The organism is Leptolyngbya sp. Cla-17, assembly GCF_016807185.1.
Lineage (GTDB): Bacteria > Cyanobacteriota > Cyanobacteriia > Leptolyngbyales > Leptolyngbyaceae > ULC077BIN1.
The window spans coordinates 1-48,412 of the sequence record NZ_JAEVYN010000007.1; the positions used below are offsets into that span (position 1 = coordinate 1).

Annotated in this window: 39 protein-coding genes; 27 read left to right on the forward strand and 12 right to left on the reverse strand. The window is 48.7% G+C overall.

The genetic code is table 11. From position 1 onward, the window contains the following. Nucleotides 1-435: 435 nt before the first annotated feature. A complete protein-coding gene (ltrA, locus tag JOY44_RS29220) occupies nt 436-1,731 on the reverse strand; it encodes a group II intron reverse transcriptase/maturase (protein ID WP_171574387.1) in 1,296 nt (431 codons plus the stop codon). Between the two features lie 557 nt (nt 1,732-2,288). On the opposite strand from ltrA (JOY44_RS29220), the gene JOY44_RS29225 reads away from it, so the two are divergent. The 9 genes from JOY44_RS29225 (at nt 2,289) to JOY44_RS29260 (ending at nt 13,661) form a co-directional block, all read left to right on the forward strand. Then, nucleotides 2,289-3,039 (forward strand): IS1 family transposase gene (locus JOY44_RS29225; RefSeq protein WP_415881111.1). Its coding sequence is split into 2 segments (ribosomal slippage): nt 2,289-2,546 and nt 2,548-3,039, totalling 750 coding nucleotides; the frame shifts between segments, so codons are not numbered across the junction. A gap of 593 nt (nt 3,040-3,632) precedes the next feature. Further along, nucleotides 3,633-4,148, forward strand: a complete 516-nt coding sequence (locus tag JOY44_RS29230; protein WP_171572405.1) for a helix-turn-helix domain-containing protein — start codon at nt 3,633-3,635, stop codon at nt 4,146-4,148. Continuing rightward, nucleotides 4,145-4,711, forward strand: coding sequence for an IS630 family transposase (locus JOY44_RS29235; RefSeq protein WP_171572406.1), 567 nt, complete (start codon nt 4,145-4,147; stop codon nt 4,709-4,711). Before JOY44_RS29230 ends, JOY44_RS29235 begins: the two co-directional genes overlap by 4 nt. A gap of 6 nt (nt 4,712-4,717) precedes the next feature. Further along, a complete protein-coding gene (gene ltrA, locus JOY44_RS29240) occupies nt 4,718-6,010 on the forward strand; it encodes a group II intron reverse transcriptase/maturase (protein WP_171576919.1) in 1,293 nt (430 codons plus the stop codon). 153 nt (nt 6,011-6,163) lie between these two features. Next, nucleotides 6,164-6,295, forward strand: a complete 132-nt coding sequence (locus JOY44_RS32560) for a hypothetical protein (protein WP_281063348.1) — start codon at nt 6,164-6,166, stop codon at nt 6,293-6,295. 12 nt (nt 6,296-6,307) lie between these two features. After that, nucleotides 6,308-6,445, forward strand: a complete 138-nt coding sequence (locus JOY44_RS29245) for a hypothetical protein (RefSeq protein ID WP_203032224.1) — start codon at nt 6,308-6,310, stop codon at nt 6,443-6,445. Between the two features lie 60 nt (nt 6,446-6,505). Then, nucleotides 6,506-6,649, forward strand: a complete 144-nt coding sequence (locus JOY44_RS29250) for a hypothetical protein (protein ID WP_171576920.1) — start codon at nt 6,506-6,508, stop codon at nt 6,647-6,649. Between the two features lie 302 nt (nt 6,650-6,951). Continuing rightward, nucleotides 6,952-13,035 carry an AAA family ATPase gene (locus JOY44_RS29255; protein ID WP_171576921.1) on the forward strand — a complete coding sequence of 2,028 codons (6,084 nt, stop codon included), beginning with the start codon at nt 6,952-6,954 and terminating at the stop codon, nt 13,033-13,035. Further along, nucleotides 13,032-13,661, forward strand: coding sequence for a response regulator (locus JOY44_RS29260; RefSeq protein WP_171576922.1), 630 nt, complete (start codon nt 13,032-13,034; stop codon nt 13,659-13,661). The genes JOY44_RS29255 and JOY44_RS29260 overlap by 4 nt, the downstream gene beginning before the upstream one ends. A gap of 151 nt (nt 13,662-13,812) precedes the next feature. Here the strand turns inward: JOY44_RS29260 and JOY44_RS29265 are convergent, their stop codons facing one another. Beyond that, complete coding sequence (locus tag JOY44_RS29265; protein ID WP_171571819.1) at nt 13,813-14,454, reverse strand: IS630 family transposase; 642 nt, start codon at nt 14,452-14,454, stop codon at nt 13,813-13,815. Then, nucleotides 14,367-14,783: a helix-turn-helix domain-containing protein gene (locus JOY44_RS29270; RefSeq protein ID WP_171571820.1), complete on the reverse strand. Its 417-nt coding sequence runs from the start codon at nt 14,781-14,783 to the stop codon at nt 14,367-14,369. The genes JOY44_RS29265 and JOY44_RS29270 overlap by 88 nt, the downstream gene beginning before the upstream one ends. Before the next feature lie 180 nt (nt 14,784-14,963). On the opposite strand from JOY44_RS29270, the gene JOY44_RS29275 reads away from it, so the two are divergent. From JOY44_RS29275 to JOY44_RS29295, 5 genes are all read left to right on the forward strand, one after another. Beyond that, nucleotides 14,964-15,668: a pirin family protein gene (locus JOY44_RS29275; RefSeq protein ID WP_171576923.1), complete on the forward strand. Its 705-nt coding sequence runs from the start codon at nt 14,964-14,966 to the stop codon at nt 15,666-15,668. Nucleotides 15,669-15,772: 104 nt separating this feature from the next. Next, nucleotides 15,773-15,970 (forward strand): hypothetical protein, encoded by a 198-nt coding sequence (locus tag JOY44_RS29280; protein WP_171576924.1) that lies wholly within the window; start codon nt 15,773-15,775, stop codon nt 15,968-15,970. A gap of 152 nt (nt 15,971-16,122) precedes the next feature. Further along, on the forward strand, nt 16,123-17,064 hold the full coding sequence (locus tag JOY44_RS29285; RefSeq protein ID WP_415881150.1) for a DUF5996 family protein: 942 nt from the start codon (nt 16,123-16,125) through the stop codon (nt 17,062-17,064). A 24-nt stretch (nt 17,065-17,088) separates the two neighbouring features. Continuing rightward, on the forward strand, nt 17,089-19,653 hold the full coding sequence (locus JOY44_RS29290; RefSeq protein ID WP_197985795.1) for a filamentous hemagglutinin N-terminal domain-containing protein: 2,565 nt from the start codon (nt 17,089-17,091) through the stop codon (nt 19,651-19,653). Nucleotides 19,654-19,915: 262 nt separating this feature from the next. Further along, nucleotides 19,916-20,989, forward strand: coding sequence for an IS630 family transposase (locus JOY44_RS29295; protein WP_171575882.1), 1,074 nt, complete (start codon nt 19,916-19,918; stop codon nt 20,987-20,989). 155 nt (nt 20,990-21,144) lie between these two features. Here the strand turns inward: JOY44_RS29295 and JOY44_RS29300 are convergent, their stop codons facing one another. The 5 genes from JOY44_RS29300 to JOY44_RS29320 form a co-directional block, all read right to left on the reverse strand. Beyond that, nucleotides 21,145-21,834 (reverse strand): hypothetical protein, encoded by a 690-nt coding sequence (locus tag JOY44_RS29300; RefSeq protein WP_171576925.1) that lies wholly within the window; start codon nt 21,832-21,834, stop codon nt 21,145-21,147. A 9-nt stretch (nt 21,835-21,843) separates the two neighbouring features. Further along, nucleotides 21,844-22,338, reverse strand: a complete 495-nt coding sequence (locus JOY44_RS29305; RefSeq protein WP_171576778.1) for a hypothetical protein — start codon at nt 22,336-22,338, stop codon at nt 21,844-21,846. Beyond that, nucleotides 22,338-22,646 carry a DUF4058 family protein gene (locus JOY44_RS29310; protein WP_171576779.1) on the reverse strand — a complete coding sequence of 103 codons (309 nt, stop codon included), beginning with the start codon at nt 22,644-22,646 and terminating at the stop codon, nt 22,338-22,340. Before JOY44_RS29310 ends, JOY44_RS29305 begins: the two co-directional genes overlap by 1 nt. Nucleotides 22,647-22,918: 272 nt before the next feature. Then, nucleotides 22,919-23,815 (reverse strand): flagellar assembly protein H, encoded by an 897-nt coding sequence (locus JOY44_RS29315; protein ID WP_171576926.1) that lies wholly within the window; start codon nt 23,813-23,815, stop codon nt 22,919-22,921. Nucleotides 23,816-23,896: 81 nt separating this feature from the next. Further along, complete coding sequence (locus JOY44_RS29320; RefSeq protein ID WP_242541947.1) at nt 23,897-25,168, reverse strand: virulence factor; 1,272 nt, start codon at nt 25,166-25,168, stop codon at nt 23,897-23,899. Nucleotides 25,169-25,310: 142 nt separating this feature from the next. Here JOY44_RS29320 and JOY44_RS29325 point away from each other — a divergent pair, with 142 nt between their 5' ends. From JOY44_RS29325 to JOY44_RS29340, 4 genes are all read left to right on the forward strand, one after another. Next, on the forward strand, nt 25,311-26,342 hold the full coding sequence (locus JOY44_RS29325) for a tyrosine-type recombinase/integrase (RefSeq protein WP_171576927.1): 1,032 nt from the start codon (nt 25,311-25,313) through the stop codon (nt 26,340-26,342). 194 nt (nt 26,343-26,536) lie between these two features. Continuing rightward, a complete protein-coding gene (locus JOY44_RS29330; RefSeq protein ID WP_171576928.1) occupies nt 26,537-27,211 on the forward strand; it encodes an AAA family ATPase in 675 nt (224 codons plus the stop codon). A 2-nt stretch (nt 27,212-27,213) separates the two neighbouring features. Beyond that, nucleotides 27,214-28,395, forward strand: coding sequence for a ParB/RepB/Spo0J family partition protein (locus tag JOY44_RS29335; protein ID WP_171576929.1), 1,182 nt, complete (start codon nt 27,214-27,216; stop codon nt 28,393-28,395). A gap of 164 nt (nt 28,396-28,559) precedes the next feature. After that, complete coding sequence (locus JOY44_RS29340) at nt 28,560-29,642, forward strand: PDDEXK nuclease domain-containing protein (RefSeq protein ID WP_171576930.1); 1,083 nt, start codon at nt 28,560-28,562, stop codon at nt 29,640-29,642. A gap of 71 nt (nt 29,643-29,713) precedes the next feature. On the opposite strand, the gene JOY44_RS29345 is transcribed toward JOY44_RS29340, so the two are convergent. After that, nucleotides 29,714-30,805 (reverse strand): hypothetical protein, encoded by a 1,092-nt coding sequence (locus tag JOY44_RS29345; protein WP_171576931.1) that lies wholly within the window; start codon nt 30,803-30,805, stop codon nt 29,714-29,716. Between the two features lie 913 nt (nt 30,806-31,718). Between JOY44_RS29345 and JOY44_RS29350 the strand changes: the two genes are divergently transcribed. Continuing rightward, a complete protein-coding gene (locus tag JOY44_RS29350) occupies nt 31,719-33,674 on the forward strand; it encodes a hypothetical protein (protein ID WP_197985796.1) in 1,956 nt (651 codons plus the stop codon). Nucleotides 33,675-33,826: 152 nt separating this feature from the next. Here the strand turns inward: JOY44_RS29350 and JOY44_RS29355 are convergent, their stop codons facing one another. Then, a complete protein-coding gene (locus JOY44_RS29355) occupies nt 33,827-34,762 on the reverse strand; it encodes a cobalamin-binding protein (RefSeq protein WP_171576932.1) in 936 nt (311 codons plus the stop codon). A gap of 156 nt (nt 34,763-34,918) precedes the next feature. Here JOY44_RS29355 and topA point away from each other — a divergent pair, with 156 nt between their 5' ends. The 5 genes from topA (at nt 34,919) to JOY44_RS29380 (ending at nt 44,574) form a co-directional block, all read left to right on the forward strand. Then, nucleotides 34,919-37,150: a type I DNA topoisomerase gene (gene topA, locus JOY44_RS29360; RefSeq protein ID WP_171576933.1), complete on the forward strand. Its 2,232-nt coding sequence runs from the start codon at nt 34,919-34,921 to the stop codon at nt 37,148-37,150. Between the two features lie 102 nt (nt 37,151-37,252). Continuing rightward, nucleotides 37,253-40,570: a HEAT repeat domain-containing protein gene (locus JOY44_RS29365; RefSeq protein WP_171576934.1), complete on the forward strand. Its 3,318-nt coding sequence runs from the start codon at nt 37,253-37,255 to the stop codon at nt 40,568-40,570. Between the two features lie 4 nt (nt 40,571-40,574). Beyond that, on the forward strand, nt 40,575-40,838 hold the full coding sequence (locus JOY44_RS29370; RefSeq protein WP_171576935.1) for a UPF0175 family protein: 264 nt from the start codon (nt 40,575-40,577) through the stop codon (nt 40,836-40,838). Nucleotides 40,839-40,983: 145 nt separating this feature from the next. After that, nucleotides 40,984-43,218, forward strand: a complete 2,235-nt coding sequence (locus tag JOY44_RS29375) for an ATP-dependent RecD-like DNA helicase (RefSeq protein WP_171576936.1) — start codon at nt 40,984-40,986, stop codon at nt 43,216-43,218. A 291-nt stretch (nt 43,219-43,509) separates the two neighbouring features. Next, complete coding sequence (locus JOY44_RS29380) at nt 43,510-44,574, forward strand: IS4 family transposase (protein ID WP_171571858.1); 1,065 nt, start codon at nt 43,510-43,512, stop codon at nt 44,572-44,574. A 357-nt stretch (nt 44,575-44,931) separates the two neighbouring features. Here JOY44_RS29380 and JOY44_RS29385 read toward each other — a convergent pair whose 3' ends face one another. Continuing rightward, nucleotides 44,932-45,270 (reverse strand): bacteriorhodopsin, encoded by a 339-nt coding sequence (locus JOY44_RS29385; RefSeq protein WP_171577002.1) that lies wholly within the window; start codon nt 45,268-45,270, stop codon nt 44,932-44,934. Between the two features lie 79 nt (nt 45,271-45,349). Here JOY44_RS29385 and JOY44_RS29390 point away from each other — a divergent pair, with 79 nt between their 5' ends. Then, nucleotides 45,350-46,414 carry an IS4 family transposase gene (locus tag JOY44_RS29390; protein WP_171573521.1) on the forward strand — a complete coding sequence of 355 codons (1,065 nt, stop codon included), beginning with the start codon at nt 45,350-45,352 and terminating at the stop codon, nt 46,412-46,414. On the opposite strand, the gene JOY44_RS29395 is transcribed toward JOY44_RS29390, so the two are convergent. After that, a complete protein-coding gene (locus tag JOY44_RS29395) occupies nt 46,350-46,814 on the reverse strand; it encodes a bacteriorhodopsin (RefSeq protein WP_307822144.1) in 465 nt (154 codons plus the stop codon). The genes JOY44_RS29390 and JOY44_RS29395 overlap by 65 nt on opposite strands. A 36-nt stretch (nt 46,815-46,850) precedes the next feature. Between JOY44_RS29395 and JOY44_RS29400 the strand changes: the two genes are divergently transcribed. Both JOY44_RS29400 and JOY44_RS29405 read left to right on the forward strand, forming a co-directional pair. After that, nucleotides 46,851-47,354, forward strand: coding sequence for a helix-turn-helix domain-containing protein (locus JOY44_RS29400; protein WP_171573907.1), 504 nt, complete (start codon nt 46,851-46,853; stop codon nt 47,352-47,354). 2 nt (nt 47,355-47,356) lie between these two features. Continuing rightward, the gene (locus tag JOY44_RS29405; RefSeq protein ID WP_281063351.1) at nt 47,357-47,926 is read left to right on the forward strand and encodes an IS630 family transposase; all 570 of its coding nucleotides are present in this window, start codon (nt 47,357-47,359) and stop codon (nt 47,924-47,926) included. Nucleotides 47,927-48,412 lie beyond the last annotated feature (486 nt).

Genomic DNA, 48,412 nt, shown 5'->3' on the forward strand with positions numbered 1-48,412 from the left:
ATGTAGATAAGTTTCATGGTACGTACCAAGGGTATCAGAATCGTTCAAACTCGGCGATTGAGGAAGCGAGTCCTACTTGTAAAACAAACAACCTCAAAAGAGACAGTCAGAAGAGCGATCGCAACTTGGCGTTTCAGCCCTAAAACCCTCTAAAACAACTTGTCTATCTATCTATCAAAATCGAACCGATGAGACGAGTTTTGATGCAGTTACAGGAGAGTGACTTCGGTCAGTCTTGACATGAGATTTGTAGTCTGGGTCGAGTAGAGAGGGTTCCTCCAATGTTTAGGCTTGCTTTGTATTCCCCGTTGCTCTCCCCTTTCGGAATACGAGAGTGTCACACGATTTAGCCTTGCATCGTTGGAAACCTCCCCCTCACAGAAGCCTGCCTGCGGTTTTCCCGCACAAGCCTCTTCATTGAGCCATTCACCTGCTCTAATAAAGCGACACTAAGCGACCAGGTCTGGGGAGAGGATGCCACGCCAGATAGCGTAGAAAGCTCTCCCAGCGAAAGCTACGTCGTTGACTCCGTCGATTCAGCCATTTGAAGACCAGCTTGTGAACTGCGTCTTCAAAGTGGTAGAGCGCATGACCGTTGTCGGTGACCCCAAAGTAGTTGAAGTGTCCGCGCAGCTTTTGCCCGATTGCTTGCCATAGCTGAGGCAGCTTATGAGCATTGCGTTTTTGCTGCAACCATTGATTGAGGGTGACTAACGCACGGCGAAATCGTTTCTTTGAAGTCTTGCGCTTTAATCGGGCTTTTCCGTTGCGACTCTTGCCCCAGTAATGGGTGAACCCCAGAAAATCAAAGCTGGGGAATTTTCTCCCGTACTTGAGGGCTAGACCCGCTTGCCGCTTGCCGCAGGGAAGAAGTTGGGTTTTCTCCTCATTGAGGCGCAAGCCGAACTTCTCCAATCGCTTGGGCAGAACCCGCATGAATCGTCGAGCATCGTCCTCGAACTCAAACAAGGCAATGCTATCGTCCGCATACCGGATCAGAGCGCAGTAGCCTCGGCAGTGCTGGCGCACAATGGTGGTAAACCACTGATCTAGCACAAAATCCAAGAACACATTTGCAATGACGGGGGAGACTATCGAGCCTTGCGGGCTACCCAATTCATCCTGTACTACGCCGCCTAGGGTTTGGACTCCGGCTTTGAGCATTCGCGCAATCACCTGTAGGAATCTTCTATCCCGAATCCGCAGGGCTAATACCTTGAGGATTTCCTGGTGCGGCATGGTGTCGAAGAATTGAGCCAGGTCTAGGTCTGCAATCCACCCAACGGGTTGCCCCATGACCTCCTGATGCAGTTGCCGCAGGGCATCATGACATCCTTTATGGGGTCGAAACCCATAGGAGTTACTGAGGAATACCGGTTCGTAAATTGATTCTAAGACCCGACGAGTCATCTCCTGAACGATTTTGTCTTCAACGCAACTAATTCCCAGAGGGCGCAAGCTGCCATCTTCTTTGGGAATCTCGACTCGTCGTACCGCTTGGGGTCGATACGACATCTGGTTCAGTTTCCGGTGCAACCCCTGTAGATTTTCCTCCAGGTTCTGTCCGTACTCCGTTTTCGTCACTCCATCGATTCCAGGCGCTTTGTTGTCTAGCGACTGAAAGCAGGCTCGCAGATTCTCCACACTATAGTGGTGCATCAGGGCACTGAAGACAGTCCCTGGTTCTCTGTGAGCCCGTTCGGCTATCCGCTCGATTCCTGTTGTCACCATACTTCCACCTCTGAGTGTGGTTGATGTTGCCTTCGAGTGTTCGACCCAATGTGTCCCCCTTCGCTCCGTGGGCGTTACCCCACTTCTTCACTACTATGGGGACATCCGACTTCCCATGAATCGTTGAGCGTTCTTCCGGTTTGCCGGTTGTGCGGCTCTACCCCCCGATGGAGGAGTTCATGGGACCTCCCGAGTTCCCGACTCTACCTTGATGACGTGCTACGGTCTCCGACCCCGGTGGACCCTCCAGAACCCTGGCAGTTGGCTCTGTTGGTTTTGCCTTCCACAACACGAACTGTGTCGGCATCCACGTGTATGTCTAATTTCGGGGCTCAATCCCTTCACGCTTTCGCATTGCAGCCCATCATCTCCCTGTGTACGCTTCACTGTCCTCGTTGCCGATGACAGCGCAACACTCGGTACTTGGTGCCTTGCCAAGGCTTCCCTGACCAGGTTCTTCCCCTGGTTGGCAGAGCCGAGCTTCGCTCGGCGCACTCGTCTTCTAGACCTGTGGAAATGCGAGAATACAGACAGGCGTTTACCCGTGAACTTACAGCATGGTTTTAGAACCTGTTCTTTGTCCTGATTGTGGAAGCAATAACGTGGTCAAGCACGGTCGCTCTGAGGAGAGCAAGCAACGTTATAAATGTCGTAATTCGGAATGCGCTCGCAGCACCTTCATTCGAGACTATGCTTACCGAGGCTACTTGCCCGAAGTCAAACAGCAGATTGTTGATATGGCAGTCAACGGGAGTGGCATCCGAGATACTGCACGAGTGTTGAAGATTAGTCCGACTACGGTGATTGAAGAGTTAAAAAAAAGATCGACATCTCAAAGCAGTCAATGAAGCTCGTCTAGCCCAGCTTGAACCGACTCAAACCATCGTCAAGCTGTGCCAATGGGAGGATGTAGAGGCAGAAGTGGATGAGATGGGTCGTTTTGTCCACTCCAAGCAACAGCAACGTTGGTTGTGGCACGCCATTGATCATGCAACAGGCGAAGTATTGGCATATGTCTTGTCGAACCATCAAGACACGGCTTTTCTCGAACTCAAGTCATTGTTGGAGCCATTTGGGATTATGCAGTTCTATACGGACGGCTGGGGTGCTTATGAGCGACATCTGGAGCCAGCGTTTCATACCGTTGGTAAACACAATACTCAGACGATTGAGCGTAAGCATTTGACTTTACGGACTCGGATCAAGCGATTAGCTCGCAAAACTATTTGCTTTTCTAAGTCCATCTGGTTGCACGATGTAGTCATTGGACTGTTCATCAATCGCTATGAATTTGGCTTGCTGGTTTAGAGCTATCCACAGGTCTAGAAGACGAGTGCGCCGAGCGAAGCTCGGCTCTGCCAACCAGGGGAAGAACCTGGTCAGGGAAGCCTTGGCAAGGCACCAAGTACCGAGTGTTGCGCTGTCATCGGCAACGAGGACAGTGAAGCGTACACAGGGAGATGATGGGCTGCAATGCGAAAGCGTGAAGGGATTGAGCCCCGAAATTAGACATACACGTGGATGCCGACACAGTTCGTGTTGTGGAAGGCAAAACCAACAGAGCCAACTGCCAGGGTTCTGGAGGGTCCACCGGGGTCGGAGACCGTAGCACGTCATCAAGGTAGAGTCGGGAACTCGGGAGGTCCCATGAACTCCTCCATCGGGGGGTAGAGCCGCACAACCGGCAAACCGGAAGAACGCTCAACGATTCATGGGAAGTCGGATGTCCCCATAGTAGTGAAGAAGTGGGGTAACGCCCACGGAGCGAAGGGGGACACATTGGGTCGAACACTCGAAGGCAACATCAACCACACTCAGAGGTGGAAGTATGGTGATACCAAATTAAATTGGAGCCATTACAGATCAGATAAACTGAGCGATGTAGAGGTGAGAGTCTAACAATGGCTGGAGTAAGCGCAATCGCAATTAAAGAAAGTCTCGAGGAGCTAGGCACCCGTTTGCGAGCGGTTGAACAGCCGATACTCAAAGAGCGATTGCAAGTGTTGTACTGGCTCAAACAAGCGCACGCACCGAGTGTCAGTCAGATTGCGATTGCAATTGGCAGGCATCGGGGCACGGTGCAAAAATGGTTAGCCCTGTACCGAGCGCAAGGATTAGAAGCATTGCTGGTGGTTAAACCCACTCCAGGAGGAGGCAACCGGGTGATTCCAATGTGGGCGGAGGTTGCCTTAGCCAAGCGATTGCAGGAACCGAGCAATGGGTTTAGCAGCTATGGGAAGGTGCAGCAGTGGCTGTTAGAGAGTTTAGGGGTAGAAGCCGAGTATCATGCGGTCTACCAGATGACGCGCTATCGACTCAAAGCGAAACTCAAGGTCGCCCGTCCTCAAAACATCAAGCAGAACCGAGTCCAGCGAGAGGCATTTAAGCAAACCTCGCAGACGACCTCGACTTATTGAGTCAGTACTATCGGCAGGTGCGCCAGGATGAGCGACCGATTCGTTACTTCGCACAAGATGAGAGTCGCTTTGGACTTCACACGCTCATCGGACGATTAATTACGGCAGTTGGGGTTAAACCCATCGGGGCGTGGCAATGGATATTCAAAGCATTCTGGCTATACGGTGCTGTGGAACCTACCACAGGAGAGTCCTTTTTCTTGCAATTCTCCCATGTCGATACCGCATGCTACCAATGGTTCTTAGATGAGTTCTCCAAGGCTTACCCCGATAGTCTCAACATCCTGCAAGTGGATAACGGACGGTTCCACAAAGGCAAAGACCTTATTGTGCCAGAGAACATTATCTTGGTGTTTCAACCGCCTTACTGCCCAGAGTTAAATCCTATCGAGCGTTTATGGGAACATCTCAAGGCGGATCTCAAGTGGGCTGCGTTCAAAACGCTTGACCAACTGCAATCCAGGGTTGATCAACTCTTAGCCCAGCTAACCCCTCAAGTGATTGCTTCCCTTACAGGCTACCCCTTTATCCTCAATGCACTATCTGTCATTGACACCATTTAAATTGGTATGACAACAGGAATCGAGCGGATAGCCGAACGGGCTCACAGAGAACCAGGGACTGTCTTCAGTGCCCTGATACACCACTATAGTGTGGAGAATCTGCGAGCCTGCTTTCAGTCGCTAGACAACAAAGCGCCTGGAATCGATGGAGTGACGAAAACGGAGTACGGACAGAACCTGGAGGAAAATCTACAGGGGTTGCACCGGAAACTGAACCAGATGTCGTATCGACCCCAAGCGGTACGACGAGTCGAGATTCCCAAAGAAGATGGCAGCTTGCGCCCTCTGGGAATTAGTTGCGTTGAAGACAAAATCGTTCAGGAGATGACTCGTCGGGTCTTAGAATCAATTTACGAACCGGTATTCCTCAGTAACTCCTATGGGTTTCGACCCCATAAAGGATGTCATGATGCCCTGCGGCAACTGCATCAGGAGGTCATGGGGCAACCCGTTGGGTGGATTGCAGACCTAGACCTGGCTCAATTCTTCGACACCATGCCGCACCAGGAAATCCTCAAGGTATTAGCCCTGCGGATTCGGGATAGAAGATTCCTACAGGTGATTGCGCGAATGCTCAAAGCCGGAGTCCAAACCCTAGGCGGCGTAGTACAGGATGAATTGGGTAGCCCGCAAGGCTCGATAGTCTCCCCCGTCATTGCAAATGTGTTCTTGGATTTTGTGCTAGATCAGTGGTTTACCACCATTGTGCGCCAGCACTGCCGAGGCTACTGCGCTCTGATCCGGTATGCGGACGATAGCATTGCCTTGTTTGAGTTCGAGGACGATGCTCGACGATTCATGCGGGTTCTGCCCAAGCGATTGGAGAAGTTCGGCTTGCGCCTCAATGAGGAGAAAACCCAACTTCTTCCCTGCGGCAAGCGGCAAGCGGGTCTAGCCCTCAAGTACGGGAGAAAATTCCCCAGCTTTGATTTTCTGGGGTTCACCCATTACTGGGGCAAGAGTCGCAACGGAAAAGCCCGATTAAAGCGCAAGACTTCAAAGAAACGATTTCGCCGTGCGTTAGTCACCCTCAATCAATGGTTGCAGCAAAAACGCAATGCTCATAAGCTGCCTCAGCTATGGCAAGCAATCGGGCAAAAGCTGCGCGGACACTTCAACTACTTTGGGGTCACCGACAACGGTCATGCGCTCTACCACTTTGAAGACGCAGTTCACAAGCTGGTCTTCAAATGGCTGAATCGACGGAGTCAACGACGTAGCTTTCGCTGGGAGAGCTTTCTACGCTATCTGGCGTGGCATCCTCTCCCCAGACCTGGTCGCTTAGTGTCGCTTTATTAGAGCAGGTGAATGGCTCAATGAAGAGGCTTGTGCGGGAAAACCGCAGGCAGGCTTCTGTGAGGGGGAGGTTTCCAACGATGCAAGGCTAAATCGTGTGACACTCTCGTATTCCGAAAGGGGAGAGCAACGGGGAATACAAAGCAAGCCTAAACATTGGAGGAACCCTCTCTACTCGACCCCAAAGACAGGAAGGAAAAACCAGAGTCTGACGAATATGCGGCATACCTGACAGAGTATTACTCAGTTTGGTTAGAAAATTACGAGATGACGCAGCAAGCTTGCTAGGGGTGAATAAATATGGCTAATCATCTTCATTATCAAGATCCGAGGTGGGACCTTGCTGACCCTCACGATTACGAAATTGACCCCTACACCGTTGAGCCGAACTACTGGAACCAAGAGACCTCAAATCAAGAAGACACTTGGCGCTACTAGAAGCTGATTAAAGATTACGAATTTCAGGAGCGGGGTGGTTTTCAGGTCTATGACTGCGTGATGGCTCAGATTAATCCAGATTGCTGTGTTCCGGCTGTGATCATTGAAGTGGAGCTAGATAGCTTGGTTGTCACAGGTGCAACGGCTGATACAACTGGAAAAGACCATCGAATTTCAAAAAATGCTGCTTGTTGGGTATGGTAGGAAGTGAGGAGGGTGCTGTTAAAGCAGCCCTGGAGACTGAAGTAGAAAATGAGCCTGAAGTATGTGGCGTTGACTAGAGCAAAGGTTAGACCTAATTTTTGTGCTGAAAGAATGATATTTTGCTATAGCATTCCTAGTGTTTTAGCTAACGATAGCCATTACGTCGAGGTTGCTCAAATTAAGCCAGAGTGATTTAAGAGGAATACCTCATTAATAGGCTGACCTGTCTCAATTTTTCGGAATTCTGTTGAGATCGATATAATTGGCGGCATAGCTCATGACATCCTTTAGGAGGGCGTTCTATGATTGCTTTATCTGGAATTGCCATCCAAAGCAAAATTTACGAAAGCTCAAATTCTCTGGTGTATCGGGGCATCAGGGAAGAAGATGAGCGAGAGATCGTCATCAAACTGCTCAAGCAGGATTATCCCTCTCCTCAAGAATTAACCCGCTACCGACAGGAATATGAAATTACCTGCTCTCTCCACCTGGAAGGAGTAGTCAAGGCATACAGCCAGCAGGAGTATCAACGCACGCTGGTTATTTTCTTAGAAGACTTTGGGGGTGAGTCCCTGGAGCAATGGATGCGGCGGCGCTCAGATTTCTGCCCCATGCCCTTAGCCACTTTTTTACGGCTGGCGATCGCACTCACCGATATTCTGGGCAGTATTCACGCCAACAATATCATTCACAAAGATCTTAATCCTGGCAACATCGTTTTGAACCCAGATACTGGCGTTGTTAAAATTATTGACTTTGGAATAGCTACCCGATTTAACCGCACGAATCCGACGTTCAAAAGTCTCCACGTATTAGAGGGCACTCTTGCTTACCTCTCTCCTGAGCAAACTGGGCGTATGAACCGTTTGCTGGACTACCGAACCGATTTTTACTCGCTCGGTGTGACGTTCTACGAACTACTCACCGGACAGTTGCCGTTTCCCAAAACAGACATCCTTGAACTTGTCCATTGCCACATCGCAAAGCCGCCCATACCACCACAGGAATTGAATGCAACAATCCCTAAAGCAGTTTCAGACATCATTTTGAAACTGATGGCGAAGAATGCCGAGGATCGCTATAAAAGTGCTTGGGGCATCAAAGCAGATTTGGAGCTGTGTGCTGAGCAATTAGCAGCAAGCGGTCAAATTAACGACATCCAACTGAGTCTACAAGATGTTTCAGATCAGTTTCAAATTCCCCAAAAGCTATACGGACGGGAGGCGGAAATCGCCGCATTATTGGCAGCGTTTGAGAGAGTAGCAGGAGGAAGTGAAACGGAGATAGAGAGACGCGGAGAGGGGGAGAGCGATAATATTCCCACATCCCCGCATGCCCGCATCCCCGCATCCCCGTATGCCCGCGTCTCCGCTTCTTGTGAAATGCTACTTGTCTCTGGCTACGCTGGCATTGGTAAATCAGTGTTAGTGCAGGAACTCTATAAACCAATCACAGCAAAGCATGGCTATTTTATCTCTGGTAAGTTTGACCAATTTCAGCGCAACCTTCCCTACAGCGCGATCGCAGATGCTCTGCAAAAATTGGTGCAGCAATTACTCGGTGAACCAGACGAACAAGTACAACAGTGGCGATCGCGCCTGCTAACAGCGTTGGGAAGCAACGGACAACTCATTATTGATGTCATTCCCGAATTAGAACTAATCGTCGGCAGACAGCCGCCATTAACCGAAGTTGGATCAACGGAGGCACAAAATCGGTTTAACCTTGTCTTTCAAAAGTTCATTCGAGCCTGCTGTTCCTGTGAACATCCTTTGGTTATTTTTCTAGATGATTTGCAATGGGTAGATTCAGCCACGCTTAAACTTATTGAGTTAATCCTGAGCGACCGTGTGACGCAATCCTTGCTTCTGATTGGAGCCTATCGGGATAACGAAGTTACCCAGGCACATCCGCTTCTTGCAACAGTAGAAAAGCTAAAACAGGAAGAGGTTGCAATTAATCAATTAACGTTAGCTCCGCTGGGACTGGGGGCAGTGGCTCAACTGACTGGTGAGACTTTGCACACCTCTACTGAGTCGATCAAGCCTTTAGCAGAGTTGGTATGGCGGAAAGCAAGCGGCAACCCCTACTTCACGAATGAGTTCCTCAAAACGTTGTACACCGAAGATCTAATCGTCTTCAACGTTAATCAACAACGCTGGCAATGGGATGTTGCTCAGATCAAAGCCAAAAATATTACCGACAATGTGGTGCAGTTGATGATCGGGAAGTTGAAACAACTGCCGGAGCAAACTCAACGGGTTTTACGTTTAGCGGCTTGTGTTGGTGCTGAATTTGATTTGGCGGCACTCTCAGCCATTTGCGAACGATCAGTGGCTGAAATTTTTGCAGAACTGACAACAGCGACTCAGTCGGAATTGATTCTAGCTACTTCAGAGCTAGATGAGAACCTATTAATTCAAAATTACAAGTTTTCACATGATCGCGTTCAGCAAGCTGCCTATGTTGTGATTGATGAATCACACAAACAAGTGGTTCATCTTCAAATTGGTCGTAATCTGCTGGGAAAAACTCTGCTAGAGCGCCGATCAGACCAACTATTTGAGATTGTGGATCATCTCAATCATGGGATTGAGATAATTACTGACCAAGTAGAACGAGATGAAATTGCCAAACTGAACCTATTGGCAGGTCAGAAAGCAAAGGGGGCGATCGCTTATAACGTGGCTCAAAACTATTTAGCCACAGGCAGAGCATGGCTGGCAGCCTCTAGCTGGCAAAGCAACTATCACCTGACCTTAGATTTATATACAGAAACGACAGAAATCGCGTACTTGTGTGGCGAGTTTGAGCAGGTAGAGGATTGGGCGGCAATTGTTCTACAAGAAGCCAAGACAGTTCTCGATACTGTAAAAGTGTATGAAGTCAAAATTCAAACTAATATGGCACAGAGCCAGCCATTGAAGGCAATCGATACAGCATTGCAGGTTTTGCAGAAACTGGGAGTTAGTTTTTTCAAAACACAGAGTCAGTCAGATGTTCAACTTGAACTTGGCGCAATTATCTCACTCATGGGTGAGAAACCAATCGAGGACTTGATCCATTTGCCAGAAATGACCGAACCGGACAAGTTGGCGGCGATGAAAATACTATCAAGTATTACGATCGCCGCCTATGTCGCAGCTCCTGATTTGATGCCTTTGCTTGTGACTAAACAAGTAAACTTATCAATTCAGTATGGTAATGCTGTTGTATCTCCCTTTGCCTTTGCCTTTTACGGATTGATTCTTTGTGGAACGAGCGGGAACATTGAGAATGGGTACGAGTTTGGGCAACTTGCGCTAAATCTGTTGACATACCCTAATACCCATTCTCTCAGGGCTAGAACATTACTCATTGTGAATAACTTTATTATTCATTGGAAAGAACATATCAGAAACACAACCCAATCCTTGCTAGAAGCCTACCAAAGAGGTTTAGAAACTGGAGATTTAGAGTTTGCTGCTTATTGTGCTCATTGTTATTGTTTCCAATCCTACGCAGTTGGAAAGGAACTCGTAGAAGTTGATCGCGAGATGACGAAATACAATGAAGCACTCCGTCAAATCAAACAGAAAACGGCGCTAACCTGGAACCAAATCTTTCAGCAGACGATCGCAAATTTGGTGGGCTACTCGGTCAATCCAACCCGTCTAGTTGGTAAATTCTACAATGAGGAGAATGGATTGCCACAACATGAAACAGCAAATGATGGAACTGCAATCTTTGATGTCTATTTCAATAAACTTTTTCTATGCTATCTCTTTTCTCAATATGCTCAGGCAGTTGAAAACTCAACCATAGCAGAACGTTATTTGATCCGAATAACAGGCACACCTCTTGGTCCTTTTTACCACCTCTATGATGCGCTCGCAAGGCTAGCGACATACGCCGAAAGCAGCGTTCAAGCACAGGCGGAAATCCTGAAAAAAATTGCAGTTAGCCAGGAGAAATTGAAGCAATGGGCACACTATGCGCCCGTGAATCATTTACATAAATATTATTTAGTGGAGGCGGAGAAGGCACGAGTGTTGAGTCAATTGCTGGAGGCAGAAGAATTTTACGAGCAAGCGATTCAGGGAGCAAGAGACAATGAATATATTCAGGAAGAAGCCTTAGCCTATGAATTAGCTGCCAAGTTTTACTTGTCTCGTGGTCGAGAAAAGTTTGCCCAAACCTATATGAAAGAAGCACACTACTGCTATGAGCGCTGGGGAGCGATTGCGAAGGTCAAAAATTTAGAAACTCGCTATCCACGGTTCTTTCCTCAGTCATCGGGTGTCGCTGATACGTCAATTCGCACCACTGCTAGAACCACTTCTACCACCTCACCTATCGCTTTCGATTTAGCAGCGGTAATGAAAGCATCTCATGCGATTTCAAGTGAAATTGAACTGGATCAGTTGCTCAATTCCTTTATGCAGCTCTTAATCGAGAATGCGGGAGCGCAAAGCGGGTGTTTGCTCTTGGAAAGCTCAGGCGTATGGGCGATCGAAGCTGCTTGTGAACTCAATGAGGGTGAGCAAGTTTGTGTGACACAAGTGCTGCAATCGATTCCAACAGTACATCGCCTACCCGAATCAATCATTCAATATGTGATTCGGACGCATGAACCTGTCATCCTCAATGACGCGATTCGTGAAGGAAATTTCACAAATGAACCGTACATTCAACGCAATCAAACTCAATCAATGCTCTGCTTGCCGCTACTCAATCAAAGTAAGCTTGTTGGCGTGTTGTATCTAGAAAACCAATTAGCGGCTGGAGCTTTTACACCTGATCGAACACAAGTTCTGCATCTATTATCAATCCAGGCAGCGATTGCGATTGAAAATGCAAAACTCTACTCTAAACTACGCGACGGCAAAAGTCAGATAAATCAATTTCTAGAAGCAGTTCAAGTGGGAATTGCGGTCTTAGATGCGACGGGTCACCCTTACTATGTCAATCAACGAGGCATTCAGCTACTAGGCAAAGGCGCTGATCCTACCGTAACACCAGATTATATTGCAGAGGTCTATCAAGTTTACCTGGCTGGAACGGATCAAAACTGTTCCCCTGAAGAGATGCCAATCGTCCGAGCGTTAAAAGGCGAACGTACAAGAACGGATGATTTAGAGATTCATCAAGGCGAGACAATCATTCCCATTGAGACATGGGGAACTCCTATCTTTGATGAGCAAGGCAATGTTGCTTACGCGATCGCTGCCTTTCAAGACATTACAGAACGCAGACAAGCAGAGAAACTGCTAGCTGACTACAACCAAACGTTGGCGCAACAAGTCACTGAGCGGACGTTGCTCTTATCTCAGGAAATTGAAGAGCGTCAACGAGTTGAAAACGCTCTGCGACAGAGTGAAGAGCAACGCAAGCTGACAATGGACTTCAGTTACATCGGCACTTGGAACTGGGACATCGTAGAGAATACAGTCAATTGGGATGATAATCACTTCCGATTGCTGGGGTTAGTACCCGGTGAAGTTGAGAGTAGCTATCAGGCATGGTGCGATCGAGTTCATCCAGAAGATATCGATCGAGTTGAGCAAACGATTACGGCAGCCCTAGCAAGCCGCACCGATTACGAAGCTGAATATCGAGTGATTTACCTGAATGGCAGTATTCGTTGGTTAGTGAGTCGCGGTCGAGGCATTTATAACCAAGCTGGACAGCATGTGCGAATGCTCGGTGTCATTCTCGACGTAAGCGAACAGCGAAACGCCGCACTACGTGAACGCAAACGAGCCGAGCACGCCTCCATTCTGGAAGAACGCAACCGGATGGCGCGAGAAATTCACGATACGCTGGCACAGTCCTTCACAGGCATTCTGCTTCAGGTAGGAGCGGCAACACAAGTGCTGACAGACGATTTGGAAGCACCCCAGGATCATCTGGAAATGCTGGAAATGATTGATGAACTGGCACGAACAGGATTGGCTGAGGCTCGTCGATCAGTGGCAGCACTCCGTCCCCAACTCCTGGAAGAGGGCAACTTGCATAGTGCTCTACAGCGCCTTGTGGTTCAGATGAGGGGCACTACCGAGACGGCACTCCTTTATGAAAGCAAAGGTACAGCCTATCCCTTACCAACTGATGTTGAAAATCACTTACTACGGATGGGGCAGGAAGCACTGACCAATGCCATTAAATACGCGGATGCCAGCGAAATTCAATTGCAGTTGGTGTATGAGGCTGCACGATGTACACTGTGCGTTAAAGATAATGGGCGGGGCTTTAGTGTTGGTAGTGTTCCATCGGGCGGTGGTTTTGGATTGCTAGGCATGAGCGAGCGAGCAGAACAAATTGACGCACAATTGTCGATTCAGAGCCAACCTGGGCAGGGCACCGAAATTGCCGTCATTGTCAATCGAGCGGAACCATCACGATGAGTCAACTCACTACAATTCGGGTTCTAATTGTTGACGACCACACCGTTGTCAGACGAGGGCTGGCAACGATCATTAACCGTGATCCAGAAATGACGGTCGTTGCTCAAGCCGAAGATGGGCAGCAGGCGATCGACCTGTTCCGGGAGTATCAACCCGATGTCACGCTGATGGATTTGAGTATGCCTCAAATGGGAGGAGTGGCAGCCATTACGGCGATCTGTGCTGAATGTAAGCAAGCGCGAATTACGGTGCTCACCACCTACGATGGCGATGAAGATATCTATCGCGGCTTGCAGGCGGGGGCACAGGGCTACCTGCTCAAAGATGCAAAACCCAACGAGCTGCTGAATGCGATTCGCACGATCCATAGCGGTCAAAAGTATGTGCCGCCAGCCGTCGGAGCAAAACTGTTGCAGCGCATGAGCCATCCAGAACTGAGTGAACGAGAGCTAGCGGTGCTCCGTCTGATGGCACAGGGAATGAGCAATGCCGACATTGCAGCTGCCTTAAGTATTGGCGAAAGTACCGTCAAGTCGCACATCAACCGTCTTTTAAGTAAATTAGGCGTGAGCGATCGCACTCAAGCCGTAATTGTTGCCGTTAAGCGCGGACTGGTCAGTTTGTAGGCTGTACTAAAGTTGGAATTGAGATAGCACTTTAGTTGGAGCCAGCCTTGCATTGTGAGATGGACTATTTTACCCATCGCTCGACTGTGCAAAAGTGTCAACCCTGAGTGGAAGACAAGTGGGAGGCGTTTACTTACGGCGGATTGCAGTGTTAAGAGGGACAGTAACAGCAGTGTGCAAACCAGTTGTGCAAATGTTGAGGATCTATCAAATCCATCGCTGTGGCAATGAGGGTATCTACCCTTTTCGAGGTTGTCGGCGAGAACTGTCTTAGGAAAGCCTTTAACTGTGACCACCAATGCTCAATCGGATTAAATTCGGGAGAGTAAGGAGACAGATACAGAACCTTCGCTCCAACCGCCTCAATTAAAGGTGCAATGGCTTTTACCTTGTGAGCAGGCAGGTTATCCATGACCACGACAGCCCCTTTCCACAGTTGAGGCACAAGACACTTTGAGACGTACACCTCAAAGACAACCGCGTCCATCGACTGATCTATCGTCATCACAGCCAGCACCTTTGAGACGGTAATCGCGCCCATGACACTCACCTTCTTGCCCCGATAAAAAGGTTTGAAGTCATACGCTCGTTCCCCAGGTGCAGCACGGGCATGGGTTCGCATGAGTCCCAGTAGAACACCCATCTCATCGAGAAACACTAAATCTTTGAGTTCTATACTCGTCACCTGTGCCCAGTACTCCTGTCTCAGGAGTTGGACTCGTTCGCTGGTGGCTTGGCTGGAGCGGAGCGTTTTTTTTTGCGCGGTAAATTGAGTCTCTGAAAGGTTCGGCACATAGTACTTTGGCTAACCCATAGCCCAGTCTCATCAAAGAGTAGCTCACAATATTCCGCTAAGGTCGCATCGCGCTGGTTCTCGAAGATCGCCACTAACTGGTCTTTGTGCTCCATCACAGGACTCACCGAACCACCCTGCTTATGGGGAACGACGTGACCTTCTGTGCGCTTCTGAATCATCCATCTCTCGACGCAACTCTTGCTGACAGCAAAGCGGGCAGCAACTTTTCGGATCGAGCTATCACCCTTCTCCATAGCACTTACAATCTTCTCTCGAAAGTCTATGGAATACGGCTTCATTTTTGACCCAACGTTGTAATCCTTCATTGTCCTCTATCTGACTGCAATCCGCTGTAGATTAAAAATGGAATACAAAGCGGAGTAGCGGTTGTTTCAGCTTTGTTATCAGTGGAATTCAATGACAACAAACCGCTTCACCCAAAAGTTGGGAAGAACCTAAATAAGTCAGTGTATACAATAGCTCCTAACGATTCAGAGGTACAAAATATGATTACGATTCGATCGGCTCAAGACCGAGGTATTGCTAATTTTGGTTGGCTCGATAGTCATCACACCTTCTCTTTTGGCAACTATTACGACCCCAACTATATGGGTTTTGCTGCTCTGCGGGTGATCAACGAAGATAAAGTCACTCCTGGTCAAGGCTTTGGCACTCACGCACACCGTGATATGGAAATCATTTCCTACGTCCTCGAAGGTGCATTAGAACACAAAGACAGCATTGGCACCGGGTCTGTGATTCGTCCGAGCGATGTGCAGCGAATGTCTGCCGGAACAGGCATTCAGCACAGTGAGTTTAATGCGTCTTCCACGGAACCTGTGCATTTCCTGCAAATTTGGATTCTGCCAGAACAGAACGGGATTCAACCTGGCTATGAGCAGAAAACCTTTGCTGAGACAGAAAAGCGTGACACATTACTATTGATTGGCTCTCGTGATGGGCGTGACGGCTCCATTACGATCCATCAAGATGTGAATCTCTACGCTACCGCTTTGCAGGAGGGTGACAAGGTAAGCCATCCCGTAGCAGAGGGACGAGTAGCCTGGTTGCAAGTGGTGCGTGGTGCCGTGCAGGTGAATGAGCTAACGCTGACTGCTGGCGATGGTGCTGCGATCGCTCAAGAAGCACAAATCACCCTACAAGGTGCGTCTAATGATTCTGAAGTGCTGTTGTTTGACCTGGCAGCCTAACGTTGAAGGATGCTTGAATGCGCTTCAGGCATCTTCTTGCCGCATATAGAAGGTTACTGAGAAACCTGTTCTTTCTGTCAGTCAATCAGTAGGTCTACTAACCGATGACTGACAGACCTATAACCCCGAAAAGCGCCTGCAAAAACAAGGGCTGGCTCAAGCCTTTAACCATCTGCGAGTGGGTCTGTGAGACTGGAACTGATTTTTACGCAGGGGTCGTCAGTCAAGTGAAGCAGGAGATCGAGCTAACGAATGCCCAAATCGCGTCGCGTCGTTCGACTCCCTACGTGAGTGGTCGGTAAACCTAGTTCTGCAAAAGCGCAGATAGCAAATTCTTTAGATCGCCAAACGTTGAGGAGTGAGCAACTTAAATAGTTATACGATCGCAGCAATTGGTCATAGACTTGGATGGGTTGATCGGTCATTACCGCTAATTTGCAGAGAGGTTCGCATTGTGACTATTTCCATAGCTAACTCATCTCCTCATGTTTGGCTGCCGTTGCCCGTTGCCGCCTGGCAGGACACCTATCAAACGCTCCATTTGTGGACACAAATTATTGGCAAAATTCGTTTAGCCTTGGCACCCAAGCTCAACCATTGGTGGCATTCAACGCTGTATGTTACCCCACGTGGACTCACAACTTCAACCATTCCTGATGGCACCCGCAGCTTTCAAATCACCTTTGATTTTTTGAAGCATCAACTGTTGATTGAGACCAGTGATGGCATCACTAAAACCATTGCGCTGGCACCTCGCTCGGTCGCTGATTTTTATCAAGCGGTCATGCGTACTTTGAAGGACATCGGGATCGAGGTGCAAATTTGGACGATGCCGCAGGAAATCGCTGATCCAATCCCGTTTGAGCAGGATGAGCAACATGCGGCTTACGATCCAGAGTTTGCCCAACGGTTCTGGCAGATTCTGATGCAAGCCGATCGCCTCCTGACAGTTTTTCGAGCTCATTATGCGGGGAAGTGTAGCCCTGTCCATTTCTTCTGGGGCAGTTTTGACCTGGCAGTGACGCGCTTTTCGGGACAACGTGCGCCAGAACATCCTGGTGGAGTGCCGGGTATGGCAGATTGGGTGACGCGAGAAGCCTACTCCCACGAGGTCAGCAGTTGCGGCTTTTGGTTTGGGGGTGGATCGATCGAAGCCCTGTTCTATGCCTACGCTTACCCAGCACTAGAAAGCTTTAAGGATTATCCCATCCAGCCTCCAGCCGCGTTTTATAGTGCGGATATGCAGGAATTCATTTTGCCCTATGAAACCTTGAGGCAGTCTGATGACCCTGATGCAATGGTGTTGGAGTTTCTCCAAAGCACTTACGAAGCAGCGGCAAATTTAGGACATTGGAATTGTGCTGCCTTAGAATACAAGCCAGTCCTTAAAGGCTAAAGTCACCCTTTGTGGATCGCCCTTGTGAACGAAGGTAGCAACATGCACAGATCGCACTTAACAGCATGGGTTTTGATGGGTAGTGTTCTGGGTGCATCGCTTTGTACTCAACCGATCGCCGCTCAAGTAATCCCTGATGCCACACTGCCAGCAGGAGAGCGATCGCAAGTGTCTGGTAATCCCAATGTTCAGATCGATGGTGGAGCAAGGCGAGGGGGTAGCCTGTTCCATAGCTTCAGCCAGTTTTCGATTCCCACAGGTGGGTCTGCTTACTTCAACAACGCTATTGATGTACAGAACATTTTCAGCCGCGTGACGGGTGGGTCAATCTCGAACATTGATGGGTTGATCCGAGCAAATGGAACGGCAAATCTGTTTCTGCTCAACCCGAATGGGATTTTGTTTGGTCCAAATGCGTCCCTCAATATTGGCGGTTCGTTTGTTGCCAGTACCGCTGACAGCATCAACTTTGCCGATAATTTTCAGTACAGCGCTACAAATCCTCAAACGACACCGCTGTTGACGATCAGCGTTCCCGTTGGATTGCAGATGGGAACCAATCCAGGGCGCATTGCGATGCAGGGGAATGGCTACGATTTATCCGTTGCAGTGCCTATTTTTTCTCCTCTTGTCAGAGGCAGTAGTACAGCAGGTTTGCGGGTGCCAGCCGGTCGAACCCTCGCTTTGATTGGCGGAGATATAGACATTGCTGGCGGCACGCTGACGGCAGAGCAAGGACGTATTGAATTGGGTAGCGTGCGTGACGGGCAAGTAAACCTCAGTTCTACAAATTCTGGCTTTGCGTTTGATTATCAAGAAAGCCAACGCTTTGGTGATATTCGCCTCTCACGACAGGCGCTAGGAGATGCGAGTGGAGGCGGATTAATTCAGGTACAGGGGAATCAGGTATCACTGGCGGATGGCTCACTGCTATTGATTCAGAACCGGGGGACTCAGGCTGGAGGGAGCATCAGAGTGGATGCTACTCAGTCTTTAGAACTAAGCGGAGGCAGCCCAGATGGTAGATTTACTGGCGGCTTGAATAGCCAAACTGTGGGAGTTAGGAGTGGAGCAGATGTTGCAGTCTCAACTCGACAATTGGCTGCTCGATATGGAGCAGCAATAATTGCTCGCTCCTACGGATCTGGTAGGGCAGGTAACATAACTGTGCAAGCCTCTAATTCAGTGCAAGCCGTCGGTTTTTCGTCCATTAATCCTAGTGTACTCAGTACCATCGGTAATAGTGCTTTCAGCTCTGGAGATGCGGGAGATGTCACTGTGTCAACACAGAAGATAACGATTCTTGAGGGAGGAACCATTGGATCGGTAACGTTTGGCATCGGTCGCGGCGGCGATGTCACTGTAAATGCGTTTGACTCGATAAAACTGATTGGACAGAGCAGTCTTTCCAGTCAAAGTGTTCTAAACGCTCTTACTATTGGTGCTGGAGATGCTGGGCAACTCACGGTCAACACTTCAAGGTTAGTGGCTCAGGATGGAGGAGCCGTTACGACTGTCACTCTGGGGTCTGGTCGCGCAGGTAGTCTCACCGTCAATGCCAAAGAGTCTGTAGAGGTCAGTGGTCGCTCCCCGCTTTTTCTGCCCAGTTATGTGGGTTCGTCTGCCCCGATTGCAAGTGATACTTTAAAGCAAGCTTATCGACTGCCTGACAGACCCAGCGGAAATTCAGGCAGCGTGACCATTAATACTCCCCGTTTGAGTATCAGTGATGGTGCATATGTCGGTGTCAGCAATGATGGCACCGGGAGTGCTGGCACCTTGCGGGTAACCACCAACTCGATTGTTGTAGACAATAGTGGTGCGATTACAGCCGCCACTGTATCTGGAGAAGGGGGCAACATCGACCTCAACGTGCGCGATTTTCTGCTGCTGCGAAACAATAGTTCGATTACCGCATCGGCAGGTGGTACAGGTAATGGTGGCAACATTCAGATTAATGCAGGCTCGATCGTGGCTGTACCCAGTGAAAATAGCGATATTCGTGCCAATTCCGTCAATGCTCGTGGCGGTAGCGTCACGATTAATGCCTCTGGTATCTTTGGCATCCAGTTTCGCCCTCAAAACACCCCTTTGAGCGACATCACCGCAACCGGAGCCAGTTCTGCCCAGAGTGGCACGGTGCAACTCAACATCGAACGCTTTGACCCCACCTCTGGTTTAGTCGCACTTCCCACAACGGTTGTCGATTCATCCCGCCTGATTGTCCAGGGTTGTCCTGCCAATCAAGGCAACTCTTTCGTCATCAGTGGTCGCGGTGGTTTGCCTCCCACGCCTGAACAACAATTAGACGATGATGCGGAGTGGAGCGATCGACGCAGGCTAAACGTGGCTCAGAAGATGGATCAGAGGAGTAGAGGACGCGGAGACGCGGACTTCGGCGTGAGCGCTCAGTCGAACGAGACGCAAAGACGCAGAGACGTTTCTTATGCAAAATCTCCCGACACTCCAATCATGGAAGCGGCTGGAGTGCAGGTAACTTCTACGGGGGAGATCTTTTTGGTTGCCAGCACCCCTGACCCTACGATACAGAATCGATTGAATCAAGCAGTTACCTGCCAAGAAAGGTAGCATAAGCTGCTCAAAGACTCAGTCGCTAAGTATGCTTGCCGAACTAGAGACTGCCTTAAGCATCGGCGAAAGCCCTGCCAAATCGCACATCAATCGGCTTCTAAGTAAATTGGGCGTGGGCGGTAGCTTGCCCTGATTTGTCAGTTCGCACTCAGGCCGTAATTGTTGCCGTTAAACGTGGGCTTGTCAGTTTGTAGGTTGTACTTTATACGGAATTGAGTAGGGGAGTATCATTTAGCAAGATGAAAAAGGTACTCTGTCCATGCCTCGACCCCGCACTCAAATTAGCCCTCATCTAGACTACGCAGATCTAACTCAGCGGTATGTTCAGTGCCAAGATGCTGGCGAGAAAAACCGTTGGTTGGTGATTCGATTGCTCAGTCATCCAAAGACTCCGATGAGCATCGAACAAACCGCTGAGATTTGTGGACTCAGTTGTAGTGGAGTGCGGAAAATTGCCCGTCGCTACAACGCCGAGGGTGCGGTCGGACTAGTCAATCGGCAACGCTTGAACCCTGGGGGCAATCGGTTGGCTTTAAGTGATGAACAGCAACGGCTATTGCGGCAACGCTTACAGAGTGCCCCGGATGATGGCGGACTCTGGAGTGGACCGAAAGTTGGGGAGTATATCGAAACCTACTTTGGCATTTGCTTACACCCCTCAACAGCCTGGAAGTATCTACGACGTTTGGGGTTGAGCTTGCAGGTGCCGCATCCGGTGCATCATCAAAGCGCAACCCTTGAGCAGCAAGCAGAGTTCAAAGCAGGATTAGCAGGTCATGTGGCGTGGTTGCGCTCGTTGTTTCCCAATCGGGAGATTGTAATTTGGGCGGAAGACGAAGCTCGATTAGGCTTGCAACCCATTGTCAGGCGGGTTTGGGCACCCATAGGAGAACGCCCATCAGCGCATCATTCTCGCCGCTATCAATGGGTCTACACCTATGGTTTTGTCCATCCTGCCACTGGAGCGAGCTACTTCCTTTTATTGCCCCGTGCCAATGTCTCCATGATGCAGATGGCGTTAGAGCTATTTGCGGCTCAGGTCAATCCCCATCGTCAGCAGTTGATCATTCTATTGGTTGATCAGGCCGCGTGGCATATGAGCCAAAAACTTCAGGTGCCCCCCGGCATTTTCTTCTACCCGCTATTGCCCTATACCCCCCAACTGCAACCCACTGAATGTGTCTGGTCTTTGCTGCGCGAAGCAATCGCTAATCAAGTGTTTGACAATCTTGATGCTTTAGAGGATGTCTTAGTCAAGCGGTGCCAATGGTTGATGCAGCATCCTGTGATAGTTCAAGGCAAAGTGGGCTTTGATTGGATTCAAGCAATTTAATCTGGTCAAAAAGTACTGCCTTCCGCAATTCCGTATTAGTTGTTATCTTTACTGGGTTTCACTACGAGGATTTGTTAGAGCAGTAGAGGCTTTCTCCTCAAAGAACAACTGCGAGTAGGTCATAGTCTCAAATTAGCAATCGCTCACTCGCATCACTAACTGAGTACCCAAATTTGTGCCGTTTCATAAAATTCACCCCGTTGCTGGAGCGTAAATCCTCCCAGTAGTAGCGCCAGCCAAAGTTGAATTAGAGGCATTCCCGTTGATTGCTGAAGCTCAACCAGTGGAGCCATAGAAACTTGTTGTTCTGCCATCCACTGAGCGATTGCCCTTGCCCACGCTGCCACATCTTCATCATGGGCGATCGCCCACGTGTGGTTGAAGATTTCTGCTTCCGTAAGGTCTGGCTCCTGGCTCATCTGTTGATCTAGCACTTGCAGCACTGTGGTTCGATTTAATTCCCCAACCACTGAATCACCCTCCGCAATCGCTTGCCGCTCTGTGATTTTTCTAGGTAGAGTCGCCAAAGGTTTGATGAACTGGTCGAAATCCACTTCCATCGTCTGCCGGACATACTGATCGAACGCCTCGGTTGGCATCACCGGACCCTCATCGCTGGTGGTTGCCTCCAATTCCTCAAATGCCAGAGCCGAGCGATCGCAAAAGACCTGAGCAATTTGGGAGATCGCTTCTGCTGCTACCTGTAACTGCCCCACTGTATCCAACGACAACAACGCCGCATCCAGCCCATCCAGCAGTTGCCCCACATCTGCTTCATCGGGTGCGATCGCTGCTTCCTTTAGCACCTCCCACAACCCCAACTCTAATTGCTCAATCTGCCTCATCTCTTAATCTCACCCATGCAGTGGACAGGGACGGGATGCACATAACTCCGGGTCAAGCCGCATTTGACTGGCAAACTTTTTAATGCCGTATCGCTCCTCCAAGACACTCAACATCTTGTTTACATACTGATGCACTTGACTCGGCACCATACCCGCACAATGCACGGTTGGCACAATCGCCACCTTCTCCTGTCCCTGCCAAATCTCTGCTGAGATCGCATGAACAGGCGTGTCCACTCCCGCTTTGCGATACACCACCAGCACCCCAAACACCAATCGACTCAGTGGCTCAAATTCCACTGAAATCTGCTCTAATTCCCCTTCTTTGCGTTTGCGGCTGCGAGTCTGATTAATGCGCTCGCGATTTCTGGCATACGACCTGCGACTATAGCAAACCGCCGGGTTCCAGCAACGATCGCCTTCTGCCCCATGCAACGCCTGTGCCTGCTCCGCTGACAAGGTCGCACACTTACGGCATTTCTCTGGTAAGGCTCTTTTAGACATTACACCTCGGTTCTCAAGGGTGCGAGTAAGGCATCTACCCACCCTAAAGCGTCTGCTGTTAGCACGGGTTTAGGAGAAAGTTCACGATAGTCGATCAACAAGTGATAAAACACCTCATCGTAGATGTCACGCAGGGCAGCCGCTAAATCCAGTGGCGCATCAACATCCGGGAGACATAGCGGCACGGTGTAGCCCGGTTGGATTTTAGGAGCAAGCTGCTGTCGAATTTTACTGGCTAAGGCATTGTGGACATCGACCCACAGATAGCCTTCCAAGTAGGGATCCATCCCAGGAAAAGGTGACGGCATGGCAAGACTCCCGAATAGGCAGTATGAGAGCATTATAGTTTCTAATCTCAGCTCAAAATCCTAACTTCGTCTGAGCCTCATCATATTCCAGATAATGGTTATTATCCGGAATATGATGAATGGGAAATTTTGAGTTGCTGACCCTGAGTACCTGTTGAAATCGCGATCGCTCAACAGAACCGGAAGCTTAATAGCTATCCTAGCGAGAACCAGTAAGACTAGAGCACTCGGTTCAGTCGCGCACAGACTATAAACTCCCATCCGGGGGTTGGCTAAGAAGTAAACCTGATTAATAGCTCTTCTTGTGAGAGTTGTAGGAGCAGCGGGGTGTACTCTTCAGGAGGTAGGACTAAGATTTGAGAAATCAGGGCAGCCAGGGATTCGTCGAGTTCCCCGAAGCGGACTTTGAGCAGATTTTCTATAACCTTCCGTTCGCCCTGCTTCTCACCTCGGCGTTCACCTCGACGCTCGGTTTCCTGTTCCCATTCTAAATACGCTTGCGATAAGGTCATAAGCAACTGCTCATCCTCAGAGGTTTGGGTACCAGTCAGTTCAATTGTAACTTTCCATGCCGTCAGCATTTGTAATGTTTTAGAACGCCGAAAATCCGTTGCTGGTAGCGCCAAAACTTCAGAGATCGCTTGCCGTTGTGTTTCGTCCCGTCCCAAAATTCGCAGCCAAAGAGTTTCCTCGGTTGGGGGGAGTTGGTTGATCGCAACGATAACCGTCTTAAGAGCATTTGCTAGAAAGTAGATGCCTGGTAGCCATTGTTCATTTGGAACTGCACTAAAATCATTCAGGACAGGCTTTGAAACATCGGCGGCAAGAACCCAAAGTTTGGGCAACTCCCCTTCCAAAGTCCGGCTCTCTTGACGATTCGCCTGCCGACGTTGGTCTTCATGCACCCAAAATAGCTTCAGCAAACAGGTGCGGACTTCGGTGCGGGTTGGCGGATTGTGAAAGGGTTCAATCAGGCAGGGAGTTGTGGCGATTCTACCCAGCAAACCTAAGCTACTGGAGTCAACTGTCGATTGGGGAAAGGGTTCAAACCAAACATCGACAAACTTCGATTCTCCGGGGACTTCTAAACTCCGTTCGGCTCGACCCAACGGAGTCAGAAATTCTTTGAGAAATTCTTTCGCTAACTGATCGAAGGGAATTTGAGTCATGGCACAGTTGCTTTGTACTATTTACATTTACCATGCTTGTAGTCAGTGCCGTTAAGGTTCGCTCCTCCATTTGAATTGTTCTTACTCCTTCGCATTGATGCCACCGCCACCCTGGGTAAGGCGCTGCCACATGGGTAGTTGGGTTTCACCGCCGCCCTCAATCCGCTCTAGCGCTGCTATCATCTCGATTCGCACATCAAATTCCACTTCGCGTTCCACTGCATTACGTAGGGCATCTACAGCAGTGAGATCGCCCAGCTCATTCAAGAATCGAGCCGCTCTCCAACGCACGAGCTTCGAGGAGTCTGCTAATGCCTGAGTCATCGTTAGCATGGCACTAATATTTCCCAAATCGCTTAAGGCATCTCCCGCTGTCCGCCGGACGATCGCGGATGGATCTGCAAGGACAATCCGAGCCAGCGGTTCAACGGCAGCATCTATACCGCTAGCACCGAGGAGAGCAGCAGCCCAGCGACGAATCGTGCTCTGTTTGTCATTGAGAACCATCACGATCTGCGGCAACGTTTCGGGGGTGACTTCAATCTGTTGTAGCGCCTTGAGTCGATATTTCCAGTTCAGGTGATACAGATCCGCTAACAGAGATTGCTGTCGGTCGGCGTTATGGACTTGCTTTTTGGTGTCGTTGGACATGACAGCGGCTTCAATCCGAGCCAGTTCGTCATCGTCCATTAGGCTAACAATCTCGTCTGCGACCAGTTGCGCGACTGCTTCAGGGGAGCCAGCCGGAGCCTGATAGGGTTCCCACTGTCGCTCTGCCACGTAATTTGCGCCCGTGGCACGAATCGCTCGCTGAAGTGCCTGATTGAATCGCTCTGGCAAGGCTACCCGCGCTTGTTGACCATCGGCAGCGATCGCTCTCACTTGCACTGGAATCCCACGAAACACCTGAACAGCGACCTCAACGGAACCTAAGTTTGAGCTGTGCGGCTGGCTAGTTAGACTGGCAGGTGGTATTGGCTCCTGGGACTGTGAAACCTGATCTAGAAGCGTTGAGTCAGCATCTTGAGCCACCCCAATAATGCCAGCAGCTTCCGCCAGGATCGGCTGCCAGTCTGCATTCCCTTTACGGGTCAGCGTGATGAAATCATGGACGAGAAAGACCGATTGGACTGTCTCAATCGCAAGCAACTGTTGAGCGAAGGTCGGAGCATTGGGCTGTTCTCCGCCTTTCTGCAGCGTCAAGGCTTTGGCGCTAATTACCTCGTTCAGATTGAGTTTGATGCAATTCGGACTGGGGGTGGTTTCAATCGATCGCAGTTGCATAGCCTTATCCTTAACTCGTTCAGATCGCCCAAACACGAGGTGAATTTGATTCAACCGATGTGGTTTCACATTGATCCTAACTCACTGGAATTGCCAATCGGTATTTGGTTGTGGTTTCAAATCAGCCGTCTCCACCAGCAGCTTAAGTCGTAAAATACACTGAATGGTCGAACGTTTTTGATTGAGGAACTTTGATTGAGGAACATCGTTCATGAACCGCCGCAAAATGGTTCCAGAGCCTGTGGTTCTGCTACTGCAATCGATTGATAGCAAGACAGGTTCAACCGTTAGTCCGACTCGCCTAGACCTGACGAATTTACGCGAGGAGCGGGTAAAGGAGTTTTTGCAGGCGCGATCGCTGGCTCCCAAAAGTCAGAAAGCCTATCGGCAAGACTTACAGTGCTTTCTAAATTGGATAGACAAGGGCTGGGCGGAGGTTACGCCTCGTCAGATTGCTCAGTTCAAAGCCTATTTGATGCGTCAGGACTTGGAAACAGGTCGGCGATCGCTTTCAGATGCTACGGTCAGGAGAATTTTGGGAACGCTAAAGAACTTTTATGGGTGGATGGTACGTTCTCGGTATGTCAGTATCAATCCGACAACGGAAGTGGATTTGCCGAAGCTGACGGAACCGGAGGCGCAGAATCTTAAGGAGGGGGAAGTAGAGCGCATTGTTCAGGCGGCGTTAGCCAGTTCGTTGCCGGAGCGCAACATTGCCTTGATTTCAGTGCTGTTGCATGGGTTACGGGCTGAAGAGGTATCTATGTTAAATCTTAAAGATTATGACGGGCGACGGTTACGCATCCGGGAGGCGAAGGAGGATAGTAAGGGATGGGTGCCACTGACACCTCAAGGTAAGGAAGCCGTAGAGCGGTATCTTCAGTGGCGGGAATTGACAGGGGAAATATTATCTCCAGAGTGTCCGTTGTTTGTTTCCCATTCCCGGCGCAATCTTTGGCAGCGACTGGGCTATGACGGGATTTGCAAGATGATGAATGCGATTTCAAAGCAAACGGGAATTGATTTTCATGCGCATCAGTTCCGGCATACATTTGCGACCAATTTGGTATTGAAGGGGATGAATCCGTATCATGTGATGACACTAACTCGGCATAAGTCGGTGCAAAACTTTCGCCGCTATACCAAGGCAGCCGACCAACAAGCGGCGGAAAAAGCGTTTGATGAACTGATGGGAATGAGAAATATGACCAAGGCAGAGAAGGATGAATTCAATTCCATCTGATTCAAATCTACAGGCACGGTATATTCATGAAGCAAAATTGATATACCCTGATAATTTGAAAAGTGTATTTATATAGTGAGTAACCTCAAGCTAAAACTGTACCGGAGATCTCCAGTACAGTTTTCATAAGTTTTAGATAGGTATGTACTGGGGAACTCCGGTACATTGGAAAAGCCCTTCAGTAGGAAAAGACCATGATTGTCGTCTGTGGCGGAATCAAAGGCGGTGGTGGAAAAACTACATTGGCAACAAATCTAGCAGTAATGAGAGCGCTAGCTGGTTACGATGTTTTGTTAGTTGATGCTGATGAACAAGATAGTGCAAGTGACTTTACAGTGCTTCGCAATCAGATTTTTGAACCCAATGGCGGGGCTGGTTACACGGCTATCAAGCTTAGAGGGCAGGCAGTAAGGTCAGAAGTGGCTCGCATGGCTTCAAAATATGATGATGTAGTAATTGATGCCGGAGGGCGAGACAACACGGGACATAGAGCAGCGCTGCTAGTTGCCAACCTCTACTTAGTACCGCTTTTTCCAGGGAGTTTTGACGCATGGACGTTAGACAGTGTTGCAAAGTTAATAGATGAAGCAAGCGCCTTTAATGACCAACTGAAGTCGATTTGTTTCATTAACCGGGCGGATGCTCAGGGTGGAGACAATGAAGAGGCAGCGCAAGTTGCGAGAGAAACAGAGGGGTTGATTTTTCTGGAGCAGCCAATTGGTACTCGAAAGGCGTTTCGACGCTCGGCATCTGAAGGTAAAGCGGTGGTCGAGTATCGACCAAAAGACACCAAGGCAATTGATGAAATTACACGACTTTACCGTTCGGTATTTAACGAAAAATGGAGCTTGGCTCAGGAGAATAAATAGGAATGCCAATTCAACGTAGACCAAAACCTACCTCTCCAGATGAGTTTATTGAGGGGGCAAATCTAACCGAAAGTGTACTGCAACATCAGATTGAGGTGCTTGAGCATCAACTTCAACAAAAGGATGAGCATGAGCAAGCACTAGTTGGTGAGATTGAACAGCTACGAGCAAATGATTTGGATGAGACCGAACGTCAACTTTTGCAAAAGCAGATTGATGAGCTACGAGAACATCTGAAGCAGAATCAAGGGTCAGTTGAGTATCCAATTGCCAAGATCCATCCCAACCCAAAGCAGACTAGACAGACCTTTAAGGAAGAGGTTGAAGCAATGGAGCGATCGCTTCAAGAAGAAGGTCAGCTTGATGATGTCATGTTGTTCGATGATGGCACCTTGTTTGATGGAGAGTGTCGCTGGAGAGCGGCTACTAACTTGAACTGGAAAACTATTAGGGCAGTCTTTGTCTCCCGTCCTGAAAACGATCAAACTCTGCGGCGTAGAACTTACCTAGCGAATCGTCATCGTCGAGATTTAAATGCACTTGACAAAGCAGCAAGTTTAGTCGCCATCGTTTGTGATGAAATTTCTGAACTAAAGCCTGATGAGGTTTCTAGAATTGTGAATCGTGTGCTGACGCGATTGAAACGAAGAAAACAGAAACTAGGCGACAGGTTGCACCTACAACCTCAGGAGCAACAACGCGCGATTTTAGCTCAATTCAAGCTTGAACCAGTAGAAATCCAAGTCTTTCTAATTTTACTAGGACTACAGGAACATCCTGCTACGTTGAATCGCAACGTTTTCCCTACCCTCAGCCTCAATCCCAATTTAAGAATAGCTGTACGGGAAAGAGCATTAGGCTGTGCCCAAGCTCTCGTTCTCAATCGACTTACATCTGACAATCTTGGTCTATCCAAACAGAAGGCACTACAGCTACTTAATGAAGGAATTGAGGTGACCCTGGCAAACAATTTATCAGAGATCAAAGCTCAGCAGTGGGTCGCCGAGCAGAAGAAACAACTTGTAGGAGATGCTACAAAAGCACTATCTAATGGAGTCAGGAATCAGCATGTTGATCATATCCTCGTAGCTGTTCAACGCTTAGATCTTGACAAAGCCACAATTTCAACCGAACAACGCCAGGAGTTAAAACAAGCCTTGAAAAGAGTTTTGCAGATGTTGTAGAAGTAAAAGGCAACAGATTCCAAACTGCGCAACCCTCAAAGCTATTGTTGTGAAATGGCTAGCCTCAAATATTAGCAACAAAATTTGCCTTGATCGAAGGCACCTCTATGACCCTTACCTTACCTAATTACTCAACAGACCTTTTGACTACTGAAATTTAATTCATGTCTGACTTATTCAATCTCAAAGACTACGAAACCTTTCTGACTGACTTGAAAGTTCGCATCCGCAGTGCTCAAGTTCGTGCATCTATCGCCGTCAACCGAGAACTAGTGCTGCTTTATTGGCAGATTGGTCGAGACATTTTGAATCGTCAGCAGCAGCAAGGTTGGGGCGCAAAAGTCATTCAAACCCTCTCAAAAGACTTAAAGCAGGAATTTCCAGAAATGAAGGGTTTTTCCCGCTCTAATCTGCTTTACATGCGAGCGTTTGCTCAAGCATTTCCTGATGAGGCAATTGTCCAAGCGGCGCTTGGACAAGTTACTTGGTATCACAATATAGCGTTGCTAGACAAACTCAAATCTAATGAGGAGCGGCTATGGTACGCGAGACAAACAATTGAGCATGGTTGGAGCCGCAATGTATTGGTGCATCAAGTTGAAAGCGATTTATATCGCCGAATGGGAGGAGCGGTTACTAATTTCGATCGCGCCCTACCTCCACCTCAATCTGATTTGGCAAACCAACTGCTCAAAGATCCCTATCATCTAGATTTCCTTGATGTTACCTCATCTGTGCAAGAGCGAGATCTTGAACGGGCACTTGTTGAACGCATTCGGGAATTCTTGCTGGAGCTAGGGGTTGGATTTGCGTTTGTAGGCAGCCAGTATCACTTAGAAGTCGATGGAGATGACTATTACATTGATCTATTATTTTATCATCTAAAGCTGCGTTGCTACGTGGTGATCGACCTTAAAGTTACCGAATTTCAGCCAGAGTTCTCCGGCAAAATGAACTTCTACATTTCCGCTGTAGATGACTTATTGAGACATCCAGAAGATCGCTCGACGATCGGGATTATTCTGTGCAAGGGTAAGAAAAAAACGGCTGTTGAGTATGCCCTAAGGGATGTCAATCGCCCTATTGGTGTTTCAACTTATCAATTAAAAGACTCATTACCCAAATTACTTGAGGAAAACCTACCGACTGTAGAACAACTTGCGATGGAACTAAATACGGTAGTTGCAGAAGTTGTTAAAAGCAGTGAAAGTGAATCTGAAGAAGCATTACTGTTAGACGAACTTTGATGGGTCTTTCTTTCCATTCTCGCAATGAGCAAGTAAAAGCTTGTATTTCCTTAATGGTGGTTTAAGTAAGGTTATACTGCGCTCGGTCTCAGCTTCTGAGGATTGATTTGAAATTGAATGCTAGGTGTCTTCCTTTTACCGGGTAGTTCTTGGGCACCAAGAATATAACCCTCTTGCTGCAACTCCTCAACTGTGCGCCAAAAAATCTGATTATTCCTTGAAGAGTTGCTCCCTAGCAAATCAAGATTCTTAAACAAATACTGTTTAGAAATTGTCAAATACTGTCCATCTTGCGGAGAATCCCATTTGAGCCGACTTGCAAGGTAGATTAATAGTTTGGTTCTGTAGTCGTTTTTGGTGTTACTACCAAGTTTTTGAGTGACATCCACATCTCCAGCAAACAAAACGTAATCCCCAGTACGACTTGATCCTTCAAAAAATTCTAAAGATACTGTATACGAATCAGCTAATTCATAAGTATAGTCAGCAGCTTTTGCCAAATCAAAGTCGCGAGAAAGATTTTCTATCTTGTAGCTTTTAATTCGCAGGATGCTCTTGATGATTACCTCTGCTCCAATTTTATTTCCTTCCCTTAGAGACTTGGCTAAAACTAATTCCACTCGGTGCAGCGCTACGAGGTCGCGGTTTAACTGAGATCGCACCTTGGCATGGAAACTACCCCCTTTGGTACGCGAGTAACCCAAGTTCTCCAGCAAGTTATTTGAGCGAAAAGTAACTACCGGACCGTTATTTTGTTCATCTGCCAGTTTATAGAGATACAACACAATTCCAACTTGGCGAGGGTTAAGAAAAGTCAGCAGAGCCATAAACAGGCGCTGAATCTTACGATCCTGTATCTTTTCAAGCCCTTTGGCAATTCCCTGAGCAGCTAAAGTTTCAAGGTCAAGGCTGTCGTACTGTTGCTTTAATTCTTCCCACTCATCAGTCGTCAAATCTTCAAGTGGAACACGCCGTATGACTGCTACTTCACCAGCATCATTCGTATCGGCTTCAACTCGCATCTCCAGATAGTACCCATCACCATCTGAACGTAAAATCGGTAAGTGGACATCTGGATTGTTGATGGATGCCCCAGCTCTAGGCAACACCATCAGTAGCTGACCATCCACCGGAAAAGTCAAGTCTCTTTCAATTGAAGCCATGCAGTTATGGGGATAGGCGATAGATGAATTCTACTAGATGTGTTGAGATATAATCCTACTCACTCTACCGATAGACGATCCTACATGAATTAGTTCTATCACTCCCGCGTATGTTTTTACATTCAAGCTCTATCACTCCCGCGTATAGATGCTTCTATCACTCCCGCGTATAAAAGTCTTTTGTTCTATCACTCCCGCGTATAGATGCTTCTATCACTCCCACGTATGTCTTGGAAATAGTTTTACGATGAAACCTGCCACCCAAAGATACTAGACATTTTGTTCTATCACTCCCGCGTATGAATTGTTTGTCATTCGAAAGGAGATTCAAGTTTTGTTCTATCACTCCCGCGTATAAATTGCTCTATCACTCCGGCGTAAAACAGCTCTATCACTCCGGCGTAAAGCAATTAGATCGGGAGTTTCAGCATGTTTCACAGTGAGATTTTGGGTGTTTAATGTAGCTTAGTTAAAGTTTAGTTCTTTTGTTCTAAATAAAGTAGCAAGTGTACAGCTTCACTCTTAGAGGTCTACATACCATGATGAACTGGCTTACCACGAGCCAACAGTTAGAAATGTTCTATTTAACGAACTTGCTTACGCCGACACACAGTAACTAGAAAACCGGGACAGAGCCTCGCCAAAGTCTCAATTATCCCGGCTTCCTGAACTTCGATCAAAGGAAAAGCCATTCCTTTAATTTGGGTTTTATATGATTGCATAATAGCAGTCTTAATGATTTGTCATGCAAAAAACTACCAAGATTCAGTAAGTCTTGGTGAAATTTGTTCTTGATTAAAGAGCGAACAAGCTTTGCATAAAAAATTTTGGATTGCCGGGTTGTCATGTTGAGCTTGTACTTAATATCAGCAGAGGCTATCTGAACTGGTTCCATTGGTTAAATGGAGCCAAGATGACTATTGCTCAATCAACAACACAGTTTCAATATATTCAGGAGTGGGAAGATAAATTTCTTGGGCTCTTTCCGCATCGCCACGACTATATCTACGCCAAACATCCGGAACCCGGACACACACCCGATTGGAAAACTGAAAGCCGTCATTCCCTCTCAGATCGCATCCTGCAACAGGGCTCCACCCTCTTTGGGGTGCGCTTCGGCAAATCAACCAACTACTGCATCCTCGACATCGATGCAGGCAGTCTCTATCATCCCCAGCGAGATCGCTTTGCCATCTCTCGCATCCTCGCTGCCCTTGAACCCTTAGGACTCGTCAATGCTGTTCCCTGCACCAGTTCCTACAGCGGTGGTCTTCATCTCTACTTCCCCTTTCAAATTACTCAAAACACCTGGGAACTAGCGATCGCCGTTACAACCCTGTTAGAAAACGCTGGATTTCGCCTGAGCGCCGGACACCTAGAACTATTTCCCAATCCCCGACCCTATGCCCTGGAAGGGAGTCTGGGACTCTTCAATGCTCATCGGCTACCGCTACAAGCAGGCTCCTATCTCCTGGACCATGACTTCCAAGCTCTCTGGAGTGACCCGCCCACCTTCGTCGAACACTGGCAGTTTGCCCAGAAACGCAACACCGTGGAGCGCAAAACTCTACAACGATTGCTCAAACAATTTCAGCGCAAGCACTATCGCATCTCTGGCAAAGCCGAAAAGTTTGTCAATGACTTGAACGCTGAAATTGAACTGGGCTGGACTGGCGCTGGACAAACCAATCGACTGCTCGGTCGCATCGCGATGCGGGCTTACATTTTTCACCACATCCTCTGTGGGGGGGAACGATTAACCGGACAGCCCCTGATTAATGCCATTGTCACCACGGCACAATCCTTACCCGGCTATGAAGAATGGTGTCAGCATCAGCATGAAATTGAACAGCGAGCCGAAGAATGGGCACGATGCGTCGAGGGTAGCCGCTACTTTCACTATGGGGATAAGAATGATAGGGATGAGTCGAAAGCTGAAGTCGGTCAGCCAGAACCACTGAGTTGGAATCAACAGCAATCCCAAGCGGCACGAGACCGGATTCGGCAGGCGATCGCGGATTTGCTCAACCACAACACCTTACCCAGTGGTGCCACTGCTCGATGGCAAGCACTCACTCAATACGGCATTGGCGGTGCTTCGCTCTATAGCCACCGAGACTTATGGCATCCCAACTACCTAGTGCTAGAGGCAATTGAGCCTACAGAAATCCCCCCAGACCCCCCAACTTCAAACACGGATGCCCAGTTAGATGCGTCCCCAACGCACTCTAACTGGCACAATCCTACAAGCTTATTATCAAAAAATGGCGGTAATGACTTAGGGAGAAAGGATTTGAGCGATCGTCTGGGGCAACCATTACCCTCGGTAGGCGGTAATGCTGAGGTAGACCAACCTTCTAGACACTCTCAACGGGGAGCAGAGGGGTCAAATGGAAGTAATCCCACGATTCAACCACCTTTATTTGACCTACAAACTGGGTTGGATGTGGGTCAAATAAAGGTGGCTCAATCAGCGGATCAACAGGTGAATCAGATCCGTCTTGAGGCCATGCAGGCAGCGCCGATGGCTCGGATGCAGCGGTATTTGGAATCGGGTGATCCAATTTTGATGGCGGAGGCGCTGGCGTGGGCTGACATCAATCCGGGGGTGTTGCAGGTGGAGCGCCTGAATCTACCGTTATTCGAGGCTCTGGAGTTGGATGACTCAGCGCGTGACTTGTCCGATGTGCTGGCGGCTATATCGGTGCAGATTCAGCGATTCGGATGGACGCGAGAGCAGGTGGGAGATCGCTTGGAGCAACTGTTGGGTAAGCGTAGTCAGGCACACTTAGATGATATGGAGTTGGCGCTGTGGAATCTTTGGTTGGAGGAGCAATCTGACTCTAAAAGGGATGAACCGGGGAGGTAAAGAAAGGAGGGAAGGGGTGAATGTAAAGGACTGTATTTTCCATTGAAGTCCAAGCGATGACTATCCTAAAGAGAATTGGGGATTACGGTTTCTAATCTACTGGAGCCATCTCAGTCTTCAAACTCTGTGCAGTTGTGTCTTGAGTTTGCCTCTTACTCGCGGTACTGACTCCAGCCACTGCCTTTGTGTTTGGCATTGAATATTGTCGGGTGCAGGATTTCCGCCAGGATTTCCAGTGAGTCTACCAGCCGAGGACCGGGACGGTTGAAGTAGGCATTGCCATCGGTCAGATAAAGCTGCTGCTGGTTTACTGCCCGTAGCTGCTGCCATTGTGGATGGGTTGCGAGTGCCTGCTGCATTTCCTCACGGGTACGAGGTAGGTCAAATCCGCAGGCCATGATGATGATGATGTCTGGGTCAGCTTCAATCAATGTTTCCCACGAGAGGTAGGGAGAATGCTGCCCAACTTTTCCGAACAGATCCTGTCCACCTGCTAGGTCCACTAATTCAGGTATCCAGTTGCCACTGCCCATCAGCGGGTCAATCCACTCAATCGCGGCGACTTTGGGGCGATCTCCGGCTGAGATGGCTTGTGTTTTCTGCTGACAGGTCTCAACACGGGCTTTTAATTCCGTCAGCGCGGGATTTGCATCGACTTCTAGCTGATTGGCAACCCGCTGAATGTCTGCCCACACATCGATCAGCGTGTGCGGTTGCAGAGAAATGACCTGCGGCTGGGGGTGGCTGAGGGTGGCAACAGCTTGCTCAACCAGAGCGAAGTTGACGGCGCAAACATCGCACTGATCTTGTGTGACGATGTGCGTGGGTTTAAGTTGTTCCAGCACATCCAGCTTGATTTCATAGATGCTTAAGGTCGCTTGTAGTAGTGTTTGCACGTCGGCATCAATTTGGGCACTCGGCTTTTCGATGTTGAGCCGAGCAGCGGTACAAATTGGACGGGTTTGAATCTCTGGTGGATAGTCGCACTCATGGCTCCGCCCGACGACACACTCAGTCAGTCCGAGTGCCGCTAGAATTTCAGTGGCACTCGGCAGAAGAGATACAATCCTTGGCAATGATTTAGACATACGATAGTTCCTGTCTTCAAACGCAACCAGTTTGTAGTCTAAAGGAGAATCAGAATAATGGGTTTTACAGATCGAATTTGATAGCGGCACAGTCAGTACCGTTTCCTCTTTTTCAGATCGCCTGTACTATTAAAAGGTTGATTGGAGACTGGCTGCATGGCGAACCTGCTGTTGATCGAAAGTCCAGGCAAATCCAAAAAGCTGAGTCAGATTCTCGGTCCTGGTTGGATCGTCAAAGCCAGCATGGGGCATGTGCGCGAACTGGCAAATGATGGCGAGGATGCCTTGGGTTTTGACCTGCTCGACCAACACATTGAGTGTCGCTATAACCCAAGGGATGCTAGGGGCAAGAAGGTCTTGGCAGACCTGCGACAAGCCGTAAAGCAAGCAGATGCCGTTTACATTGCCACTGACCCCGATCGCGAAGGGGAAACGATTGGCTGGCATTTGCAACAGGAATTGCGACTCAAAAATCCGCGTCGGGTGGTCTACAGCGAGATTACGCCCCAAGCGGTTAGAGCGGCAATTGCCCAACCGAGATCGTTGGATCAATCCCTGATTGCCGCTGGACGCGCACGAGATTGCCTCGATAAGCTGGTGGGCTACAAGGGCAGCAAGCATGTGGTCTGGCGGCTCAACATTGGCGCGAAGTCCATGGGTCGGGTGCAGAGTGCCACGCTGCATCTGCTCTGTACGCGAGAAAAGGAAATTCAAGCATTCAAATCCCAGGATTACTGGAGCGTTTGGGTGGAATATGGGGAAGGGTTTAAGGCGTTTTATCGGGCCAAACTAAATGCCAATCCTGGGACAAAGTCGGCAGCCGTAACCGAACAACCGGATGATGCGGCAGAAGACAAGGAAAGCCAGGAATCTGATAAGGTAACTAGTCAGGCAGAGGCCGATCGATTGGTGGCGATCGCTCGTTCCCATCTGCATCAAGTGGTCATCGTTGAAGGTAAAGTTGCCCATCAATCGCCGCCACCACCGTTTATCACCTCCTCATTGCAACAGGCAGCAGGCGCGAAACTGCGCTTTAGTCCTGATAAAACGATGAAGGTGGCACAGGCGCTCTATGAAGCGGGTCACATTACCTATATGCGAACGGATTCAGTGATGTTAGCCGAGCCATTTTGTGTAGCCGTGCGGCAATACCTGGAGCAGCATGATCCAACGAATGTGCCCAGCAAAACAACGCGACATCGGGCAGTCAAAGGGGCACAGGAAGCGCACGAAGCGATCCGTCCTACGGATGTGAATCAATTGCCTGCCCAACTGCAAGCGAGTGCCGATGAGACAAAGCTGTATGAGTTGATCTGGAATCGAGCTGTGGCTTCTCAGTGTTGCCCGGTGCGGTTGCGGAAAACGCGAGTGGTGACGAAATCAGGTACGGTGCAGTGGGAAGCAACCGGACAGGTGGTGGAGTTTCCCGGCTATACGCGCTATTGGAATAACTTGAGTGCCGATACCCAATTGCCCATGTTGCAGCAGGGACAGCCGTTGACGCTGAAGCAGGCAGACTCAGAAAAGAAGCAGACTCAACCCCCACCGCGCTATACGGAACCGAAGCTGGTGCAGTTGATGGAACGCAAGGGCATTGGGCGACCCAGTACCTATGCGCCCACGATCAAGACGCTGAAGGAGCGGGAATACGTGCAGGTGGAGAAAGGCAAACTGCAACCCACATCGTTAGGGATGGCATTAGATGAAGCGTTGGAAAAACTACTGCCGGAGTTGATTCAGCCAGAGCTTACGGCACAAATGGAGTCTGCATTGGACGCGATCGCTCAGGGAAAGCAAGATTGGCAGGGATACCTGACCGATTGGCACCGCACCTATTTTGCACCAGCGTTGGAGAAGGCGGGTGAACTGCTGAAATCAAATGCGATTCAAAGCGGGAACTCTACGGTTGCGCGATGCGCTAAACCCGCCGCTGCGCGATGCTCTAGAGGAGCCGCTGCGCGAACGCCAAGCTCAACCCAGTCAAAGCCACAGGCAACAGTGACGAAAACCGCCTGTCCCAAGTGTGGGGAAGCGATGAGCAAAGTTCCCTCCAAATCCAAGAAGCTGAAGGCGAATCATTTTCTCAAGTGTGGAGCGGTAGGCTGTGGAGCAGTCATGTTTTGGAATCCCCAGGGGAAACGGTATGAGGTGCCCTATGCTCAGCGCATTCCTGACCCAGAAGCTTTTACGGATGTGCCTTGCCCCGTGTGTGGAGCATTGCTGGAACGCTATCGCTACACGAAGGAGGGGAAGGAGAAGGTGATGTTGCGCTGTTCGCTGCTAGAGAATCGACGCGGGAAATGCAAAGAGGTGGCGTTTTTTGAGGGGCGGGAGGGTTTTTGGTCGCCCAAGTTTGGCACGCTGAAGATCAAGAGTGTGGTGAAGTAGGGGAGCCTTTGACCTTTGACAGCTTTATCTATGCGAACATCGTGCGGGTAACTTGCTTATGATAAAGAAAACTTTTTTGAAATGGTGTAGTCTGCCGATTGTATGCTCGCACCCGCTGAATTCCACTCCTACTTACAAGAAATCTGCTGTCGCTATGAGCAGTGGTGGACTGAGAATGCTCTGACAGAAACGATCGCCGTTCGACAAGCAACCTTCTCATTTGAGCAGATGGTACAAACGGAGGAAAAGGACTCAGAAGGAAAATCGAAGAAAATTACACTGCCAATATTCAAAGCGGTTCAGAAATATATCCAATCTGATCAGAGTTACACAGAAACCGAGCACATTCTATTAGTTGGCTCTCCAGGGGTTGGTAAATCAACGGCTCTTCTACGTTGTTTGTTTCTGATTGCAGAAAAAGAACGCGAGAAGCCTGAGCCGCGCCTCCCAGTTCTGGTTCCGATGAAAAAATATAAAGTTAGTTTTTCTAATTCTGAAGACCCTTCAGGGATGTTGACTCTAATTAGAGGTGCTTTGCCACCAAAAATACGGCGAAAAGTTTCAGTTTCAGAAGTCGAAGAACTTTTGTTTGACAAGCGGTTAATTCTGCTATTAGACGGCTTGAATGAAATGCCAGCAGATACCATTCGCACACACTTGAAGGCATTTCGTGAAGAGTGTCAGAATTCCCAAGTGTCACTCATCTGCACAACACGAGAGCTAGGGGGCGGAGATTTAGGGATCAAACGAAGGCTAGAAATTCAACCCCTGAGAAGCGAAGAAGTTGAGCGATTCTTGCAGGATTGCATTCCAGATCAGAAGCAAAAGGTATTGCAACTGCTCAATCGCGATAACCGAGAGTTAAGCCGCACTCCTTTTGTGCTGTGGATGTTGTATGACTTGTTTCAAAAGCAGGGGATCGAAGTAGAGACATTAGCAGAGTCATTTCGTCAATTCTTCCAATCTTTCAAAAAATATAAGGAAGATGCCCCTGTTTCAGATGAGCGTCGGCAGGAATGGAATCTTTGGCTAGAACATCTGGCGTTCACGATGCTGAATAATCCAGATCCAACTGATCCAGGTTTAGTTATTTCTAAGGAGCAAGCAGAAAAGAGCCTGATAGAAAAGTTTGGCAGTCTTTACGGTGCTTCATCCCGCATTGGAGAACTACTCGATCATTATTTGTTAGAACCAATTTCTGAGAAAGAAATCAGCTTTCAACACCAACTGATTCAGGAATACTATGCCGCAGAATGCTTGTTAGCTCAATTGCCTGGTTTGCTTAAGAAGCCGCCTGAGCAAAAGTACACACCATTTCAGATGGATTATCTCAATTATGTGAAATGGACAGAAGCGATCTCTCTCATGTTTGGACTACTAGAGTTAGAAAAAGAAGCAGAAAAATTAGTAGAGATGACATTAGGCGTAGATTTAAAGTTGAGTGCAAGGCTTGCAGGAGAAGTAAAACCAAATCTTCAGACCAACACAGTCAAAATAATTGCAGATCAAGAGGTTCCAGAGTGGTTCAGGATATTTCTTCTTGGGGAAACCAAATCTCCAAAAGCTATTGATGTATTAATGAACATTATTCAGCAGTCAGATTCCTCTATCCGTAGACGAGTAGTTTGGGCATCAAGACAATTAGACATTAAATTTGCTATGCCTTTGTTTAAGGAAGCGATCAAAGATCCTGACCCTAGTGTGCGCGAAACTACTATACGAGCAGTTGCAGAATCAGACATTGAACAGGCAGTTTTACTTGCAACTCAGATTTTATCTAAAGAATCAGCACCTTCAGTTCGTGAAGCAGCAGTAATTTGTGCACTAGGAAAATCGGAAACTGAAGCTGCAATTTTGGCTCTACTTCAAGCAACGCAGGATAAAGAAAATGATGTCAGAGCAATGGCTGCCCATAACTTAGAAAAGATGAATTGTAAAATATTACTCTCTATATTAAGTAAAACTCTAAAAAACAAAATTATAGCCCCAGATATTCGCAAAAGTGCAGCTAAACAATTAGGTAAATTAGGTGACGAAAGTATTACTTGTGATTTATTTGAAGCTCAACTGGATTTAAATTCAAATATTTCTAAAGAAGCTGCTTGTGCTCTCCAAGAAGTTAGAAGCAAGTTGAGTCAGCAGGGTAGTGATTTAGAAATTCATCAAGAAGAGCAGAATAAACGTCAAATTGATTCTTGGCATGTGTATCTTAGATCTGAAGAACCTATTCCAAGAGGTAATGCTATATATCATTTGACAAGCCTACTTGATAAGGAAGTAGCTATTGAGCTAGCACTTCAAGCTTTAGATGATACACATCCCTATGTACGAGGACATGCCATTACTAAACTAGTAAAGCTGGTTGGGGCAGAGGCGATTCCTCAAGCAGTGAAGGCTTTAGATGATATGCATTATGGTGTCCGTGACAAAGCATCTCAAGCACTAATAGATATGAAGAAAGATTCGCTTGGGAACTTAGAAATTTTTGAAGAAACAGTTTCTAATCTAATTCAGATTCTCGGCGAAGATAAAAATGTACATGTTCAGAGTACGACAATTAATACACTCACGAATTTATGTTCCATACATCCAAGCTTACTTTCGCGTCAAGATTTGGAGAACGCGATTCTAAATGCTTCACACTCTTCAGACAACTATTTACGACAGAAGGCTGCAAAAGCGTTAGGACAATTTAGCAGTGAAATATCAACCCGAAGATTATTGCAACTGATGGGAGATTCGGTTTCTCATACAGTTTTAACTTCAACTGAAGCTATAAAAAATATTTCATATCAAATTACTGCAAAATTTCTTCCAAAATTGGCAGAACTAATTTTCAAGTCAGAGGAAGGCTTTGTGCTTGATGCGATCGCTGCTATTCAGTCACGCTGCGGATTCTATAACTATGATATTGCTCAAGCGAAATCTCACCAGAGCGTGAAAGGTAGGAGCGAAGAAAATTTACTACACGACAAATTAGATACCCTTACTCAGGAGGTCAAAAAAGTGTCAGAAGAACCTAAGCGTGTTATTCACACTCAAAGCTACTTTGAAAAAGGTACTCATACCCATGCTCACAACTATGCAAACGATGAAACTCTGAAGCAAGAAATCACTGACCTTCGTCAACTAGTGAGTCAACTTCAGCAAAAACATCAACCCACTACTGAAGCCGCAGCTATTCAAGTGTTTGATGTCGAACTTCATACACTTCAAAGGACAAATCCTAATCGTTGGGAAACAATTCAGAAACAACTACAACTGTTAAAACATCAGCTTTTTAACCCAGAGCGCCATCTCACAGCAAGCAAAGCTGCGATCGCTGAGGTTGCAAAACACTATTTGGAGGACAGTGTTCTCGCTAAAGCTCTTATCACCTATGTTGACACTATGAGTGCTGATACTGACCAAGGAAAATAATCCTATGCAAATCACGATCGAACTTCCTGACGACATCGCCAATCAACTGCAAGCTGGCGACAGTTCCCGCCGAGTTTTGGAACTAATCGCAGCTGACCGCTACCGTCAAGGTCAGATAGGAGCCGCAGAAGTCCGGCGAATGCTCACCTTTTCCTCCCGTTGGGAAACCTACGAATTTCTCAAGCGTGAAAAAGCTTACTTACCCTACACACAGGATGACCTGGAACAGGATGTCCAAAGTATTCGCAGTGTTTTGGGCGCGGAGTGACATCACCAGGATTACTTGCTCAACCGAAGCTCAACGGGGTTTCATGGATATAAAATGAGATTTTCAATTTTGGCTCTCATCAATCACGATCGCCCCAAGCGGCTATCTTATAATACGTTTGTCCTGAGTAATCAGAGAACGCGAGTTGAATGAGCAACGCCAACAACCAGGAACCCATCAGGCTCCTCCCGTGGAGTCCCTGCAAGGCGTGGTCGAACGGCTCACCTACCACTCCGAAGAATCGGGCTACACCGTCGCTCGTCTGAAAGCACCCCGCACCAGCGAACTTATTACCATCACAGGCAGCTTTGCCACCATCCAGGCAGGACAAACCCTGCAACTGCAAGGCATCTGGAAAGACCATCCCAAGTTCGGTGCCCAGTTTCAGGTGACGCAGTACCGGGAAACCAAACCCGCCACGATCACGGGGATTGAGAAGTACCTGGGCAGCGGCTTGATCAAAGGCGTGGGATACGTCACCGCGAAACGCATCGTTGCTCACTTTGGGCTGGAAACGCTGGACATCATTGAGAACCAGATTGAGCGCCTGGTGGAGGTTCCCGGTATCGCCCACAAGCGGGTGAAGCTGATTCAAACCGCCTGGGGGACGCAAAAAGCAATCAAGGACGTGATGCTGTTTTTGCAGAGTCATGGCGTTTCCACCACCTACGCGGTCAAGATCTATAAGCAGTATGGGGATGAATCGATCGCCACTGTCACCCACAATCCTTACCAACTGGCGACCGATGTCTACGGCATTGGGTTTGTGACTGCCGATGCGATCGCTCGAAATCTTGGCATTGCTCCCAGCTCCCAGTTTCGCTACCGCGCGGGGATTCTGCATGTGCTGGGGGAAGCTTCTGAAGATGGACACTGCTTCTTGCCCCACGATGAGTTAATTGGGCAGGTGGTGAAGCGATTGGATATTGAGGATCACCATCCCAATCCTGACTCTGTAGAGTTTTTGATTCACTTGATGGTGCAAGAGCGGGAGTTGGTCAAAACCGAAACGCCGATCGCTGGACTGGAGCAATTTGGTTACTATGCGCCGCCCTTTTTTGCAGCCGAATACAAGCTGGCGGATCAGTTACAACAGATTTTGAGACAGCCGCTTCAGGTCGATGCACCCCGTGTCCAACAGTGGATTGAGCGGTTTATTGAAAAAACGGGTACGCCGCTTTCTGAGCAACAGTGCCATGCGGTCGAGATGGCAGCGAGCCAGCGAGTACTAATTCTCACAGGGGGACCCGGTTGTGGCAAGACGTTTACCACCCGGACGATTGTGGCACTGTGGAAAGCAATGGGGAAGTCGATTGCGCTTGCATCGCCCACCGGACGGGCAGCCCAGCGGTTGAGCGAGATGACGGGTCAAGAGGCAAAAACGGTGCATCGACTGCTGGAGTTTGACCCCAAAACGATGAAGTTTAAGCGCGATGTAGACAATCCCATCCCGGCTGAGGCGATCGTGGTGGATGAAGCCTCCATGTTGGATCTATTTCTGGCGAACTCGCTGATGAAAGCCGTTTCCCCCGATGCCCAACTGCTACTGGTGGGGGACACCGACCAATTGCCAAGTGTGGGACCGGGATCGGTGTTGCAAGATTTGATTACCTCTGAACAGGTTCCGGTGGTGCGGTTGACTCAGGTGTTCCGACAGGCGCAGGCTAGCCACATTATTCGCAATGCTCATCGCATCAATGCAGGACAGTTCCCGCAGTTGGAGCCAGTCTCGAATGCACCTCAGTCCGATTGTCTGTGGCTCGGTGCACCAGAGCCAGAACACGGAGTCCAGGCTATTCGAGAGGTGATGGGCGACTTGATTCCCCAGCAGGGCTTTGATCCAGCCAGCGATGTGCAGGTGCTGTGTCCCATGACACGGGGAGAGGTCGGCACTCGCAATCTTAATATGGTGTTGCAACAGCTAGTCAATCCACCCAGCTCTAACAAATCTGAGATTATGCGGGCAGGAATGACGCTGCGGGTGGGCGATCGCGTGATGCAAAAGGTGAATGACTACAACCGGGAAGTGTTCAATGGCGACCTGGGCATGATTGCAGCGGTGGATGTGGAAGAACAAGAGGTAGTGGTGCAGTTTGGAGAGCGATCCGTGAGCTACGACTATGCCGACCTGAACGAAATCACGCTGGCGTGGGCAGTGACAATTCACAAGAGCCAAGGCAGCGAGTATCCGGTGGTCATTCTGCCCATCTATATGCAGCACTACCTGATGCTGTCGCGGAATCTGATTTATACCGGCTTAACCCGTGCCAAAAAGCTAGCAATTGTAGTGGGTCCGCAGAAGGCGATCGCCCTGGCAGTCCGGCAGGTTAAGGATCGTCAACGCTATACGCTGCTGGATAAACGGCTGCGGGAGCAATAGGGTTCAAACGGGCGAAGCTATCCTATGCCGCCACGCAACGGCTAGAATCCTTATACAGTAATATTCGCAGAAAATTTTGACTCTCACCAATCGTAAGCTGCATCCAATTGCGATCGTTCACTGAGAGCTAATCGGAAGGTGCCATAAGGGTTGACGTGTGCCCAAATCAGAGGAGTCACTGCTCGCAAATCATCGGCCTGCATGCGTTCTACCCCTCAGTACGGGACAAAAAGCTTGAAAGGATGAGCAGGGTAGGGTTTCATCAGAATTACCACACTCTGGAGAAACCCTATGAGCCAATATAGCGAATTAAAGCGAGTCCTCCAAGAACAATTGAACTGGCACGGAGCGAGGATTTCATTTCTGGCATTGTTCTTGTTAGCCTTGCTGAAAGTCAAGACAGTGAACTTGAGCGAACTGTGTGTAGGCTTTGGTGGTAGGGCATTGCCCGAATCGAGCTACAAGCGATTGCAGCGATTTTTCCGAGGGTTTGCGCTCGACGAAGCTCAACTGGCTAGCGTCGTGGTGAGTTGGATGCAGATTCCGGAGGACTGGGTGTTGAGCCTGGATCGCACCACCTGGAAATTTGGCACTCAGTGGTACAACATTTTGACTTTGGGCATAGTTCATGAAGGAGTTGCCTTCCCGGTACTGTGGTGGCTGTTGGACAAGCGGGGGAATTCCAACAGTGACGAGCGGATGCGGTTAATGGAGACCTTTGCCAAACGGTTCCCCACCGCTAGAGTGAACTACTTGTGTGCCGACCGCGAGTTCATTGGGCAAGCCTGGGTGCGCTATCTTCTACTCGAACCTACCCTCGCCTTTCGCTTACGGATTCGCAGCAGTGACCAGATTGAGCATGATGGCAGGGTGCTGGCGGCGCGAGTCGTCTTTGCCCATCTGCAACCCGGTCAATCCCAACAACTCACAGGCACCTGCCGAGTCTGGGGCTACCCAGTTGCCGTTGAAGCGCTACGACTTGATGATGGGGAGTTACTCGTGGTGATTGCTCCCCTCAAGGCGCAAGATTTGGTCAAAGACTATGCCTTGCGCTGGGGAATTGAAACGCTGTTTGGTATTTTCAAAACTCGCGGGTTCTGTCTGGAATCGACGCACTTTACCGATGATAAACGGTTGAGTAAATTGTTTGCCTTGTTGACTTTAGCTTTATGTTGGGCGATGCGAACCGGGTTATGGTTGCATCAATGGCAGCCCATTAAGATTAAAAAACACGGTCGTCGCGCCAAAAGTCTGTTTCGCTTAGGGTTCGATTATTTGCGCCATTTGGTACTCAATCCATCCTTGTCCAATGAGTCCGACTTTGTGCAATCCCTACAACTTTTGTCCTGTACTTAGGTTCTACCCACATTTTGTCAGTCAATACCTGCTGAGGTCTATGGGGATTGGTTCCCCTTCCAGGTAACGGTTGGGCTAGAGGGTGCTGCGATCACCTGCATCATTATTGAGGATGGCAGTATTTTGACATTCTTGGCAGGCTTTCCGACGGGATTGATTAAGCAGGTCAGAGGGGCGATCCAACGATTGGCGCGATCGCTTTATACAATTGTGGCTAACAGCCTAAGCATTGGAAAGGGGCCAGCTTCGCTTAGCGCCCATTTTTCTCCGTTGTCATACAAGGGCGAGAGTAGACAATCAAGGTTCCATATTCTTCGGAATCCAGAGCCTTGATGGTTGTTTGCCACCCGCCGCCTGTTAGCGCATCGGCGCAGTTGGCTCCAAATCCTCAGCAACTGCACCGATGCGCTCAATTTTGCTGTAAGTGTTGAGTGAGAGAAAGCCAAAGCCAACCTTAGAGGCCACATCTAGAATCGTGTAAAACATCGTTTCAAGGTCCTGGCCGATGGCATCAATGCCGGTGGGAGCCAAAATCCAGACAATCGGGTAAGCCGTCCAAAGCATCAAATGAATAGTAATCAGACGGTTAAAGGCTGTTTGGGTGCGGGAACGATTGCGCTCAGCCTCGTGCTTGAAGGGCACCAGCAGTAAATAGATCACAGCTAAATATGCAGCAGAGCTGACGACATACCAGATATCTCAGTACGGGACAAAAAGCTTGAAAGGATGAGCAGGGTAGGGTTTCATCAGAATTACCACACTCTGGAGAAACCCTATGAGCCAATATAGCGAATTAAAGCGAGTCCTCCAAGAACAATTGAACTGGCACGGAGCGAGGATTTCATTTCTGGCATTGTTCTTGTTAGCCTTGCTGAAAGTCAAGACAGTGAACTTGAGCGAACTGTGTGTAGGCTTTGGTGGTAGGGCATTGCCCGAATCGAGCTACAAGCGATTGCAGCGATTTTTCCGAGGGTTTGCGCTCGACGAAGCTCAACTGGCTAGCGTCGTGGTGAGTTGGATGCAGATTCCGGAGGACTGGGTGTTGAGCCTGGATCGCACCACCTGGAAATTTGGCACTCAGTGGTACAACATTTTGACTTTGGGCATAGTTCATGAAGGAGTTGCCTTCCCGGTACTGTGGTGGCTGTTGGACAAGCGGGGGAATTCCAACAGTGACGAGCGGATGCGGTTAATGGAGACCTTTGCCAAACGGTTCCCCACCGCTAGAGTGAACTACTTGTGTGCCGACCGCGAGTTCATTGGGCAAGCCTGGGTGCGCTATCTTCTACTCGAACCTACCCTCGCCTTTCGCTTACGGATTCGCAGCAGTGACCAGATTGAGCATGATGGCAGGGTGCTGGCGGCGCGAGTCGTCTTTGCCCATCTGCAACCCGGTCAATCCCAACAACTCACAGGCACCTGCCGAGTCTGGGGCTACCCAGTTGCCGTTGAAGCGCTACGACTTGATGATGGGGAGTTACTCGTGGTGATTGCTCCCCTCAAGGCGCAAGATTTGGTCAAAGACTATGCCTTGCGCTGGGGAATTGAAACGCTGTTTGGTATTTTCAAAACTCGCGGGTTCTGTCTGGAATCGACGCACTTTACCGATGATGAACGGTTGAGTAAATTGTTTGCCTTGTTGACTTTAGCTTTATGTTGGGCGATGCGAACCGGGTTATGGTTGCATCAATGGCAGCCCATTAAGATTAAAAAACACGGTCGTCGCGCCAAAAGTCTGTTTCGCTTAGGGTTCGATTATTTGCGCCATTTGGTACTCAATCCATCCTTGTCCAATGAGTCCGACTTTGTGCAATCCCTACAACTTTTGTCCTGTACTTAGACCAGATATAGTTGATCGGCTTGGGGGAGAGGGTTGCCACTAACCCCGTCGCAATCATAAAAGCATTGGCCCCCAGCAAACTGCCCGTTAGGGTAAGACTAGTGCGACCCAAAAAGGCAAAAATCAGCAATAGCAGTGGTGTAGACAAAGACCAGGTGATATAGCGAACCCAAACGGTGGGGCGACCATAAACTATGCTCTGCCCCTGCCCCAAAGCCGTCGCTAAATAAAGAGCGCTGGCAATCAGGCAGATAAAAAAGCTGAGCGTATATAGCTTTCTCCAGCCTTCGGTTTTAGCATTGTGGCTACCAAAGCCAAAAAATGTAGCGCCCAGCGCCATGCAAGCTACTCCAATCCAAAGCCAAGTTTGATACCAAATTGAAAAAAGGGAGTAACAAATGGGAGACTAAGTTCTACCGTGTGGAGAACAACAGCAATGGTGGGTGTCACTCGCATCAAAATCCAGGAAACAGTGGCAGAACTAGAAGCTCTGATTCAACAGCAATCAAATCCAAACCGGAAAGAGCGGTTGCAAGTGTTGTACTTGCTGAAGTTAGCGGATGCCAGGAGTATTAGTGCGATTGCAAAAGTGGTCGGGCGGCACCGGGGGAGTGTGCAACGCTGGTTGAGCCAGTATCGGGAAGCGGGACTGAACGGATTGCTCGAAACTCGCCAAAGTTCAGGACGACCGCAGGTGATTCCAGGGTGGGCGCTCAAGAGCCTGCAACGACGATTGGATGACCCTGAAACAGGCTTTGGCAGCTACACACAAGTGCAGCAATGGTTATCAGAGACCTTGAACGTAGAAGCCGAGTATGCCACCGTGCATCATCTGGTGCGCTACCGCTTGGGTGCGAAGTTGAAAGCCGCCCGTCCGGTTCATGCCAAGCAGAACCCAGAAGCCCTTGAGGCCTTTAAGCAAACCTCAGCGACGACCTGATTCTGCTCAAACAGTATGCAACGCTAGTAAAACCGGAGTTTGAACGGATTCGCTACTTCGCTCAGGATGAAAGTCGATTTGGGTTGAAAACGACAGTTGGACGATTGATCACGAGCTTAGGAGTCAAACCACTAGGCAGTTGGCAATGGCAGTTCAAAGCCTTTTGGATCTATGGTGCGGTGGAACCGACCACCGGAGAGCAGTTCTTTTTGCAATTTACCCATGTCGATAGTGAATGCTATCAGCTTTTCCTCGACCAATTTTCGCAAGCCTATCCAGATAGCCTCAACATCCTCCAAGTCGATAACGGAGCCTTTCATAAAGCCAAAGACCTGGTGATTCCAGACAATATCATGCTGCTGTTTCAACCGCCTTACTGCCCTGAGTTGAATCCCATTGAGCGGTTGTGGCAGCACTTGAAGAAGGATTTGCGCTGGGCACTGTTCAAGAACCCAACTCAACTACAAACGAAAGTGGACAAATTGATTGCCGATTTAACGACCAAAACCGTTGCTTCTCTGACTGGCTTTAGCTTTATTGTAGATGCACTATCTGTCGCAGGCATTTTTTGATTTGGTATGAGCCATAGCGGTTGCAATCATCTCAAAAGTTTACCCATACCGTCTCAGACTCACGACTCTGTCTGCATGATTCTGAGGGTAGATTTTTGGAGATAGATTTTGGGATTTGGGCCGTAACTGATACGTATCTGTCTCTTGAATAGCGATTGCTAGTTGTTACGATAAGCGGGCAGTTAACTGGATTGCTTTTACACAAATTTGGAGAGAGGAAGTTGATACTGTCACCTTTCTTGAGGTGCACTGGGTCTACTTCGCCTAGCAGACTCTTGCTGAAGGACCGGAATCAGCTTTGCAATTTCTATACTCGCAGGACTGATTTTGTGGGATTTGGACCAGCGGGGGCATTTACGAAAAAAACTACGGTTTTGACTTGTCAAGAAACTTGCGGCTGTCCACTAACTTGATTTTGATTTCTGGATGAGTTTTTTTTGCGCCTATCAATTCAATGTGCTAGTAAATGATGAACTGCTGTTAAGA

What these genes read in the sequence shown, in the direction of transcription:
- JOY44_RS29295 (WP_171575882.1), top strand. Translation starts at nt 19,916, where the DNA reads ATGCCTCGACCCCGCACTCAAATTAGCCCTCATCTAGACTACGCAGAT.
- JOY44_RS29380 (WP_171571858.1), top strand. Translation starts at nt 43,510, where the DNA reads ATGAGCCAATATAGCGAATTAAAGCGAGTCCTCCAAGAACAATTGAAC.
- ltrA (WP_171576919.1), top strand. Translation starts at nt 4,718, where the DNA reads ATGACAACAGGAATCGAGCGGATAGCCGAACGGGCTCACAGAGAACCA.
- JOY44_RS29355 (WP_171576932.1), bottom strand. Translation starts at nt 34,762, where the DNA reads ATGTCTAAATCATTGCCAAGGATTGTATCTCTTCTGCCGAGTGCCACT.
- JOY44_RS29400 (WP_171573907.1), top strand. Translation starts at nt 46,851, where the DNA reads ATGGTGGGTGTCACTCGCATCAAAATCCAGGAAACAGTGGCAGAACTA.
- topA (WP_171576933.1), top strand. Translation starts at nt 34,919, where the DNA reads ATGGCGAACCTGCTGTTGATCGAAAGTCCAGGCAAATCCAAAAAGCTG.
- JOY44_RS29310 (WP_171576779.1), bottom strand. Translation starts at nt 22,646, where the DNA reads ATGCCGTCACCTTTTCCTGGGATGGATCCCTACTTGGAAGGCTATCTG.
- JOY44_RS29300 (WP_171576925.1), bottom strand. Translation starts at nt 21,834, where the DNA reads ATGAGGCAGATTGAGCAATTAGAGTTGGGGTTGTGGGAGGTGCTAAAG.
- JOY44_RS29250 (WP_171576920.1), top strand. Translation starts at nt 6,506, where the DNA reads ATGGCTCAGATTAATCCAGATTGCTGTGTTCCGGCTGTGATCATTGAA.
- JOY44_RS29255 (WP_171576921.1), top strand. Translation starts at nt 6,952, where the DNA reads ATGATTGCTTTATCTGGAATTGCCATCCAAAGCAAAATTTACGAAAGC.
- JOY44_RS29370 (WP_171576935.1), top strand. Translation starts at nt 40,575, where the DNA reads ATGCAAATCACGATCGAACTTCCTGACGACATCGCCAATCAACTGCAA.
- JOY44_RS29340 (WP_171576930.1), top strand. Translation starts at nt 28,560, where the DNA reads ATGTCTGACTTATTCAATCTCAAAGACTACGAAACCTTTCTGACTGAC.
- JOY44_RS29230 (WP_171572405.1), top strand. Translation starts at nt 3,633, where the DNA reads ATGGCTGGAGTAAGCGCAATCGCAATTAAAGAAAGTCTCGAGGAGCTA.
- JOY44_RS29270 (WP_171571820.1), bottom strand. Translation starts at nt 14,783, where the DNA reads ATGAAGGATTACAACGTTGGGTCAAAAATGAAGCCGTATTCCATAGAC.
- JOY44_RS29390 (WP_171573521.1), top strand. Translation starts at nt 45,350, where the DNA reads ATGAGCCAATATAGCGAATTAAAGCGAGTCCTCCAAGAACAATTGAAC.
- JOY44_RS29280 (WP_171576924.1), top strand. Translation starts at nt 15,773, where the DNA reads ATGACTGACAGACCTATAACCCCGAAAAGCGCCTGCAAAAACAAGGGC.
- JOY44_RS29365 (WP_171576934.1), top strand. Translation starts at nt 37,253, where the DNA reads ATGCTCGCACCCGCTGAATTCCACTCCTACTTACAAGAAATCTGCTGT.
- JOY44_RS29260 (WP_171576922.1), top strand. Translation starts at nt 13,032, where the DNA reads ATGAGTCAACTCACTACAATTCGGGTTCTAATTGTTGACGACCACACC.
- JOY44_RS29325 (WP_171576927.1), top strand. Translation starts at nt 25,311, where the DNA reads ATGAACCGCCGCAAAATGGTTCCAGAGCCTGTGGTTCTGCTACTGCAA.
- JOY44_RS29350 (WP_197985796.1), top strand. Translation starts at nt 31,719, where the DNA reads ATGACTATTGCTCAATCAACAACACAGTTTCAATATATTCAGGAGTGG.
- JOY44_RS29245 (WP_203032224.1), top strand. Translation starts at nt 6,308, where the DNA reads ATGGCTAATCATCTTCATTATCAAGATCCGAGGTGGGACCTTGCTGAC.
- JOY44_RS29345 (WP_171576931.1), bottom strand. Translation starts at nt 30,805, where the DNA reads ATGGCTTCAATTGAAAGAGACTTGACTTTTCCGGTGGATGGTCAGCTA.
- JOY44_RS29330 (WP_171576928.1), top strand. Translation starts at nt 26,537, where the DNA reads ATGATTGTCGTCTGTGGCGGAATCAAAGGCGGTGGTGGAAAAACTACA.
- JOY44_RS29305 (WP_171576778.1), bottom strand. Translation starts at nt 22,338, where the DNA reads ATGTCTAAAAGAGCCTTACCAGAGAAATGCCGTAAGTGTGCGACCTTG.
- JOY44_RS29335 (WP_171576929.1), top strand. Translation starts at nt 27,214, where the DNA reads ATGCCAATTCAACGTAGACCAAAACCTACCTCTCCAGATGAGTTTATT.
- ltrA (WP_171574387.1), bottom strand. Translation starts at nt 1,731, where the DNA reads ATGGTGACAACAGGAATCGAGCGGATAGCCGAACGGGCTCACAGAGAA.
- JOY44_RS29315 (WP_171576926.1), bottom strand. Translation starts at nt 23,815, where the DNA reads ATGACTCAAATTCCCTTCGATCAGTTAGCGAAAGAATTTCTCAAAGAA.
- JOY44_RS29275 (WP_171576923.1), top strand. Translation starts at nt 14,964, where the DNA reads ATGATTACGATTCGATCGGCTCAAGACCGAGGTATTGCTAATTTTGGT.